Below are 57,671 nucleotides of genomic sequence, written 5' to 3'. Positions count from 1 at the left end.
TCCTTTGCTTTTTGTATGAACAGTTCTTCGAGTCGAACACTTACAGGCGGAACTAATACTTTCTGTCGGTACTTCAGCTGAAGCTAGGGGTTTTCCCGCTCGCAAAGATATAAATTTGTATTAATATGTAATTTCGCTAAAATAAAAAATAGTACGGAGATATGGTCCCCATGTCCCCCAAACCTAATTTATTTCGACTTGAAGGTGGAACGAGATGAAACTGAAAGAATCCTTGGAACTCTTATGGGATGAACTGGAGCAATTTCAAATTCATTATGATCCAAACAAAACCAGAGCAGGGACAAATGAAATTTTAATTGGAATTGGTGATGAAAATAACGGGGGGGTTTGCCTGAACAACAGAAGGACCGAATATGAGTCTGTGACGGAGCTGTTGTACTATTCGGACCGGCAGACGCTTGAACTGCCGGTCTCGTTTCATGAGACTCAATTTTATATTGAAGATTTGTCACCCGACTCTTGTCTCGCTTTTATTTTTTTGTACTGTCTGAATCAGGGAATGGCTGCGGACGAATTCCCTGAGGATTGGGTGGACTATGTGAACAAGTGGGAAATGGGGGATGTGAAAACCACGGGTGAACCTTTTCAGTCGTGGGGCTGTTTACACAGTGCACTAGCTCAGGCCCATTTTACGTTTTATGAAGAGACCGATGCGGAAGGGAAGCCGATTTCCAAGATTGATCAGGCGAATTATGTAAATGGTTTTTGGGCCTGCGTCACACTGGCCGTTGAGATGTTGCTTGCAGATGTAATTCCCCACGAAGTGCCCGTGCTGGACCATGTTGAGGAGTATAATCGGGCCATGGCCTTTCTGAGATTTGAATACCAGCAATATTTGCAAGCCCTGAAACAGGCAACCATCATCCAACTGGAACTTCCCGTAAAAAATTCCAACCGGACTTTGCTGGTTGACGCTTTTATCGCCACTGAAAATACATACATGGGATTGCTGAAATCTTTTCTGAGTAATGATTCCGAACGGACATGGTTAAGATCGGGGTTTAGTTTAATTGCCCTGCACCGGCCCGGTCTCAAAGGAAGTGGAAATGATATCGTGATTTCCGTAGACCCCAATATGAATATTCATTTAAAAGATTTATGGGAAAAGCTGGAGCACATGGAGAATGAACGCTGGGAAGGCTTGCGTCCCTGTGACCAGCCCCGCTTACCCGGCCGCTCACCGGCAAACCAGCCCTGGTATGACGACATGGGCCGTTATACTCTGGTTTCGGCACCAAAGAAAATCAATAAAGAGCTATACGGCTCCAAATTGGAATGGTCCGATGTGGTCAGCGCCCTTTGGGAATTATATAATCCCGCCAAATCATTGACAGTAAGGCCTTATTTGGAGGACGGGACGATTGGACAATCTTGTTATATTTATGAATGTCAACCGATTGTAACCGACCGTGAAAGCCAAAAGCAATTTACAGCGGTAAAATGGGACTCGCTGGGACGTGAACAAGCATTGGTTGCTTCTCCAAGTATGAAGCGGTATCTCGCCGTCTGTGCTTCCGGTCTGTATTCGGGCAAGATCCCGCCCATCTATCCCCTGCCCGCGGAGCGCAGCTTTGATTTCCTTGAATTGCCCTGCGGCTTTGCGGTCATCCATTCAAACGGCATTTTAATTTTAGATGACCAAAACAACGAACAATTGGACCTTCCCGCCTATAAAGGGGAGTTTGAACGGCTTTTACAGAGGGTACAAACGGTCAGTAAAATTCATGCAGAAATCTCCAGGAAAGTGGATGACATTCAGAAGAAGCTTCAAACCAGGCAAACACTTTCCGGGAAGTATCTGATCTCGCTCCATCATTGGATCGCACAGCAAAAGATGGATCTTCGCAATACAATCCTGCGGACAATGCCCGCTTCGGTTGACCATAATTTACAAGTATTTCGGGAAACAGTTGAGAAAAGGTGGGGATTAAATAACCAGCTTGATGAATTGTATGAATCGGTAGCGGAAATTGAACATATTATCACTGGTTATGCGGAAGCCCGCACCAACCGGCTCATTAGCGCAATTACCATCTACGGCTTTCCATTTGCTTTGTTTGCCGGATTATTTGAGTTTATCTTTGAAGGAATCCCCAGCCCCAAGTGGTTTGGAATCCACTGGGTCGGATTTGTTTCTTTTCTGCTTTTCTCAGCCGTGAGTATCGTGGGGATTAGTAAAATTTTAAAACGATCGCATGGGGATGAGCTGATCAAAACCAGTCAAACAGAAAGGCTGAATGAACGCTCCTGATCTTATCTCCGACCGCACAAACCCGGCTTTCATTCCTCCGAATGAGAGCCGGGTTTGTCAACTGGCTATTTTTTGCTGCTTTCCTTTTGCTGTTCTACCTTCTTCAAACGTTCTGTCAATATTTTAAGGCGGACTTTCAGTTCGTCGCCCCATTCCGTATCTGATAACACCTTGGACACCCTCAGCAAATCCAATGAGTGGTCAATCTGTTCACGCAAAATAGATTCCACATCATCATCTTCCTGAAAGCTGACACAATATTCTTTCCACTCAGCGATCATATCGGGACTGATTTCTTCGCGGAGGGTTGCTTCTTTCACATGATCTTCTTGCGCATATTCAATCACTAACTCAAATTCTTCTTTGATGGCGGGATGAACTTCAACTTCATGGCACACCGGACAATAGAGCAAAGGAACATGATGCACCAAAATGGACTGCTGACGCAACGTTCCGATCAAACCGATTCTGGATGCCCCACAGCAGTAGCTCATTTTTGCCCCTCCTTCTCCCCTATTATGATCGAATCTGGTGCCGCAGAAAAAAGAGCATTTATTTTTATTGATATATATTTATTTTACCACAAATCTGTATGTTCAAACCCACGGAAATAAATAGAAAAAAGCATAGTGGCAAGCACTATGCCCAATGTCCGCATCGTTCAAATGGAGGGGAATCGTTTTCAAAAACATTCCCCCCCATAAAACAGCTGCCAAACTTTTTTCAAGGACACCAGCCCAAATCGCAGCCATGTGCATAATAATCATGAAATACACGGTTATCCTCCAGCGCGTAGATACGGTTTTCTTCCATGGCATAACCGTCGTACAGTTCGAGTTCCTTCGTGTTCAGATTAATCTTGCCGATCGGCGATTGATAATGGTAGAGCACGAAGTCACCCTCTTCTATTCTTCCCGTTACCTTGCTGGTGATGTTCAGACGTTGCTGTTGTTCTTTGGACATACAGACTCCCCCCTGGTCAGAATCATCCATGATCCTTTCCCTTACTTTGCACGAAGAAAGGCTCTTTTATTTGGAATTCCGCAGGGCATGAAAAGTGAAGAGCAATTAATCCTCTGATACCGCTTGTTCATACTGCTCTGCGGTTAACAGGTTTTCCAGTTCTGAGGAATCAGACAGCTCGACAACGATCATCCAGCCGTCACCATACGGGGAATCGTTAACGTTTTCAGGAGACTCTTCCAAGCTGCCATTGACTTCAACAACCTTACCGCTGACCGGCGCATACAGTTCAGATACGGTTTTGACAGATTCTACACTGCCAAACGGTTCACCCGCAGTGATTTCTGCACCTTCTTCGGGAAGTTCAACAAACACAATGTCTCCCAGTTCAGATTGTGCAAAGTCGGTAATCCCAATCCGTACTTTGTTCCCGTCTCCCATTTGCACCCATTCATGTTCTTCGGTATAACGCAATTCTTTTGGCAGGTTCATCTCATTTTACCTCCGCTTATTCAAGTTCTCCCATTACACGCTCCAACGGTTTTTTCAACATGGAAAGAGCCTTTTCGCCGGCCGAACGGTGACGGAGTACGCCGTTTTTATCAAAAAGATAAAATGCCGGCACATATTCATTCTCAAATGCATCCACAACATTATGCTGGTTATCAATGCCTTGGGGATGCTTTAGTTCGTATTTTACTATGGCTTCTTTCACCGCGTCCACATCGGTATCTTTTTCAGATCGCGGCATGTGAATCCCGACAAATTGCAGTTGGGGGTACTCCAGTCTCATTTTATTGATATCGGGAAGGCTTTCCTTGCACATCCCGCAGCTGATGGACCAGAAATGGACCAGCACGGGTTTATCTTTAAAATCTTCTTTTGCTGCTTCTCCGTTGACCCATTCAGTGATTCCTTTTAATTCCGGCATTTCCGTGCGTAAACGTAAAGCCATTTCACTTACCTCCTACTATATATGGAAATAAAGGACCTAACGCTGGCGTTAGGCCCTCTATTGTTTTCGCAATTAAAGGGTTTCTTGGCCTGGTTTCCAGTCAGACGGGCACAGACCACCCGTTTGCAGAGCTTGCAGAACACGCAGTGTTTCATCCACGCTGCGGCCAATGTTATTATCAGTAACCACCTGGTAACGAACAATCCCTTCCGGGTCAATGATAAACAGACCGCGCAGGGCCACTCCTTCTTCTTCAATCAGCACACCGTAGTCACGGCTAACTTTGTGAGTGGTGTCCGCACCCAGCGGGAAATTGATTTCGCCAAGACCGTTTTCACTGCGCGGTGTTTTAATCCAGGCGCGGTGGGAGAACTTGCTGTCTGTGCTAACACCGAGAATATCGGCATCAAGATCGGCAAATTCTTCATAGCGGTCTGAAAGTGCAGTGATTTCAGTCGGACAAACAAAAGTGAAATCGAGCGGATAGAAAAAGAGAACCAGCCATTTTCCTTCGTAGTCGGAAAGTTTCACTTTCTCGCTGAGATCCTCCAAATCTCTGGTACTCTCCATTTCAAAATCCGGAGCTTTGAGTCCTACTAGACGTTGAGCCACTACAAATTCCTCCTCTGGTGATCATGTTACAGTGCCCGGGCAACACCCCGGGAACAGTGACAAACTTACTGTTCCCAATATGTAGGGTTTATAAACAAGGCCTTGTCCCCTGGCACAAACTTAAGATAACATGCGTCTAAATTAAAGTCAATACTTGTTTATATTTAATACAATATGAAAATCGTTATCATCGAAATACTGTCAATTCCCTTTATAAATTATTTCTACATAAAAAGGAATTAAATAAAATTGCTATAATATTTACATGTGGATCACGACTCCTTTACAAACAAAAGGTATTCTGTGATCATACACAACCCATACAGGGAGAGGAGAAACAAAGAAGTGAACTTATCGTTCAAACAAAGAGCCGGGGTCGCCCTTTTAAGCCTGCTTACACTAGTAGCGGTACCCTTTCTGGCCGCATTTGACCACGCGTCTAAAGGCCCGAAACTAGTCAGTGTACAAATGTTGAGCATAAACGATTTTCACGGACAACTGGACCGGGTCGGAAATGTAAACAATCAGCCTGTCGGTACCGCCGCCTATCTGGCATCTTACTTGCGGCAGCGGTCTCTTGAAAATCCAAACACCCTGTTGCTCCATGTCGGGGACGCAGTGGGAGCAAGTCCCCCGGTATCGGCATTACTGCAAGATGAACCGACGATTGACATTTTGAACACTCTAGGTTTTGATCTGGGAACCCTGGGAAATCACGAATTTGATGAAGGGGTTACTGAAATGATGCGGCTTATCCATGGCGGAACCCACCCTGAGACAGGATACTTTGAAGGAGCCAATTTTCCCTATACCGTCGCCAACGTAGTGGATAAAAAGACACACCAGCCGATTTTGCCCCCACACGTCATTAAGCGGGTAAAAGGGGTACCGATCGGGTTTATCGGTGTCGTCACCAAAACCACTCCAACCATCGTCACCCCGGATGGCGTCAAAGGTGTCATTTTCACTGATGAAGCGGAAGCCATCAACCGGGAAGTGAAAAAATTAAAGAAAAAAGGCGTCAAAGCGATTATGGTGCTCGCCCATGAAGGCGGCTTTCAAAACAGCAAAGGCGAGATCACCGGGCCGATTGCTGATATCACCAAGCAGCTTGATCCCGAAGTAGATGTTGTATTCGCCGGGCATTCTCATTCTTATCTGAATGGTACCGTTAACGGAAAGCTGGTTGTGCAAGCTTACAGCTACGGTACAGCATTTTCCGATGTGGATATCGTGATCGACCGCCGGACAAAAGATGTAATCCAAAAACGGGCAGAAGTGGTTACGACCTACCATAAAGGGATGAAACCGGACGCCCAGATTCAGAAAATGGTCGATGAAGCACAGGCCAAAGTGGCTCCGATTATCAATGAGGAAGTGGGGCAAACCACAGAAGCAATTACCCGGACCGAAAATGACGCCGGGGAGTCAGCTCTTGGAAACCTCATCGCTGACGCTCAGCGCTGGAAGATGAACACCGACTTCTCTTTCATGAATCCTGGCGGAATCCGGGCTGATCTTCCTGCCGGAAAAGTGACCTGGGGAGATGTTTTCTCCGTTCAGCCGTTCGGCAATGATCTGGTAAAAATGGAATTGACCGGTGAACAAATCCGACGCCTGTTAAATCAACAATTCCAGGACCCTGATCGAATCCGCATCTTAAAAGTATCGGGACTTGAGTTTACCTGGAATCCCAGCCGTCCGGCCAACGACCGGGTGGTTGACGTCAGGAAGGCAGACGGAACCCCGATTGACCCTGCCCGGACTTATACTGTGACCACTAACAGCTTCCTTGCCAGCGGTGGGGATAACTTCACTGTATTCAATGAGGGAACCAACAAGGTAGTTGGACCGACTGATTTGGATGCACTGGTTGAATATATAAAACAGCTCCCGCAGCCATTCTCTGCCAGAATTGAGGGACGGATTCAATTAACAGACCAATAAAATAAAGCTTGAGAACCCCTTTCTGCCTGTTTGGCTGAAAGGGGCTCTCTCTTGTAAACGACTCTCCACTACGGTGGCAGAACTTCTCGTTTCACCAAATCTCCAACGAGACTTCTCCACAAGTGTGACTTCCTCATAGTCCCCAGGGTACAACTTAAAATGTGTGTGGTCCTTTCTCTTATGGCAGGTTATTTTGCGTGATGATTGATTCTTCCTCACCACAACCCGGTCCAATTCAGACTTCATGGTGCAGCAAAATGGCCACTTCAAATTTAAGCTAAATTTCGAAGCAGCCATCATACATCAATCCCCCGCTATTTCTTTTATTATTGAAAAGGGAATCGTCGGGATTTAGGAATATATTATAAATGAAACTGATATTTAACCTGAGCTTTCATTTACTGATGAGCCCATTGAAAAACAGTTTCATTAATCCCGTGTAATACTCCCTGCCCTTTTTTATATGCTCCGGACTTGATAAGACAGGTAATAAGGCAAAAATATATGCCATGATCGCTTCTGTAGGGATACTCTCATCAATAGCCCCTTCCTTTTTCCCCTCCTTGATCAATTTCTCATACCACGGTACCGCACGGACAGTGAGAAATTCGTTAATAATCTGTTTCATGGGCGGGTCATCTATTGAATGCAAAAATGATTCCCCGACTATATCAATTGATTGTTTATTTTTATCGATAATCCATTGTATTTTTTCAGAGAAAGGGATATTTTGCTCAAGCAGCTCATCAGCAGCAGCCATTGACTCGTTGAAACGTTCCATCATGGCCTCGCGGGCAAGTGTCATTTTGTCGCCGAAGTATTTGAACACCGTCACTTGTGATACTCCGGCCCTTACTGCGATTTCGTTAACGGTAACACCGGTGATTCCGCGCTTGATAAAAAGCTCTTGAGCCGCCTGAATAATAGCCTTTCGTTTTTGTTGGGTTCTTCGTTCGTATCCGTTCATCATTCCACCTCGGCTGGATTATACCATAGTTTTGAACTATAGCAAAATCTCACTTCAAAATACCTTGACAGCATCTTAATAGAGAAATAAAATGAATTCAATTAGATAATGAGTTCAATAAATAAAATGGCTTCATAAACTTGGAGTGAGATATGATGAATTATGTTTTGCATTTTAATGAAATTAATCACAACAGCTTGCCAATCGTTGGTGGAAAAGGAGCAAACTTAGGAGAAATGACCCAGGCCGGCTTTCCGGTTCCACCTGGATTTTGCATCACCGTAGCTGCTTTTCAACAGTTTATCGCAGCCAGTGATATAATGGATCGATTTTTTACCTTACTCCATCAGTTAAAACCAGAGCAACTGGAAGAAATCAAAACGCTCGGAAAGCAAATACGAGACCATATCCTTACACTTCCACTCGACGAAACCATCCGTACAGAAATTATCCACGCCTGGATCAAGCTCGGAGATAACCATTCCTATGCTGTTCGTTCCAGTGCTACGGCCGAGGATTTGCCAACCGCTTCGTTTGCTGGTCAACAGGAAACCTATCTCCACGTAAAAGGGCAAGATCAACTGATCGAAGCAGTAAAAAAATGCTGGGCCTCCCTGTTCACGGATCGGGCCATTGTATACCGCATCAAGAACGGGTTTGATCACAAATCCGTTTCCTTGTCTGTCGTGGTGCAACGGATGGTTTTTCCCGAAGTGTCCGGAATCCTGTTCACCGCGGACCCCGTGACGGGACACCGGCGCACGGTTTCCATCGATGCGGGGTTCGGACTGGGAGAGGCGCTGGTTTCCGGCATCGTGACCGCCGATTTGTACAAAGTGCGCGACCATGAAATCATCCAGAAACAAATCGCGAAAAAGGAAAAAGGGGTTTTCCCTGTTGCTGAGGGCGGAACGGAAGTCCGGGAACTGCCACCCGAACTTCGCCAAAAACAGGCGCTCCCGGATCACAATATCTTAGAGTTGGCGGAACTGGGACGAAGGATCGAAAACCATTACGGTTCCGAGCAGGATATCGAGTGGTGTTTGGAAGGCGATGACATCTATATTCTCCAAAGCCGGCCCATCACTTCCCTTTATCCCGTCCCTTCCGCGAAGAATGACCAATACCGGGTCTATCTTTCGATTGGCCACTCGCAAATGATGACCGATTATATGAAACCGCTCGGGACCTCGGTTTTCCAATCGCTCGTTCCCTTTGATGATGATTCGGCTCCAATCGTTGAAGCGGGTGGACGGCTCTTCTGGGATTGTTCCAGTTTCCTGTTCCTGAAGCCCGTCCAGCGCAAGCTTCTCAAAAGCACGATCGCGGACGATAATCTGTTGGCTCTGAAAAAAGTGGTGCAATGCGAAGACTTTCAACGGCTGGCACCGAAGCGGGGCGTGATGCGAAAAGCTTTCCGCTCATTGAAAATCATGTTGGCCCTTTACCGGAAGATGATTCCCCGGTTGATCCAGATCTGGTATTGGGAAGATCCTAGACTCGCTGTGACACGGGCCTTTGCCACTTTCGAACAAGATTTGTCCCAATTCAAACGAGCATTGTCCGAACGCTCTGGCGCGGAACGGATTCGGTTTATCCTAGAGCATGCCGTTTTTGAGACCATCGTCGATCCCATGGCCTACACCTATGCCGGATTCATCTCCTTGCCGGTCATCAAAAGAAAAATGAAAAAATGGTTGGGAGAAGAATGGAACCCCTCCATTGAAAAGTCCCCTCCCGGCAACATCACCAGCGAAATGGGGCTGATGATCGGGGATTTGGCGGATGTGGCCAAACCCTATCCCGAAGTCGTCCGCTATCTGGAACAGGCGGAAGACCGTACGTTTTACGAGGGATTGAGCCAAGTGGAAGGCGGCGACGCATTCCGGGCGGAATTGGACCAGTTCATGGAAAAATTCGGGATGCGGGCGCCCGGTGAAATCGACATCACACGGATCCGCTATAAAGAAACGCCCACCATGCTCGTCCCGTCCATTCTCAGCCATATGAGAAGCAATGCGCCGCAAGAGCACCGGAAAAAATTCAAACAAGGGGAACAGGAAGCCCATGAAGCGATCCAGTCCTTGTTGGCGCGGGTGAAAGCAACGCGCGGTGGGACCCGGAAAGTCAAGAAACTGGCCCGGCTCATCGCGCTATACCGAAACACCGTGGGAATCCGGGAACTGCCCAAATATATCATGATCCGTTATTTCGACCTTTACCGGGAAGCCATTTTGGAAGAAGCCCAAACCCTTTATGAAAAAAGGATACTCGAGCAGAAAGAGGACGTCTTTTATTTGACGCTGGACGAATTGGTTGCACTGCTGGAAAACCGCCTGAAAAAGGAAGAAGTCATGGAGCGTATCCGTTCCCGCAAGGCATCGGAAGAGGTTTACCGAAAACTGAACCCTCCCCTTGTCATCACCAGCGAAGGGGAAACATTCTCGGCGGTCATCCGCAACGAGCAGGCACCGACCGGCGCTTTGGTCGGCATTCCTGTATCCCCGGGTGTTGCGGAAGGTTATGTCAAAGTCGTTCGCCGATTAGAAGAAGGAAAACTGAACAAAGGGGACATCTTGATCGCTCCCTACACGGATCCCGGTTGGACACCCTTATTCCATTCGGCCAAAGCCCTCGTGACGGAAGTCGGTGGGATGATGACTCATGGTTCTGTAGTAGCACGAGAGTATGGAATTCCGGCAGTAGTTAGTGTAGACAACGCCACAAAACTTTTGAAAGATGGGCAATATATCCGCGTTGATGGTACGAATGGTTTTGTAGAAATTTTAGAAGACATTCAATAAGTCCCCTTTGCCAGTATCTATTCCAATCAATTGATGAAAAGTCTAATGGCTAACGAGGTCAACAAACTTCGTTAGCCATTTCTGTTTACATTATGTGCGTATGCGGTACCACCGGATCATTACAGCAAATATCGACCAAACACACCTGATTGGACGCCAACGCTGTTTGTATGGCAGGTTCCAGCTCTGACAGCTGTTCAACACGAACCCCTTCTGCTCCAAATGCCCGGGCTAACGCGGCAAAATCAGGGTTGGGAAGATCAGACCCCAGGGGCTGTAAGCCCGCCACTTTCATCCGATTCTTTTCCATGGCGTAGCTGCCATTGTTGATCAGAAAAATGATCAGAGGCAATTGGTAAGTGACCGCCGTGGACAGGTCGGCCAGAGTGGTCATAATTCCGCCATCACCAGCGATGGCAACCACTTGCCGTTCTGGAAAAACAAGACTGGCAGCCATGGCAGCTGGCAAAGCAAAGCCGAGAGTACGCCATCGGCCGGAGATGAGAATTTCCTGATTTGTCGTCTGAAAAATGCGTTCAAACCAGAGAGTATGATCTCCAACGTCCAAGGCAATGATGGCATCCTGCCGGACATATTTGCTTATGGCCCTCATGACCTGTTGCGGTTCCGGCGTAGCCGTGTTTTGCTCCGCTTCCTCCCTTATTTTTTGGGTCCAAAAACTTTTTTTCTGCTGAATCTCTTCCATCCATGATGGATTCTCCTTAGACTCCACACCAAAAATTACCTCAGCAATGAGATAGGAAAAATCTCCGACCAGAGAAGCGACATTGGGATGAGTACGGCCGATATTCTCTTCGGCGGCATCGATTTGGACGATCGGAACCGACTTTGGCACATATTCCTCCGGCCACCAGGTTGCCCCCAGAATCAGGCACAGATCAGCCTGTTTTAACAACCCGGTGGAAACCTCGCTCCCGGCCTGTCCCAACCCGCCTGCGAATAAAGGATGATCATTGGGAATATAAGATTTGGCGGGCATGGTGACGATCATTGGAGCCTGGATCTTTTCCGCCAGTTTACATACATCATGCTGTACCTGTTTGATTCCGCGCCCAACCAGGAGAACAGGCCTTTCCGCCTTGTTGATCCACTCCAGTACAGAGAGGAGATCTTCTTTATCAGGCATCACCACCGGAGCCCTGGGAGGCGGTGGATAAAGCGGACCCGTTGCCATCTGCCCCCATATATCTTTAGGAACGGAAAGATGTGATACCCCGCCTCGCGCCAGCGCTGTTTTCATGGCAATATTTAACTGGATGGAAAAAGAGCGGGGATCAGCCACTAATGAGGAAAACTGTGCAATTGGCTCAATCAGCTTCTGCTGGTCAATCTCCTGTTTGCTGCCCGTGCCAAGTTTGCTTCGTTCCACTTGTCCGGTGACCGCCAACACAGGGGCCCGATCATGAGAGGCATCGGCTAAACCGTTTAACAAAAGAGCGATTCCCGGCCCGCTGGTGGCTGTGCAGACCGCGAGCTTTCCCGTCAATTTGGCTTCAGCTGAGGCCATCAAAGCGGCCGATGTTTCATGGCGGCAGGCGATGTATTCAATCCGGTCTTGTTTCGCCAGTTCATCCAGCAGATACAGATTGGCATCCCCGATTACACCATATATTCGCTGACATCCCCACTCAGCCAGTTGTTCGATCAGATGCCGGGCAACGGTACGGGATGTGTCTGTAAAATCAAATTCCATACTCCCCCTCCTTCCTCTCTAGTTTGGCTTCCCCCTTTTTAAACATGCAGTAAGAACGGCTTTACATTAACGTAACGTTAAGCTTTACAATAAGAGCATACCCACAGGGAAAGGGAGAGATTCTTTGCTTATTCAAGAGATCGCCCGACGGCTGAAAGTGACTCCGCGAACCATTCGCTTTTATGAGGAAAAAGGCTTAATTTCCCCAAAAAAAGACCAATCCAATCAATACCGTATTTTCAGTGAAAAAGAAGCCTGGCGTTTGCAAACGATCATTGCACTCAGGGAAGTGGGGATGCCGATCGAAAAGATCAAGCAGGTGCTGGATGAGATGGACAAAGGTGAGCCCGAGGAAGTTCTATACTACCTGCAATTACAGCAGTCCGTACTGTTCACGGAATGGCTCCGGATGAAGCAGGTTTTGTCTACGCTGGATCAGATGATTCACAGTTACGATTCAACAGAGTCAGGGAGCTGGGAAAAATTATGGGAACTGGCGGAACAATCAAGGCATACCCGGGCAGAAAGGAACAAGTGGGAGGACCGGTGGAACTTTGACCGTCAGGCCCAAACTTATGATCAACAAGTACAGCGCCACTCCGAAGATTTTGACGTTCACCGGGATTATGACAAGGGACTCGATCTGGTGTTGGAATGGACAAAGCCGCAGCCACATGAAACAGGACTGGAGATCGGAGTGGGAACCGGAAATCTGTCCGCACGGTTTGTATCCCGCGGCTATACAATGAAAGGGATTGACCAGTCAAAAGAAATGTTAAAAGTATGCAGGCAAAAAGTGCCCGCGCTGGAGACACGGATCGGAAACTTTCTTGCCATTCCTTATCCTGACCAATCCTTTCATTTTGTCGTAACCAGTTATGCTCTCCACCACCTCACCGACGATCAAAAGATGATGGCTCTGGAAGAAATGAACCGGGTGTTAAAACCGGGTGGGCGAATCTGTATTTTGGATCTGATGTTTGAAGATGAAGCGGCCCGGTCAGCCTATCTCAAAGGCTGGCTGGCTCGTGGAAAGGAAGAAGTGGTCCGGAGTGTTGAAGATGAGTACTATGCTGACAAAAGCAGACTGTCAGCCTGGCTGCAACAGGAAAATTTCCGAGTGAAAACAGAGCAGATCAATGATATCCTGCACATTGTTTACGCAGAGGGAACTTAAAAAAGAAGCTGCGCCAGAACAGCTTCTTTTTTAGTCCCACCAATTGAACAGCACATCGCCGACTGTTTTCGGCTGCCAATAGTTCATATCATAAAGGCTGAAATGATGAATAAGCTCTTTCCCGATCTGCAATCCATCTTTGTTCACCAGAATTTCCAGGGGCTCATTCAATTCTTCTGCAGTGAGGATTCGATACCCCGGATAGTACGAATGAAACGCCCCTGTCAATGGCGGGTGATTGATAAATATGCTACTATGGGATGTAAAAACAATCCAGGGTTGATCTCTTAAAAGCCAGATAGAGATAACCTCATTCCGGTACTCAACAATTGCTTCAAAATAACTGCAACAAATTCCCCGATATTCTTTGTAATCAAGAACTTTTACTCCCAGCAGGTATTCCAGTGAATAAACTATTTTTTTAAACACGAACGGGTCTGTCAAGGTATTGTTTAGTGAGCCATAGCAATCTGTCCTTTTCACAGAGTCATTACCAGTTGCCCAATCAAACAGACAAAGCCGGTTTCTCCCTTCATCTGCTTTCTACTGCTCCCCTCAATCTCCGTGGCTTCCCCCAACTCCCTTTAACAACACCTCTGCAATCATGCTAATTTCATCCTTTTCCTCGCTCTGTGCCAGTTGTTCCGGAAAAACATTGCGGGCTAACAGATATCCAATGGCCATAGATATCACACTGCGCAGGAGCACATAGTCGGGCAAGTCCCGGCGTAGCTCTCCCTCCGCCTGGAGCTGCTTGATTTTTTCTGACATAACCGGAAACACGCTTTTGGCGACATGGGTCTGTATTGCTTCCCGCAATTCAGGGTGAAACAGGCTTTCAACAAGGATAATTTTGATCTTTTTCCAGTTGGTTTCGATCAGTAGTACCCGATCGAGAATAACATCTTCCACTCTTTCGCGAAACGGTTTATCCTGTTCTAATATCTTCAATGCGGAACGGGTAATCCAGGGGCTTGCCACCTTGGCAATGGCCGGAATGACCAGGCGCAGCAAAAGTCCTTTTTTGGTGCGGTAATGTTTGAAAATGGTTGCTTCGGCCACTCCGGCCCGCTCGGCAATCTCACTTGTCGACGACCCGCTGAATCCTTTTTCGGCAAAAATATGGATTGCCGCTTCCAGGATCTTTTTTTGTTTCAGGGTTTCTTTATTGGTTTTGCCCAGGTCCAGATCATATTCGTCGGCGATCATCCGGACCCATTTTTCCCAGTCCTTCTCCGTCATCATATCCCCCTTGTCCAGTCATCACATAGACAAAGATATCTTCTAAAGAGGGCTTCTCTTTTTGCAGAGCGTCCGCAAAACAGCATTGTAAATCATTCAGCCCGCCCTTCGCTACCATTTTTCCCTCATTCATCAATCCTACTTCATCACAGCGTTCCGCCTCGTCCATATAGTGAGTGGTGACCAGTATGGTTGTTCCCCGTTCGGTTAACTCATACAACTGCTCCCAAAACAATCTCCGGGTGAGCGGATCTACCCCACTGGTAGGCTCATCAAGAAATAAAAGAGGCGGCGAATGGACGATGGCTGAGGCAAAGGCAACCCGCTGCCGGATGCCGCCACCCAAAGAGGAAACCTTCTTGTGACTGTTCTCTTGCAATTGGAAAAGCTCCAACAGTTCATTTACACGGCCCCGGACATCAGTAACTCCGTACAGCCGGGCGTAAAACAGGATATTTTCTTTCACCGTCAGATCAGGGTAGAGAGAAAATTTTTGTGACATATAGCCGATCTGCCGTTTGATCTTTTTTTGCCCCTTGATCATATCATGGCCCATCACCCGTCCCGATCCTCCGCTGGGAGGCAAAATGCCGCACATCATACGGATTAAGGTTGTTTTTCCCGCTCCATTGGCACCGAGCAATCCAAATATTTTTCCTTTGGTCACCGTTAATGATACACCATCTACTGCGCGGAAGGTACCAAACTCTTTCGTGATTTCATAAAGCTGAATCATCCGGTTTTCCTCCCATCCGCATCAGGTGAATAAAGACATCTTCAAACGAGGGTTCAATCTTTTCCAGCTTTTGTGCCAGACCTTCTTTCTCTTTCCATATTTCCAATTGTCTGGTTATTTTCCGTTCTTTTTCACACAGTAAAATCCAATCCGCCCCGCGAAAAAAGGCATCAACAACGCCGGGGATCTGTTTGACGGAAAGCAAATCCCGTGTTTTTCGCCGCCGCATCCCGGCGAGTCGAAATACCCGAAAGGGAAATTGCTCCACCAGCGTCAGGGGGCTTTCTTTTTGCATCAGTTTTCCCTGAAAAAGCAACAGCACTTCATCACATTGCGGCACTTCGTCCAAATATTGAGTCGAAACGATCACAGTCGTTCCGGTTTGCTTAATCTCCTGAATCAGCCTCCAAATTTCCCGTCGTGAAACAGGATCAACTCCATGAGTCGGCTCATCGAGGACAAGGCAGGCAGGATGGTGCAGAATCGCGGCAATGATGGCTAATTTTCGTTTCATGCCTCCGGAAAGATTTCCCGCCGCGCGGTCGGCAAAGGGTTCCAGAGAAGCCCATTTCAGCAGCTCATCGGCTCGCTTCTCCGCTTCGATCCTCTGAAGTCCGCGTAATGTCCCGTAAAAAAGCAGGTTCTCCTGCAAACTCATCTCTTCGTACAGGCCAAAATGCTCAGATACAAACCCGATCGACACAGATTCCGTCTTTTTTATAAAGCCTTCCGTGGGGGAAAGCAAGCCGACTAACAACTGAAGCAAAGTAGTTTTCCCAGCACCGTCCGGCCCGACAATTCCATAAATCGGTCCACTCTCCAGCAAAAAGGACAAATCCTGCAGCACCGTCTCTTTGCCATATCGCACAGATACCCCTTCAAACTGAAACATGTCCTTCACAACTCCTCTGTTAAGTTAAACTTTTGCGAAAGCGTATCGTGGCGATCAGTAAGAACAATATCCCAAACAAAGCCAATAAAGCGAAAGATAGAGGATGGTCCCAGGCGCTCATTCCTTTTAAAAACACATCCCGGCTGATCGGCAGAAAATAGGTAAGCGGCATCAAGTAAGATAACCAGCGAATTCCCCAGGGCATGGCTTCCAACGGGAAAATAAAACCGGAAAGGATTATCTGGGGAAAGAGTGTCAAAACAGCCAATTGCATCGCTTGTTGCTGGTTTTGCGACACAGTAGAAACCAGTAAACCCATCCCGAGCGAGCCTGCCAGAAAGAAAAAAGCGGCAAGTGCAAACGAAACCAGATCTCCGGTAAATGGAACCTCAAACACCCAAATTCCCACTCCCAGCACGACCAGGAAATCGATGACAGCAATCATCATATACGGCAACAGTTTTCCCAGGATCAGTTCAAAGGAGCTGAGGGGTGATACCATTAACTGTTCCAGAGTGCCTCGTTCTTTTTCACGCACCACCCCCAGTGCGGTCATCAAGGTGGTGATAAAAATGAGAACAAGACCCACCAATCCCGGAATCATATAGTTCACGCTCTTTAAATCCGGATTATACAACACATCCACCCTGGGGATCATATAGTCCGGATTGGGCAAAAGATCCCCCATTTGTTGCAACTGTTTCTCAGTGGCCGTACCCATCGCCTCTTCCACTTTTGCCCGGATGCTTTCCTCCATCCTTTTCCAGACTTGCGGCGGAATTTTTGCCTGATCAGGATGTGAAGGAATCTGCAACTGAGCTGCAACTTCCGGTGATTGACCCGCTGCTGTTTGAACCGTTTCCTTCAGCGATTGCATATTTTCCTGTTGCAAGTCGCCCAGGATCCCGTTCAGTTCACGTATGGCTGACTGGGCCGTAAATAAACGGCTCCCGTCTACCCGGAAACGCATTTGCCCATCCTCTGACTTCGCGAGCAGTTTGAAGTTTTTCGGAAAGATAATGGCGACATCGGTTGTTCCCTGCTCGAGTCTCCGGTAAGCCGTCTGCTCGTCCTCCGCCTCAACAATCTCCAACCCTTCCTCTTGAGTCATTTGTTCCCTTACTTTTTGGCTCTCTTCATTTTGCGCATGATCGACAATTGTACAATGAATGGTGTTGACATCAAAATTAACTGCATACCCGAAAGCAATCAACCAGATGACAGGAAGAAGCAGCATCATCGCCAGCGTCCGCCGGTCTCTCTTCATCTGGATAAACTCTTTGCGCACTAGGGCACCAATTCTCTCCCACATCACCGAGCCCTCCTTAACGACGGTTGGTAAGTGAGTGATTACTCACTTATATCGTATGAAAGACAAGCAGGTGATGTCAACAAAAAGTGAGTGATTACTCTCTCTTTCGCTCCAAACGATTCAATTAAATCCAGCGAATAAACAAAAGATTAATCAAACTTATTCATGTGATTTACAAAGAATGTTTATGATAGATTTATCAAGTTCATTTTCATCAGAATGATAAAATCTTATAAAATAGATTTATAAATAATTGCAAAATCACTAATCTTGAAACAAAGAACCTTTTCACCCGCTTTGTCTATAAATATATGATATATTTTTGCATCTATCTTGATATTTCCCGCTTCAGAAGGAGAAATAGAAAATGTACGAGATCACTCTGTGCAAAGCGATTACGAAGGAAGAGGAAGGCCGCTATCTCGAAGTTCCCTTCCCGATGCCGGAAAAGACGGAGCGGATTGATGTCGCATACGAAATCATTGATAAAGGAGCCGTTACTTCCGTTGTTGATCTGGGGATTCGGGATGACAGCCGGGTAAGGGGCTGGAGCGGGGGAGCACGCAAAAGCTTTTATCTCACAGTGGAAAAAGCAACGCCGGGTTACCTTCCCGGCTCCTTAAAACCGGGGGAATGGGCAGTGTTGCTTGGAGGCTATAAGATCGCCAAAACCGGATGTGAAGTGAAAATCACGATTCAGTTTACCATGCGGGAGCCGCGCTGGTATAAAGGGGACTTGCATACCCACAGCAATCATAGTGACGGCATGTATTCATTGGAAGAAGTTGTGAGTATCGCCGAAAAGCATCAGCTTGACTTTATCGCGCTGACTGACCACAACACTGTGAGCCAGAACTTTTGTTTTCCCAAAGAGAACAACATCGTCTTTATCGCCGGAATGGAGTTCACCACTCATCACGGGCATTGCAATTTTCTCGGTGTGGCTGATCCGGTTCGGGATTTCCGTGTTTCCTCCAGTGAGGAAGCCCTGGCCAAGGTGGCGGAAGCCCGGCAGTCCGGTGCCCTGATTGTGTTAAATCATCCCCATTGCTCCTTTTGCCCCTGGGAATGGTCCATGGATGTTGCTTATGATTGCGTCGAAATTTGGAACGGCCCCTGGCGGGAGGATAATCAAAGAACCCTGGACTGGTGGCAACAGCAACTTTCTCTGGGCCGAAAAATTGTCGCAGTCGGCGGCAGCGATGTTCACCGGCCCCATCCTTTTATCAGGCACGGTTTTCCGACCACCTGGATTTATAGTGAAGGCCGCGACACCTCGTCTCTTTTGCAGGCTTTAAGGCAAGGGCATACCTTTATCACCTATGCCCCAGAAGCCCCGACCGTCCATCTGAGATACCGGGATAAAATGATGGGCGATCAGGCGTGCGTCAAGGAAGGAAACATTAATACAGCGTTTACGGGCCTGGCAGAGGGTGATCATATTCGCTTTTACACGAACCGGGGGCTGGCAGCAGAACATATCGCCACAGAAAATATACAACGTTATCAAGTTGAAGTGAAAAACGAAAAGTTCCTCCGTGCAGAAGTATGGCGGAAATTTAACATTCCCGATGTGATTGATGCTTACCTGCCTGTCACCATCAGCAATCCGATTTATTTCAACACAAAGGAGTAAATGAAAGAGCCGGCCCGGGATCAGTCGGGCCGGCTTATATTTAACACCGATCATTCTGTGATACCAACTTGATCAAAGGCAGCGGCCACTGCCTGCACCTCTGCACTGTCAGTGCCATACAAATCGGTTGCCGCCTGAATGGTGGCGATGCGCGCATCCTTGAAGTTGGAATCAGGAGTCAGGTACATCGTAAGAGTGCGATAGTAAATCTTACCCAGCTTCTCTTTTCCGATCTGTTTCCCGGTCAAATAGGCCGCGTGATTGATAATGGAGGAATTGACATGTACTCCTCCGTTATCAAGAGTGATCGGAAGGTGATAAAATTGGCTCATGTGAGAGGGATAGGTACCGGAACCGTCACCGTATTGCCAGTATGCTTCATTTACCTTATACTTGTTCGGATTCTCAAGGCTTCGGAGGGAAGTACGGCCGGATGTGATCGCATCAGGTGCCATAATATCCTCACCCACTTCCCAATCGTCTGCATCAATGAGTGCACCAAAGATATCCGAATATGCTTCATTGAGTGCACCAGACTCGAAGCGGTACAGCAGACCGGCAGAATGGGTGGTCACACCATGTGTCATTTCGTGAGCGGCCACATCCAGTCCGGCTGACAAAGGAATAAAAAATTTCCCGTCGCCATCCCCGTACGTCATTTGATAGCCGTTCCAGAAGGCGTTATTATAGTCCTGTCCGTAGTGAACCGTTGATTTAATTGCCATTCCCTTACCGTCAATGGAGTTGCGGCCGTGTTCCTTCAGATAGTAATCATAAACCATTTTGGAATTATAATGCGCATCGACCGCGGCCCGTTGATAATCATCTTTCCAGGCGGCATCCTTGTCAGTGAAAAGCTCGCCCGGCAATGGAATCGTATCAGATCTCCATTGATTCTTGAAGTCATAAGTTAAAATCCCATCCATCGCCGGCAGTGAAATATCGTGGAGATAGAAAGTGGAGCCGGTATGATCACCCGGAACATTTTTATGGGAAATATTCAAAATGCGGTGATTCCCCTTCACGCCAATTCCCGATCCGCGGGCCGGCTTCAACTGCCCCGCATCCATCAGGGCGTTGTACTTGTCCACCACTTTACCCGTTTTCGCGTCTACATATACAAACCAGTTACCCGGACTTTGTCCTAAAAAGTTCACATTCACTTTATAAGTCAGATAATAGTCTTCTTTAAAAGGATAGACTACTAATTCGACGGTCGGCTTATAACTCAGCACTTCCGGTGCCGCCACCGCCTCTTTGGCCGTTGCCAGAGCCGACTCTTTCGATATGTCGGCCGTTGTATCAAACGTCATCTTGTCTATTTTGGAATCAAAGGAGCCATTCACTGTCCGGACCACATTCCCGGCATCAAAGTGAACAAGCACTTCCGTCCCGTCAACCGGTACATGATTTTTCATCTGTTGGAAACGAACGTGAGTCATCCCCAGGACGTCTTTTTCCGTACCTTTCACTTTCAAGTCCGATTCAGGATTTTTCATCCGGAAAAAGTCCCGGTTCCGCTCCAGGAAAGCGACTGCTGTTTCCGCATTACTTCCCGCTTGTCTGTCAGACAACACTCCTGACACAAACTCAGGCGTCCCTGACTTTTGATAAATAACTTTTAATTTGCCGTTGCTTTTCGCTCTGAATTGATTCAGAGACTTGTCCTTTTGCACTGAAGGCGGATCTGCAAAAGCTTGTCCCGGTACAATAGCGGTTCCGATCAGAAGAGCCAGAGCGAGGACCGACGAAAAAGCCTTGTTCACAAAATCACTCCTTTAAAACGGCTCTATTATGTGTTATGTTAATATTTTTATTAACAATTATAATTTATTAAATATTATTATGATTGTCAAATATATTTTGATTAATTGAACTATTTTTATATTACTAGCCCTTTATTCCATTCGTTACCTGTGAGTGTCCAAAAAATGAACAGCCTCATCTGGTTTGTACCACAGATCCTTGAATGTAACCCACCCGTGCGAAGTCAGCCCTGTCCCCCGAAGAGAGGGACGGGACAAGTCTCCCCTGCCTCGCCCAGGAACAAACTAGATCCATTGGTTCCGCACAAGCTTGTTAATAATCAATTTTGTGTTACGGGGAGTGCAATAGAGAAGTTTCGAGAGTTCCTCCATGGAGACCCGTATGGGAACTCCTTCCGATATGTCAGAATAGGCTTTCCTCAGAGTGAGATATTAAATTGCTGCCTGCATCGTATAGGTCAACCTCATTTCTGTCCGGCTTCGCAAAAGTTGAAATTTCCCCCGGAATCTTTACCCTTTTTTCACTCTATCAGGACCTTACAATTAGAGTATGGGAATGTAATGCAATGTATCTGTCCGGATGGATGATCTTATGGTGGGGAGGCAATTCTGTATTTCTGGCAGCCGCGATTCTCAATCTCTTGGTGGTTACTGTTTTTGTAAGAACCCGTCTTTGGAAAACAGATGATTTATCGAACCTCTGGCAACAGTTGCCGGTTCTTGCTCCAAATTTTAATCAAAACGATCCCCGGGAAGAGAGAGAAATATGTTAAATTACCTAACATAAATTTCAAAAATAACAATTGGGAGGAATTATTTTGCAAAACACACTACAAATCAGCGAGATTAAAGAATGGAATACACAAGATTTGCACTCCTGTGCCTCCCTGCTTATTGCAGTCGTGGAGGATGGAGCCTCCATTGGATTTTTGCCGCCACTGCGCGAAGACGATTCTCTTTCCTATTGGCAAGGTGTTCCAGCGCCGACAGTAAGATTGTGGGTCGCACGGCACAACGGAGAAATCGTTGGCACGGTACAACTCCATCTCAGCACAACTCAGAACGGAACCCACCGGGCAGAAATAGCCAAATTGATGGTCCATCCACAAAGCAGGCGGATGGGCATAGCACGACGGTTGATGACAGTAGCGGAACAAACGGCGATTCAGGAAAATCGGTCCCTGCTAGTCCTCGATACCCGAGCCGGTGACCCTTCCAATTCTTTATATCGTTCTCTCGGGTTCAGGGAGGCGGGCCGGATTCCACAGTACGCTAGGTCAGCGGACGGACTCCTGCATGAAACCGTATTTTACTACAAGCTGTTACACAAATCAGGATAATTTTTTAGCCATTTTTAAACTGACTATAGAAGCCAGTCCTTCGGCCCGAACCACGAAGGACTGGCTTCTGTTCTTATTATCCTTTATTTCACCCATGTATCGGCAAATGTTTCTTCTCTAAAGCCAACGGTTACTTTTTCGCCATCTGTGGTGATGGGACGTTTGATTAACATTCCGTCGGAAGCGAGAAGGTCCAGCTTTTCATCATCGCTCATCCCTTTTAATTTCTTAGACAGCCCCAGCTCCCGGTATTTCATTCCACTGGTGTTGAAAAACTTCTGTACGGGCAGGCCGCTCTTTGCCACCATCTCTGCCAGTTGTTCGCGGGAAGGAGATTCTTCCACAATATTTTTTTCGGTAAATGATACCCCATGTTCTTCCAGGTATTTTTTCGCTTTACGGCAAGTTCCGCATTTTGGATAGAGATACATCACAAGTGCCAACATGATCCCTCCTTATTGGGTCAAGCTTCATTTCACAGCTAAAGTTTTTCCCGAAACCTGACAGAGAAAACCTCCCCGTTTTTGCCGTTCTTTCATTCTAAAACCGGAAAGACTCCCTGACTTGCTTAAGAAATACAGCTATTATATCACACTTGAAAGAATCAAATCTTTTCCAAATTAAAAAAGAGCTCCCATCTTGAATTAGAGAGGAGCTCAGCATGTTCGGTCGGTTAATGGGTTGTTTCCTGCAAATCCCGGACTGGCACTGTCTTTTCATCCTCAGGATTGGCTTCGGGGTATACCCTGGCCGTTTGGTTTCCGTCATCAATGGTTTGAATCCAGACAGGGACTCCCTGGTATGTCACTTTGATCTTTTCCGGCGATTCTACAATTTGATTCGCCCGTTGGATATCCATCCTGTTTCCCCCTTTTGCACGGTTTTGCCGTTATTGTGCGTCAAAGGGAAGAAAATGATTCCAACAAGATTTTATCTGAAAACCTGGCCGCTCCGTTTATATTCTACATCTGAGACACCGGCGCGGACATTGGCGGTGCGGGCGATGGTGAAAAAGAAATCGGACAGACGATTTAAGTAACGGCGAACCTCGTCATTGGTTTCCTGTTCACGGCTTAGCGTCACAACTCTTCGCTCAGCCCGTCTGGTCAGGACCCGGCAAACATGGAGAGCTGCCGAAACCGCAGAACCGCCGGGGAGAATAAAACGCTGGATGGGCGGGCATTCGGCGTCATATCTGTCAATCAGCTGTTCCAGACGGGTGACCATCTCAGCCGTCACCTTATACTGTCGTTTTTTTCCGGCCTGGGCAAGGTCTCCGCCAGCGTCAAACAATTCATGCTGAATTTCAGTAAGGTCAGTGATAATATCCTGATGGACTTTGGGGTCCATACGGACAATAGCCTCACCGATAAACGCATTCACTTCATCCACCGTTCCGTACGCCTCGACACGAATATCATCCTTATGGATCCGGCCTCCAATTACTCCTGTTTTCCCTTCATCACCAGTACGTGTGTAGATTTTCATTCCCATCGTCCCTTTCAAGAGAAATAGTTTAAAGCTTTATTCGCATGGAGAGCGGTTAACCATGATAATGGTGAAGAGTGAGACTGTTTTTTCGGTTGGATTGCAAGAACACTTGCGGAACCTGCAGCTGGGGATGGTAAATAACCAGTGGTTTCACCCCGTATACTTCTTCAATCCAGGCGGGCTGAATCACTTCTTCAGGCTTTCCCGCTTTCACTGTCCTTCCTTCTTTTAAAAGAAGCAGACGGTCACAGTACTGGGCCGCTAAATTTAAATCATGCAAAACGATCAGAATGGCCAGTTGTTTACGTTCCTGCCAGGACTTGAGCAAATCGAGGATGGCCAGTTGATACTGAATATCCAGGTAAGTGGTGGGTTCGTCTAAGACAAGCAACTCTGGCTCCTGTGCCATCGCTTTAGCTATGGCAACTCTCTGCCGCTCTCCCCCGCTCAGTTGGGAAACAAAGCGGTCCCGTAAAGGAAAGACATCCGTTTCCTTCATCACATCTTGCACAATTTTGTTGTCTGCGGGACGAAGCCAGGGCCATGATCCCTGATAAGGGTGCCGGCCCATTTTCACTACGTCCTCGACCGAGTAGGGAACCGGACCGATGCTCTCCTGAGACAGCACGGCCATCTTTTTCGCCCGCTCTTTGGGTGAATAAGCGGACAACTCTTTCTCTGCCAGCCAAATGCCTCCCTGGTCAGGCCGTTCTTCTCCCGTTATCAGTTTCACCAGCGTGCTTTTCCCGCTGCCATTGGGTCCGAGAATACCCAGACATTCTCCCCGCTCCAGCCGAAGATCTACTCTGTCCAAGATGACTCTTTCCCCGTAAGATTTTTTCAACCCTTTCGCTGACAGCATCAGTAAACCCCCTGCTAGGCACTCAGTTTGTGCTGATTTTTTTTCAAGATGCAGGCAAAAAACGGGGCTCCGACAAAGGCAGTGATCACACCCACCGGCAATTCGGCCGGGCTGATCAGCAAGCGGGCCAAACAGTCCCCCCAGATGAGAAAAATGGCTCCGGCAAGAGCAGACAAGGGAAGCAATGTGCGATGATCCGCTCCTGTCAGCATCCTCATTACGTGGGGAATCACCAGCCCCACAAAACCGATGGCCCCGGAGACCGAAACGGCAACGGCGGTAAGCAGGGAAGCGACAATGAGCAGAAACAGGCGGACGTGCAATACAGAAACTCCCAGATGCGAAGCGGATCGATCTCCCAACGCAAACAGGTTTAGTTCCCTGCTAAAGATCCAGGAAATAATAAAAGCAATACAAAGCACGGGAACAACAGCCCAAACATGCTGCCATTCTTTCAGGGTAAAGCTACCAAACAGCCAAAACTGAATCCGCTGCATCTCTTCATCTGAAACTGAGATGATGAGGGTGAGAACAGCTCCAAAAAACGCGTTAATCACAACTCCGGACAAGATCAGGGATTCGGTCCGCAATTGAATATCTGTTTTTGCTAACCGGAGTACCAATAAAAGGGCCAGACAGCCACCGGCAAAAGAAAAAGCGGAAATGGTCCATCCCCCCAGCCGTCCCAATCCCCAACCGGTGACCATCACCAGGGCAGCACCGACGGAAGAGCCGGATGAAACACCCAGGATATACGGGTCGGCTAACGGATTTTTCAACAGCCCCTGAAAAACCGTTCCCGCCAATGCCAGTGCTGCTCCCACCGCAGCTGCCAGCAATACCCGCGGTAAGCGCAATTGCCAGACAATCGCCGCAGAAGCGGGGTCAAATCCGCCCCCTTTTGCAGAGATCACTCCCAGTTGCACCAGGATCACTTTCCAGACTGTCCCGGCGTCAATCTCTGTACTCCCCAGGGAAACCGCGATTGAGAAAGAAAAAAGAAAGCAGAGGAATAATCCTCCGCTCCAAAAGAGGAATCTCTTCCCTCTTGATGTCTGTACGATCATTATTTTTTCTCACCGAATTGTTCCGGATATAAGGCAACGGCTATTTTCTCAATTCCCTCGGTGATGCGTGGCCCGGGACGGTTGGTCAGGTTGGGGTCCATCGCATAGACCCGTTTATTTTTTACGGCCGAAATCGTCGCCCAACCTTTGCGGGCTAAGATCTCTTGCTCGCCGCCATGGGTGGAAATGATTACATCAGGATTCCATTTAACCACTTGTTCCGCTGAAACCTGAGGCCAGCCTTTTAAGTCTGCAGCCACATTTTTCCCGCCAGCGACCGTAACCAATTCATGCATAAAGGTATCCCCGCCGGCACTAAAAAGATCCGGCGAGATCTCGATCCATACTTTGAGCCGCTTCTCCTGCGGAATAGCAGCCAATTTGGTGAATACATCCCGTTTCTCCTTTTCCATGCGTGCCACTAACTGGTCCGCTTCCCGGGTTCGGTTAGTCGCATCACCGACCAAGTCTATGGATTTGTAAACATCCCTGATACTTTGGGCATCCAGAACCAGCACAGGGATCCCCAATTTTTTCAGCTGATCAATGGTTTCCTTGCCATTTGCCGCATTGGCCAGAACCAAATCGGGCTTTAAGGCGACCACTTTTTCTACGTTTATTTTAAAGTCGCCCACCTTGGGCAATTTTTTTACCTCGGCCGGGTAATCATCATTGGTCGTGACACCGACCATTTGTTTGCCAAGATTGAGGGCATAGGCGATTTCCGTATTGCTGGGAATCAGTGAAACAATCCGTTGCGGTTGTTTTTCGATGGTGACAAGGTTGCCGCCCTGATCCTTCAGCTGAATGGGATATTTGATCGAACCTGGCTGTTTTGGGGTATGAGCACCTGCTGTGTCAGTTCCCGGTGCCGGGGTACAACCGGCCACGGCCAGACTGAAAATCAGCAACAATGAGAACAAAGTAGTCCAAAGTCTGCGATTTAACACCCGAATCTCTTCTCCTCTCCAAGATGTGTGACGCTTTTCTCCGGGAATATAAACATAAAAAGCCCTGTGGCTTTCGAGGCACAGGGCAGAGATATGCATGCGAATAAACAGCCGCCGACGGGCGACCGGGCCGCACGCGTCTCTCCTTTACCTCGAAGGAGAACGCAAGTGGACAGGCAAGACAGGTATCCTGGCTCATGGATCTTCGTCTGGCCGCGCCTTCCCATCGAACACCGACAGTGGCTTCATGCAGCCATCCTCCCCATTCACAGTGGCGGGACCGCGCCGGATTTACACCGGACTTCCCTCTTCGCTTTCCGAAAAGAAAGATCTTGCCCACTATTCACTTCGTTCGCCTTCATTATATAGTAAAGGAGGAAGGTATTCAATTTACATGTTTTGCAATAAGGAGCTGAGACCTCTTGCAACAATCATTTGTCCTGGAATTGGGAAAAGAAGATCGGGTGATCCGCGGGGAAGTTACCATTCCGGCGGGTTCCGGGTATTTCCCTGCGATTTTCGTCTGCCATGGATTTAAAGGATTTAAGGATTGGGGCTTTTTTCCTGTCCTTGCTGAGCGGCTTGCCGAGGCAGGATTTGCTGTTATCACCTTTAACTTTTCCATGAACGGAGTCGGAGAGGACCTGCAACACTTTACCGAGTTAGACAAGTTTGCCCGTCTCACGTTCAGCCGGGAGCAGGAAGATCTGTCATTTTTGCTCGGGCAATTGCAAAGGAAAGCCCTGCCTTTTGCGGAAAGAATCGACCCCAACCGTTTGGGAATCATGGGGCATAGCCGCGGGGGAGGAAACAGTCTGATTTTCGCTCTTGATCATGCTGAAATCCGGAGTGTGGCTATCTGGAACAGTATTTATAGAACCGACTTTTTCAGCGAAGAAATAATCAGAGAAATCAGGGAGAAAGGGGCAGCCTATATCGAAAATGCCCGCACGGGGCAGCAAATGCCGATCCACCGGGAGGTACTGGACGATATAGAGGCAAATAAAGAGCGTTATAACATATTAACCCGTCTGCGGGAATTTCATCGTCCACTGCTGATTATGCAGGGCGATCAGGATCTTCCCGGATTCCCGGAAGGAGCGCAGCAGATGGCCGACGCGGCCCCTCAAGCGACCCTCCATGTCATACCGGGTGCCAATCACACGATGGGGGCAGTCCATCCCTTTACCGGTATGACTCCCTTCCTTGAAGAAGCGATCCGTAAAACAGCCGGCTTTTTTAATAAGACATTGTGATAATCTTAAGAGAGGACCGTACACATCAGTGTCGGTCTTTTCTTTTTCTGTGAAAGTGTTGTGTATCACAGGGGGGAGGGCAGAATTCTGTCTCGCTCCCAAACGGTGACCTGCAAGGAAGTAAGTGATGGCCGCTCCAAAAACTGCACAAGGGGCGCAGGAATTAGGCAGAGAAGCGGGGGCAAGGCAGTGTTGCCTCTCTTTTTCTCTTGCTCTGTTTTTTCCGCTCGGTCGGTCGCCAAAAGGTCGCTCCCCGGATTTCCGCTTCCCCGGCATGCTTCAACCGTTCATTCCGGGGGTGGTCTTCCCTGGGATGAGGTTTCTTTTTTACCATTTTCATTTTCGTAGACTGCTAGCCTAAACTCTTTTACCTTGTTTTTCATAGATTAATAAAAAACGAGGTGAATCATATGCCAACCGTTGTAATTGACCCCGGTCACGGAGGAAATGATGCGGGTGCTGTAAACGGAAGCTATCAGGAAAAAAATTTCACGCTGGAGATTTCCCGGAAAGTTCGCGATTATTTGCTTGATCATTATAAAGTTAATATCCTGATGACAAGAACAACAGATCAGACAGTCAGCTTGCAACAAAGGACAGACTTTGCCAATTCCAATCATGCAGATTATTTTTGTTCCATCCATATCAACGCAGGCGGCGGAACCGGCTGGGAGAGCTATATTTTTAATGGCACAGTCCCGCAAGCAACCATCCGGGCACAACAAATCATTCATCAAACAGTGATGGATGTCATTGGCAAGAAGTACGGGGTCCGGGATCGCGGAAAAAAACGGGCCAACTTTCACGTGTTAAGAGAAACAGAGATGTCCGCGATCTTACTGGAAAATTTGTTTATTGATACTTCCGAAGACCTGAAACTGTTAAATAACAGCACTTTTATTCATGATCTCGCCGTTTCCATCGGAGAGGGGATTGCCAAAGCCCTTTCCTTAGAAAAAAAAACCCGGACCCTCTATAAGGTGATCGCCGGCTCCTTTAAGAACAGGCAAAATGCCGAGGATAGAAAATCTTTTTTAGCAACGAAGGGGATCGACTCCATCATCGTAAAAGTCAGCCTTAATGGCGAAGACTGGTATCGCGTACAGTCGGGAGCATTCCGTGAGCGTGCCAACGCGGAAGCACGCCTGGAGGAAGTGAAATGGGCAGGCATCAGTGACGCTTATATTCTGGAAGACGAGACTCCGCAGGGCTGACCTTCTTCCGGGAAATCTGACTCCTGGTTGTTAACATCCTTTTAAGTAATTTTTACCCATTTAATTAAAATATTTACTATAAACAACTTTCAGCAACGTAGCACCCGCCCGACCCGTTTTGTTGGGCGAGTGCTATTTTATTCTTGTTTTCAATAACTCGGCACACCGGATAAAATATTGTGACCATTTAAATTTTTGTAGACGATTTATATTATTTTGATATATAATTCTCTTGGATGAAAACATAAATGGGGTGAACAAGCATGAAAAAACGGTACCGTCCTATCTCCATTTTAGTGTTGTTCACATTCATACTTATGAGTGCAGTGGTCCCTCTCGATACAGCCAAAGCAAACGACATTCCTGCAAAAAATGATCCCTGGAAACAAAAGTCCATTCTTCATTACTTGTTGTTTACCCGGGACGCCGGCATTGAACAGGATGTTATGCAGATGAGAAAAGATTTGTCCCTGAACGCTGACAAACTCACCCAATTAAAAGCGATTGCCGAACAAGAGTTTATAGCGTTGAGAAATTTAAAGAAAGAGTCAGATGAGTTTATTTTAAACCGCAAACTGACAATGGATGAAAAAAGAAAAAAAGTGAAAGAGATGCGCTATAACGAGCACCATGACCAAATTCTTCAGCAAAGCGACAAAAAAGTGCGTCAGGTGTTGAAAGATCAATACCCGAAGTTTCGCCAGTTCATCAAAAACTGGTGGGCCGGGGAAAGCGTCAAGCGCATCACGGAACTGCGGACACAGGCTGCCGTCAATAACATCCGTGTTTATGCAACGCAATACAATCCCAATACCCCCGGAGCCGTTGAAGTTGCCCTCCCTGATAAATACCTGAAATTTGCCAACCTGGGCTGGGATTACACCTACCCCAATCCTCCATATACAGTCAATATCCAACGAGAATCAACCGGCCAATGGATCTACGACATTCGCGTCGATGAAGTAGGTCCCTGGAATACAGATGATAATTACTGGGACGATAATACGAAGCGGCGGATTTATTCAAAATTGTGCTGTACCACACAACAATTAGACCCGGGCATCCCCGAGTCTTACGCTGCCTATTATGAAGGATATAATAACGGAAAAGACCAGTTCGGCCGCAACGTGGCAAATCCGGCCGGGATTGACCTGACCCCGGAGACAGCCAAAAAACTTGGACTGGCCTATCTGCAAAATGCATGGGTGATCTTTACCACCGATGATTTTGGCGGCAGCAATCCTGAGAAACTGTACAAAGTGATTGCCGGCTCGTTCAGCGATAAGCAAAACGCCTTAGACCGGGAAGCTTATCTGGAATCAAAAGGCATTGAATGTATCATCATGCAAGTGACCGTCTCCGGGAAAACCTATTACCGGGTACAGGCAGGAGCCTACCGGGAACGCGCAAATGCCGAAGCCCGATTGCAGGAAGTGAAGGATGCAGGCGTTACAGATGCCTTTATTGTATATGAGTAATTTTTTGAAAGCTGCTTAACGAAAAAGTACCATTTTCTCCACCCATGAAACAGCACCTGCCGCACTGATTCGGCAGGTGCATTTTTTTGTTATAGTCTGGGGTCGACAGGTTCCGATTCGAGGGCCAATACACCAAAACAGCATTGATGTACCCGGCGCAACGGTTCACCAGCCACAAACCGTTCCAACGCCTCAAGGCCAAGCGCGAATTCACGGACTGCAAGTGACCTTTTTTTCCGCAATCCCCGGGCACGAAGACGGGTTAAATTCTCTTCTGTCGTGTACTCGGGTCCGTAAATAATCCGTAAATATTCTCTGCCCCGGCATTTGAGCGCCGGCTGGATCAGGCCGCGTTCCCCCCTGGTGATGAAGGTAAGAGGCTTCACGACCATCCCTTCGCCCCCGCTCTCCGTCATCTCCTGCCACCAACGGATTCCTTGTTCCACACTGGCCGGATCATGGACATCAATCACTTGATAGCGGGTTGCCAGCAATATTTCGGAATCACAGGCACAAATTTGCCTTATGTTCTCCATATGCCAGTCATGATCACGATCGATATGGGCCTTGCCCTCTGTGGCGAGGAGATGAAAAGGAGCCAATTTTAAGTCATCGGCACTTTCCACCGTCCAACAATAACGGCGATAAGCGTCGACGAAACGCATACTTTGTTCCTGCCGCTGCAGGTAACGTGTATACAATTGGCCAACCTCCCTCCCATTCGCCTTTGCCCGCTCCAACAGGGAAACTGTCTCCGACAAAGCGCGGGTTGCCGCAAACCCGACTGCTGCATATTGCTGCTGCAGTAATTCTTGAGCTTTGGCTGACCACGGCATCAATTCACAGTCAAAGCACGCCCAGCCCGTCTCGAATTTTTCCCAGAATCCCGCCTTGTCCATGGCCAGGCGAAGACGCTGAAGCAACACTTGCTCCATGTTCTGATCATGAAAAAAGCGGCGGCCGGTTCGGGTGTAACAAATCCCCCATCCACCATCCTCAATGCCAAAGCGCTTTCTTGCCACCTCTGCATCCCGGCATACGACCACAATCGCCCGGGAGCCCATATGCTTTTCTTCGCAAATCACCCGTGGCACTCCCTGCTCGCGATAATAAGCAAATGCCTCCCGGGGATGTTCAAGCAATCCCGGTTCCTGCGAAGTTTCTGTCGGGGACATCGTCGGCGGCAGATAAATCAGCCATTTGGGGTCGACCACAAAACGGCTCATCGCCTCCAGGGCCGCCATGGCATTTTCCTGTTCAATCTTGACCGGTTTTTGCAATAGACGGGTAGAAATCCGCTGCTCTAAGATATCCTGGATATCCAACACAAGATCGGCGTCCTGTGATGTGGAAAAATTTTCCTCAGCGATCAAAGGGCGCGCCGGTTCGACATAAACCTGTTTCGCCGGTACGGAGACCACTTCTTTTTCCGGATAGCGCAGGGCAGTCAGTTTTCCGCCAAACACACAGCCTGTATCAATATTGAGTGTGCCATTGATCCAAACAGGCTCCCTGACAGGGGTATGGCCATATACCACCATCGCGCGGCCACGGTATTCTTCAGACCAATGATAGCGCACGGGCAAACCATATTCATCCACTTCCCCTGTTGTCTCCCCGTACAGGGCAAACTCGCGGACTCGGCCGGACGCACGGCCCTGAAGGGATTCTTTCAGTCCGGCATGGGCAACCACTAATTTGCCCCGGTCCAGCACATAATGGCTGACCAATCCGTCAAGAAACTGGCGAACTTCCTCGATCCACTCGGGCGGTTCGTGCTCCATTTGCTGCAAGGTCATTTCCAGTCCGTGCCTGACCTGAACATTGTGCCCGTTCAACTTTCGCAATAATTTCATATCATGGTTTCCCGGGACGCAATAAGCATTTCCGGCGCGAACCATATTCATAACCAGTCTGAGGACTGCAGGCGTGTCAGGCCCCCGGTCAACCAAATCACCAAGAAAAATAGCTTTTCTTCCTTCAGGGTGATGAGCCTGGCAACCGTCCCCTGTCATCTGATAACCTAATTTCCCTAATAACTCCTTTAATTCGTCAAAGCAGCCATGAATATCTCCAATGATATCAAATGGCCCGGTTTCTTCTTTTTTATCCGTCCACAGCCGTTCTCTCTTGATCTGTACAGCTTGCAGCTCTTCTACAGAGGAAAACTTATAAATATAGCGAAAACCTTCCCGTTTCAACCCTTTCAGGGACCGCCTCAACTGTTGCGTCTGACGGCGGATCACATGGGCTGGAAGATTGCGATCCGTCCGGGTCTGGTTATGGGCATGGCATACTTTTTCCGGCAGATGAAAGACGATCGCTACGGGAAGACAATGATATTCCCTGGCCAATTTCAGCAACTTTTCGCGCCCTTCTTTTTGTACATTTGTGGCGTCAATCACTGTCAACTTTCCGGCAGCCAGGCGTTTCGCAGCGACAAAATACAATACCTCAAATGCCGCTCCGGAGGCAGATTGATTATTTTCGTCATCGGAAACCATACCGCGGAAGAAGTCAGACGATAAAATTTCCGTTCTCTTAAAATGTTTCTGCGCAAAGGTCGATTTTCCCGATCCCGAAGCTCCAATCAGGATTACCAGCGAAAGTTCAGGTATTTTTATATTCATCACAAACACTCCGTACTAGGAAATCTGCGTAAAAACAGCCATCTGTGTAGGAGGGCCTACTTGCTCGTCCACAGGGCCGATGGGAGCGAAGGAAACACTGTAACCATGCTCGTCTGCAACACGGTTTGCCCATTCCTGAAACTGAAGCCGTGTCCATTCAAAGCGATGGTCCGAATGGCGGAACTTCCCTGCCCGCAGGTTTTCAAATTTAGCATTGTATTCTACATTAGGTGTAGTTAAAACAACGGTTCCCGGTTTAGCGAATTCAAACAACACCCGTTCAAAACTTTTCAAACGATTTGGCTCCAAATGTTCGATTACTTCTACCATGGCCGCAGCCTCAAACCCGGAGAGACGCTCGTCGCGGTAGAGCAAAGAACCCTGGATCAGCTGAACTCTTTCCGCCTGTGCAGAAGAGAGGCAGTCCAGATGAAGCCGTTCCTGTGCGATCATAAGGGCACGGGCCGACACATCCATACCGACAATCTCTTTAACCTGTCGCTCTTTCATTAGAAGGCGAATCAATTTCCCTTCCCCGCACCCCAGATCCAGGATACGGGTTGCTCCGCTTCCGATCAGCGTTCGGCTGACTGCTTGTAAACGCTGTTCGTTCAGGCTGAGCGGCTTCTCAATCCCTGCTTCCTGTTCCTCCTTCTGCTCCTCTTCCCCGGTAACAGCCGTTTCCTGGTCCATCAACCGCTCCATGGCCGTTCGTGCCAATTTGCGCCGGTACTTCAGATACCTGGTTGCGATCAACTCCCGCTCGGGATGCTCAGACAACCACTCTTCTCCGTGGCGCAGCAGCTTTTTCAACTCGTCCTCGCCCACCCAGTAATGCTTCTCGTTATCAAGCACGGGAATCAAAACATAAAGATGGGAAAGGAGATCTTTCAAGCGGACATCTCCCCGAATGGTGACACTATAGTAGGGACTGATCCCCCAATCAGGAAATTGGTCGTCCAGCAATCCCGCTTCCATCTCCAGTTCATAGCCCAGTGGTTCAAACAGCCGGCGAAGCATCTGCTCCCCGCCTCTGCAGGGAATGACAGACAAATGCGCTTCCAGAGGAAGTTTTTGCTCCACCAGCCCTGGCCTCTCTTTGCTCCTTCCCGCCAGCGCAGTGCCAAACACCCGGGCAATCGCCACACTTAAAAATGAAGAAGCGACATAGGGACGGTCATTCACATATTGCTCCATCGTAAACCCTTCATTGGCCCCTTTTTTGCGGCCCCGGACCAATCCAACCGGATCTATATCCAACACCAGAGCTGCCGTGCAACGTTCTTCACTCACTTCCGGGTAAAACACATGGGCTTCCCCATAGGATAGAGAAAAAGTCTGTACCCGTTGTGGATTCTTATGTAACAAGTACCCAAGATCCGTCGCCGGCCACCCTTGATATGTAATCGTCAGTAACATAGTTCCCCTCACCTAAACTTCAAGTTCTCTACTTTTTCAACTAAAAGTATTTATATTCTATAGATGTGAGTAAACTCCTGCTATTTTTCCCGAAAAAAAAGCAAAAAGACCGGCGTTTTTTGCCAGCCTTTTGCTCAAGGGGGTCAAACGTTTTATCGATAAATGGGAGGGTATCGCAAACTTTAATGATTCAGATAAATCTCTTATATGAAATCTAATCAGTATTTCATACAGGAACAGATGAAACTGATAAACACGCTTTTCAATGTTCAATTTGTAATATATAAACGTTCGATTCGGCTCATAGGTTTCACGAAAATAATATTTTTTTAAAATCTATTTCCTATGTTCTAATATTACCCATAACTTTTATAAATAAACGTGATTGAGCAAATTTTTCAACTCATTAGACTGATGTTTGTATCTATGCATCGCAACTGCGAGGAAGTAGAAATGGCCGCTCCAAAAACTACACAAGGGTGCAGGCATTAGGGGTGGGAAGTGAATTCAAGGGAGGATTGACTCGCTTTTTCCCTTGTTCCGTTTTTTCCGCTCGGTCGGTCGCCAAAAATCGTTTCCCTGAAAACCTGCCTCCCCGGCATGATTAAGCTTTCATCCCCGGGTTGTGCCGCTAAGTCATGAGAGTTCTGTGATCAGATATCTGTTCTGCCAAAAGCATAACCCTGCCATTCTACTATTATTTTTACTCTATCTGGCAATATAAACTATTTCGGCTCTCGTTCGTGATATAATAGTTGAATAGTTTGTTGTTACCAACATCCCGCTTGCAGATAAGGAGGGGCGTTCATTTGGAATATATCGGCTATCTGACTTCGTTACGGCATGAGCCTTCCGATCCGGTAAACTATTATGCCGAATTTAATCATACACCCGTTTCTCTCAATCAACATCTGGGAGAAGAGATTGAAATTGCTTTTTTGGATGAAAAAGCTTGTTGCCATTGCGGCCGTAAAATAAAAAAGACCTACAATAATGGATATTGTTATAAATGCTTGATTCAACTGCCGGAAAACGATCTGTGTATTGTCAAACCGGAATTGTGCCACTATCATAAGGGAACATGCCGGGACAGCCGGTTTGGGGACCGTCATTGTATGCAGCCGCACATCGTTTATCTGGCTCTCAGCAGTGATGTGAAAGTGGGTATCACACGCAAAACCAATATGTTAAAGCGCTGGATTGATCAGGGAGCTGTCAGGGCAATTCCTTTTCTGGAGGTTCCCGCCCGCAAAACGGCAGGGGAAATTGAAGTTTATCTGGCCCGGTTTATCAAGGATAAAACCAACTGGCGTAAAATGTTGAAAAATGAAACCGCCGATCATGACCTTTTTCAGATCAAAGCGGACCTGCTGGATCAACTGCCGTCGGAATATAAAAAGTATCTGATTGAAGAACCTGAGTTGCACGAGTTCCGTTATCCCCATATCACCACTCCGGAAAAGATCACTTCCCTCAGTCTGGACAAACAGTCTGTCATCAAAGGGAAGTTAACGGGGATCAAGGCACAATATTTGATCCTGGACACGGGCGTATTTCATGTCAGGAAACACACGGGTTACAAGGTAGCCTTTCGTCTGTAACTTTCGCTCTCCTCTTTTCTCAGCGAAAAGGCTTTTTAAAACGAAACACCGGTTTCCAGCGCCGGCGAAATCCGGGGACAGCCGGTTTTTGTGCGATGAAGAGAATGATCCCCAGACAAAAAAGGACAAGCCACACATAAAAATGTGTCGCCAGCAAAATGCCGAAACAAATGAGGGCAATAACAGCAAGTGCAGCGGAAATCATCCGGGCCCGGGTGATGAACAGACTGAGCAAATAGCTCAAAAATGCAATGAAAACGAGGAGCGGGCTGAGTACAAATAAAGCTCCCGCCGCAACCGCGACTCCTTTCCCGCCTTGAAAAAACAGGGAATACATACTGCCGATCACCACTGCAACAGCGGCCAAAGAGGCGGCGAACCATCCCCCGGCGAACAGGGCGATCAGGACTGCACCGATTCCTTTAAAAAGGTCGATCACTACCAGGGCGAATGCTTCCTGCCGGTGAAGAGCAGAGAAAGACGGAGCCGAAAAAGCAGCACGCCGTGTGGGCAACAGCCAGCTGTGCAGCGGCAGGGCTCCGATCAGATAAGCAACTCCAATGACAACCAGGATATTCATCTGTCATCATCCCCCCTCGCGCAAGAATTGAAAAGAAAGCGACCGGATAAGATAAGGAAAAGCAGGTCAAAGGTGGAAAATCAGATGGAGTTTCAATTGATGAGCCATGAAAGTTGGATTCCCTGTGAAGTTGTTGCTGATGAAGATCAAACCCGCTTCTGGGTACGCAACGCAGATACAACCGGTGAGTTTTTTCGTACCAAAGAGGAACTGATTACCTGGATTCAATCTTATTGGGATCGGGACAAATTTCTCGTACCTGAACAATATGACGAACTCTTAAACCGCTTAACACACAGTCCGGATTGACCCTTACTTCCGTGAAAAGAAACCCAGCCCGTGCAGGATAGGCTGGGTCTTCGTCTATGATCCCGGGATTCTTCTCAGGATGAGCAGCCCGATCACGATCATCCCGCAATAACCGAAAAAGGGATAAAGGTAGCTGACCAGTGTGGGAAAGCCGATCAGAGAGAATAAATATCCAAAGATAAAGATAAGTGCCATAATCGTTTGCGGGCGAAGCGGAATTACCTGGCCCAGGTTGGCCGCCAAACCGTAAACATTTCCAATCAGAGTGGTAATGATTTCGCCCCACATGACAGTAAGAAAAAAATATTTCATGCCCGCTCCAAGAGCCTGAATAATAAACGCCATCGGAATTTCTGTATCCGTCAACTCATCCAGTTGCAGCTGCATCGCAAAATTGCTGGCCAATAGCATCAGACCCAGTCCAATTCCGCCAATCCAACCCCCTATACGAATCGTTGCCTGATCCTTCACTTCTCCCCCCAGCGGAACCAAAACCGCCTGTGACATCGCCAGGTTAAACGCGACATAAGTGAGAGCGGAAAGAAACCAGTGATTATCTTCCGCAACAGGAGGCATACTGGCATTCGAACTCCAATCTCCGCTCTGCCATCCATGGATGGCCACCAGTGAAGTAAATAAAAACATCAGCGGAACCACCAGGGAATTTACAGATAAGATCCCTTCCATCCCCCGGATAATCACCAGATAAGAAACAACCGCCGTAAAAATGACTCCAACATGAAACGAAAGTCCGATCTGCTCCTCAAACAGCGCCCCTGTCCCTGACATCATCGCCGTTGTCACACCAAACAGAATTACTCCTACAAACGCGGTCATCCACCGCCCCCACCGCTCTCCGAACAAATAGTGGTTAAATTCCTCATAGGACCTGGCATTTAACCGGTTTCCCATGATCATCATCCTCGTTCCCAACCAGGAAAACAAACCGGCACAAATGATAATACCCCAGTGGCTGTACTTTCCGAACACTGTAAAAAAATGCAATATCTCTTGCCCGGATGCAAATCCGGCTCCCACCACCGTCCCGATATAGGTAAAACCGACCCGGATGGCGAGTACCCATCTGTCTCTCAATCGCACATCCCTCCTGTCCATTCTGTTAGGACTAGTTTATGGGGGACGGGAGAAAGTTAGAACAAGTATTACAAGAGAGTGGCTGTTTGGATTTCCTCTGCTGAAAAAAGGCAAAAAAAGACCAGCGAATTTGCTGGTCAAGAATCTGGAATTTATATTTATTAAAATAGCACGGATTGGAGATTATCCTCCACCATTGAACCATCCACCGCCGTTATTACCACCGTCATCTTCGCCGCCATTACCACCATTACGGCCACCATTGCCGCCATTGTCAGCATTACCGCCATTATCGGCGTTGCCGCCATTGTCAGCATTACCGCCATTCTCTCCACCAAGAGTATCACCGCCAAGGGGATCATTGCCTCCCCGGCCGTCACCATTCGGATTGTCTCCATTGCCGGCATTATCTTCTCCGCCGTTATTCTCTTCATCCTCTTTCTTATCGGGTTTAACCGTAATTTTGATGACGTTGGAATCCACTCTGGCGTCTTGAGGGATTTTAGCCTCTGTATCGATGGCAATAATCTTGTACCTGTAGACTTTTTTCTTACCGCCGAATCCTAAGAAGCCGCCGTCTCCATCAGGAATTTCGATCTGATTGTCTACGAAAGAGGTACTGCCACCCGGCACTTCAGCATATGGTTGAAGTTCTTGCCCATCTTCACCGCGCCAGATTTCATATTTCACACGCCCGCCTTGTTGTGACCAGTTCAATTTGATCGATTTGGAACCCGGATCATAGTAGCCGTCCAGCTTCGGTTTTTCAAGCTCAAACGGCGGTTTTGGATCCGGCACACCCGGCGGTTTTTTAAAGTCTTTAGGATCTGAATCCTTCAGGGCCTCAGACATCACCTGGCTAAAGATCTTTGCTGGCATGGTCCCCCCTGTAAGGTAGGCTTTTCCTTGTTTTCCGTCAATCGTATCGTTAAATACAGAGACAGCGGTTACCATATCAGGGGTAAAGCCAACGAACATGGCGCTTTTTCCGTCATTGTTGGTACCACTCTTACCGGCAACAGGACGCCCGTCATCTAATGGTGCATATTTATGACCTGTACCATTGGGATTTTCAATAACCTCCTGTAACATACGGGTCATATACCAGGCTGTTTGTTCGCTGATCGCCTCTTTTGGATTCTTTTCGTTAATTTCTTTGTCAGGTTGTACAATATTATCTTCTGAATCGCGAACTTCAATGATCGCATGCGCTTCAACCCTTTTCCCATTGTTCGGGAACGCAGCATATGCTTCAGCCATATCCACAGTGCTTACACCATAAGTCAGTCCTCCCAGAGCAAGTGCGGCAGGCACTCCGTCTTTGGGGGTCAATGGCAATCCAAATCTTTCTGTGGCAAACTCGTATGATTTCGCCAGTGAAACTTCTTCCATCAGCAACTTAACAGTAGAAGCGTTTAATGATCTGTATACAACCTCTTTTAGCTGAACAGGGCCGTAATAACGTTTTGTGTAGTTTTGGGGGCTATAACCGCTATAGTCTACTTTTTCATCGACCACTTTTGAATACTCGTTATAACCTTTAAGTTCCACAACCGGTGCAAACACGGACAGCGGTTTAATTGTAGAACCGGGATTTTTACGCTCTAACGCCCAGTTATAACTTGCCGGTTGGAATTTGCGTCCACCGCCAATTGCGACAATGCGGCCATTTTTCGGGTTTAACATCGTTACACCCGCATTGACCAATTTCTCACCTTCATCGTTTTTAAACAGCTTGTCATTTTTCATTGCCTTGTCCACGGCTTGTTGCGCTTTCGGATTCATCGCTGTAATTATCTTATAACCATCGTTATCCAAGTCCTCATAGGATAAGCCGTAGCGGTCTTTTAACTCTTTTTGGACCAGATCTTTATACGCTGCAAATCCCTTGGGTTTTAAATACTGGCGCAGGTACTTCTCATTCACACCTAAAGGCATTTTTTGATATTTCTCTTTTTCCTCCTCTGTAATAAGAGGAGGGGTCCCTTCCGATTTGGACATCTGCAACAGGGCAACATTTCTTCGCTTTTTCGCCCTCTCTGCGCTCTTCTCCCCTCCATACGGATAATATGCGGAAGGAGCTTTGGGCATCCCTACGATCAAAGCAATCTCGTGGGGTTCTAATTTATCCTTGGTCACGTCTTTCCCAAAATAAACTTTGGAAGCCATTTGGACACCATTGATACCTGGGCCGAAGTTGATATAATTCATATAAACTTCAAGTATTTTTTCTTTGGCATCGGGTGTTTCTCTTTCCAGGTTCAGTGCCGCAGCCATTTCATTCAGTTTACGTGTATACGTTTTTTCACGGTTTTTCAACACGACATTCCCGGCGACCTGCATGGTAATCGTACTGGCACCTTCTGCTTTCCCGCCTTCAAGGATGTTTTTAAAAATGGCCCGGCCTAACCCGTACAAATCGACTCCATTATGCTCATAATAACGTGCGTCCTCAACCTTGACAAAAGCTTTGGGTAAATCAGGATTTACCTTGTTGATATCCTTTATAGAGACAATTTCCCTATTTTCATCTCCAATTTTTCCAACCAATGTTTTCCCATCTGCAGCATAAATGCTGGTTGAGAAGTCAATCTTATCGATGTTATCTAACTCGTACATGTCCGTAGTCATCATAATGGCAGAACAGCCGCCAACCGTTAATAACATGGAAGTCAACAGCACCAGGAAAAGCCATTTCCAGGTGAAAAAGCGTCTAAATCCGCTTTTCTTCTTTTTGCCCGGACCACCGGCACGTGAAGAGCGCGAGCGGGAGCCGCCTACGCGTTCACTGCGGGTACGGGGGGACATGGGACTATGCCCGCTGCGCATTCGTTCCCTGCGAAAGTTGTCCCTTTGAAAATCGGCCATAAGTTTACCTCCTGAAACGCATGTTCTCAATGGGTTAAACTTTCTTCTACTCTATCTCTACAATCCGACAACATAAAATGAATGATTGAAAATAAAATCGATGATTGCTTGATCCGGTTTGATACCTGCCCCTCTCTTCTGTGCTATATTGGTAGGGAGGTGAAAAACCATGAATGTAAAAGCTGCTCTCTTTGCGTGTAACTTAACCGGCATTCTGGGCCTGGCCGCTTCGCTTTACCTGTGGCAAGCGGCGGGTACCATCGGATTGGTCGCGGGCCTGGCTGGTTCCTGCTTCTGGTTTGGGCTGGGCTGGTACTTCCGGCGCCAGCTCAATTCGTAACCCCAAAAAAGCACTCATACATTATAACGCAAATTTTCAACCAGTTGGGTTCGTATTCAAAAAAAATATTACAGGAATATTACATAAATCTTATGCCTATTTTACATGAAAGTGAACATTTGTAAACCCCCCTGTGACGGGAACAATCGCTCCGGTAATCAAATCGGAATCAGGATGGGCCAAAAAGCGTACCACACGGGCAATATCACCGCCTGTTCCGGGCCTGCCGACCGGGTTGCGGGGGTCTTTTTTGCCCCGTGCCGCTGAGATCGGGGCTTCTTTGTACGGATCACGGATATCTCCGGGATATACCATATTGACCGTAATTCCATGCGGGGCTTCCTCTGCCGCCAGGGTGCGGGTAAAAGAAACCAGGCCCGCTTTCGCCGCAGCGTACGCAGAATAACCTTCCCAGGCCGGGGCCTGTTCCACCTCCGGAAAGCCAAACGTGATAATCCGCCCTGATCCCTGCCTGCGCATGGCCGGAATAACTTCACGTACACAGTAAAAAACACCGGAGAGATTTCCATCCAACATTTCCCGCCATTGTTGATCACTTAACGCAATTGCGGGCGTCCGTTTAAAAATAAAGGGTCCGGCCGCACAGACCAGCACATCCACTCTTTCCCAGCGGTTTAACACTTCGCGGGCCATCCGCCTGACATCCGGCAACCGGCTTACATCCCCCTGCATCACCATCACTTTTCCGCCGGCTTGTTCTATCTCCCGCTGAAGCGTCTCGGCGGCCTGCCGGCTCCGCCGGTAATTGACGGCAATCCGGTAGCCGTCCTCCGCCAATTCTCTGGCTATCACCACACCAAGCCCTCTGGCTCCTCCAACAATCCAGGCAACTGGGGACATCTACTTGTCATCCTCCGTTCATATATGAGATGCTTCTATTTTAATTCATATCGCCGCTTCAGTAAAAAAAGCCCCACATTTTCTGCGGGGCAAAACATTGTTAGATGCATATGATCCGGCATCCGGCCGGGAAAAAACAGCGAGCCACAGATAAAGCCTGCGGCTCGCTGTTTGATTAATTGCCGATATAGACAGAGCGGACCAGAGTACGGGCAAAAGCTTGTCCTTGTTTGGTTTTTCCGGTGATCTCAATGGTTACATTGTAGGTTCCGGCCTGCGTTCCTGCAGAAAGCTGTCCGGCAAAACGGCCCGGCTGCTTGCTGTCTTTCTTCAGCTCGCTTTGCAATCCGGCGGAACGAACCGGCTTACCACCCGGAGCGAGCGTTTTGATGTTTACTTTGATGGAGGAGAGATCGAAATATTTCGGATTGTGCAGCTTCACTTTTACCGGCAGGGATTTTTGTTTGCTCTTTGCCGGCAGGTCAACTGAGAAAGTATCTGATCCGGTGAAAGTGGCTGTCAGCAGATACGCATCGTCGCGCTGGCTGGTCATACTCACTTTCCAGATCCCAGCTTCGGGCCGGTTGATGCGGAAAGCCTGGATGCTGGCACCGGCAAAAAATTCGCGGTCGGTCGCAGCGAAATATTCCTTGTTCGTTTTGGAATAGCTTTTTCCGGTAGGAGAGATCAGGGTTACTTCAACATCAGGTGATTTTGTCAGAATGGTAAATACGGCTTCCGGCGATGTTGAATCAACAGCAACCTCGCGTTCCACGGCTTGATTTGCCGACAGAGATCCGCCGTGGATATATTGCTCATCAGAAGCGGGTTGAGCGGAAGCGGCAGCGGCCCCGGTATTTTTCAGGGCAGTCCCCGCTGCGGCTGCCGTGCGCAGAGTCGGTTCAATCCGGGCAAAGGAGGCGGTTCCGGTGCGAATCTGGTCGTGGTCAACATCTGTCGTAAATAAATGTTGACCATAAGGAAGTTGGGTACTCCATACATTAACCAGGCCATCATTGGAGCCATGTACCGCTAAATAGGCTCCCCCTGACCATAAAGCGGAAGGGAATGGCCCCCAGCTGGTTCCGGCCGCTGTATAATACCTGTTTTTATTTACATTGGCATGGTTGTCTGTTTGCTCGCGAAAATGGGCCATTTCACCGGTTTGCAATGAATAGGTGGCGGGGTCCTGCCTGCCGAGCAGTTCAGCCAGCCAACCGGCCCACCAGCTGTATGCCAGATCAGCAAGGTGAGAGCCATGATGCGGTGACCCAAGCGTCACCACTTTGTTGACAAAGCCATGGCCATTATAGTGGACCAGTGCGGCTTGCGTATCCGGTCCCCCTTTGCTGTGGGCAACAATGTTTACCTTCTGGCCATAATGGTTATAAATCTGTTCCAGCATTTGTACCAGTAAACGTCCGTTATCCCACTGAGTGGCCCCATCACCGCCGGCAGCATCATGCAATTGTACAAAAGCAGTGCGGTATCCGGCGTTATATGCCTTTTCATACATGTCATTCACACCGTGGTACACCGTATTGCTCCACCAATCCTGGGCTTTTCCGTGCATCCCCTGCACAAAAACAATCGGCGGCTTATTGGGGTCGTAATTGGGGGGAGTTGCTCCTTTAAACCAGGTACCCGGGGTGGTTACATTGGAAGGAGGCGGCAACGCGTTGATCTTAACATTGCCCATCGGCTGCGGAGCCGGGATTTGCTTATCGTCGGCCGCCTGTACCATTCCAATGGGGAAGATTAAAACGGCACAAAGGATGATGAGGAGTGACAGTCGCCAGTAATGTCTCATACCCATTCTCCTCTCGCTGAATATATAGAAAAGATAAAATCTTTTACCTTTTCCATTAATAAAATTCGACCTTTTCTCTTCTTTTTCCTTTTGATCTTTTATTAATGTTTTAATAAATCATAGTAAATCAAAATTCTGTCTACAGATGTCCCGATCTTTCTGTTCGGGCAAAAAAGGGTTTTAACGACAAAAAGCTGTGGTCCTGCGATGCCCACAGCTTTTTGTCGTTATCTGTTTATCACTGAAACTTTTTCAGCTGTGCAATCAGCCTTTCCATATCCTGCGGCAGCGATGACTCCCACTCTTTCCATTCCCTAAGCCTCGGATGAAACAGGCGCAGATAAGTGGCGTGTAAAGCCTGGCGGCTGATCAGGTGTTGATCTGCTTTGGTGCCATACATCTCATCCCCGATGATCGGGTGACCGATGGATGAGAGATGGATGCGGATCTGGTGGGTTCGTCCAGTTTCCAGTTCCAGGCGGACCCGTGTGGCCCTTGAGTAGCGTTCAACCACTTCAAAACGGGTGACAGCCGGAGCCCCTCCATCCCCTTCGATCACCCAGCGTATTTGCTGCTCTCTGTTGATGCCAATTTCCTTATCAATGATCCCCTGATCCTCTGCCATCCGGCCATGAACGACAGCCAGATAGGCCCTCCGGTATCTTTTTTCCGCCATCTGTGCCGCCAGATAAGCATGGGTATAGGCATGTTTCGCCACTGCCATTAAACCGGAAGTATCTTTATCCAACCGGGTAACGGGACGCACCTTATAACTTTCTCCCCTCTGTGCCCAATAGTGCATCAGCCCGTTGGCCAGTGTCCCGTCCGGATAACCGCGCGTCGGGTGGACCACTAAGCCCGGAGGCTTGTCAATGACGATAATGTCCTCATCTTCATATACCACAGCAAAGGGGATTTCCTGCGGCGGGATATGCCCGCTCTCTTCAGAGGGGAGACGGATGAAAATTTGATCCCCCCGGGAGACGCGGGCAGTAAAGTAAATGATTTCCCCATTGACCGTAACCAATCCGCTGCGCCTCAGCCTGCTCATCATCCGCCGCGAGAAGCGAAAGCGGTTTTTTAATACTTGATGCAACATCTTTCCCTCTTCCTCAGCTGTTACCTCATGGGAAAATGTTGCCGCTGTTTGCTTGATCATGGTACACCTCGATGCAAAAAATACAACCATCTGCTAGTATATCATGATCATCACAGGCCATGAACTTTTAACTTCAGTCGCTAATAAACCACGCCGGTACGCTTATGCGTTTTCGCAAAGGCTTCCGGGGACGGGTCGAAAAACTTTTCATCATATTTCTTTACAAATGAACCCTCAGGAGTGATATATCCGGCTCCCCAGGTGGGGTCCATCGTCAGCCAGCGCTCCCCTGTCCACACTTCCACCCAGGCATGCCGCTGGCCGGCTGATTCTCCTTCGACAAAGCGGGCCGGAATGTCAAGAGAACGGAGCAGAGCAATGGAGAGAAAAGCAAAGTCCTGGCAGACGCCCGATTTTTTCTGCAAGGATTTCAGTGCGCTGTCATCCCACTCAAACGAGTTATTTCTCAATTTTTCCACGTCATATTCCATCACGTTCGCGACATATTGATAAATCGCTTTTGCTTTCTCACGGTTGGTTTTTTTGCCCGCCGTGATTTCCCTGGCCAAATCCCGGATGTCAGGATGATCGGACTGCACCCCGCGCGAAGGCAGTAAATCACGCAGATCGGAAGAGGCCTTGCTCTTTACCTGAAAACTGGCCACTGTGTAGAAACGAAAATAGTCACGCTGCTCCGTCGTCACTTCGGGAACATAAACGGTTATTTGATAAGTCCCTGCACCAAAACGCAACCAAATTTCGCTGTCAAAGCGGTATTGATTCACAGGGATAAAGTAAGTTGCTTTATTCTCTCCTTTTGTTGTTTGCACGATCATGTAGTCCGTCTCTTTAGAGAATTTGGCGTCAGGATCAATCGTTCCGGCAATGCGATAAGTAAGCTCAGCCCGGTCCCCCCCGGCGATCGGCCGGGTCAAATGAACACCGCGTTCATGGTAAAGCCCGGTATACTCAACCGGTGTCCGTTCTTCGGAAGAGGTATTATCCACATAAAGGGCAGCCCCTTCAACATAGTAACCACTTCTCTTCTCGTCGGGAACCATTACTTGCAGCTCATGGACCCCTTTACCGTAAAGCAGGGGAATGGATTCTGCAAATTGGTGGTCTTTCACCGGGATCACTCTTTTCCAGACCTTCTCCCCCTTACGGAGCTGCAGCAAAACCTTTTTGGCCTGTGTTTCTTCAGCCAGACGCCCGGAAAGGGCTACACTTTTACGTTGCACTGTATAACCCGTCAACGGAGAAGAGATGACAAGCCCTGCTTTTTTTGCCGAGGTACTATAACTGATATCCCGGCGAACCGACGGATTTTCATTGGTCACCCGAAAGGAGGCAAAAGGATAATAATACTCCTCCTCTGACGCGCCGGGCATCCGTATGGTTACCTTGTATTCTCCCTTTCCGGCAAATAACTGTATCTTTTCCCGGAAATGCCCTTGTTTAATAGGAACGTAATAGTGGAAAGAAGAAGGTAAGCCTGCTTGTTGTTTGCCAGTGTAGTCAATCTGAATCCAGGCAAATTCAGACCCCAAATCTTCATACTTCCCTACTGTTCCTGAAACTTGTACCGTCCCTTCGGCAGAAAAGTTGTTATACTTCGGCGATGTCAGAGTTCCATCGATTGTTTGCGCATAGGGCTCCAGCTTGATCTTTTGCAATGAAATTTGCTGCGTAGCTGTTTCTATCGTTTCAGCGCCGGGTAATTTCTTTATGAAAGAATAGGAACCGAAAGACGTTCGGATGGATTCGCAAGAAGTAACAATCAAGCTAACGGTTAGGAAGCCGCAACCGAGAGCCAGCCATTTCCATTTCATTATTCTTCTGCCTTTCAACATGTTTCTCTCTATTCAGTATATAATTTTTTATTCCGAAGAACCAACTATTTCCTCCTACTCTATGTTCACGAAAAAGATCCTCTTTTCCTTTTATTCCTGCAAAAAAAGAGGAATTGCCTTTGTGAGACAATTCCCAACAAGATCGAACCAAAGATCAAAACCGAAAAAAGAAGTTTCTGCATGGAGTTGAAACCTTGAGAAACAATTTTTATCATACAACATTTTCACCTCCTCATGTTTTTAAAAGTTCGACAGTATTCGACATGATGAGAATCTGTTTTTCGGGGAAACCAAACTGTTTTATTTAATATTTTAAAACAAGGTATAAAATTGGATCTTCATGTCAGTTACAACTTGACTTCTCACCCAGGAAAAGTAAGATGGAATAGAAAAAGGAGGTGGCCATGATCGGACTGGAATTGAACATTCGCCGCCGCCGGAAAGAACTGAAAATGACACAGGCCCAGTTAGCGGAAGGAATTATTTCTGTCCCGTATCTCAGCCTGATTGAAAACGGAAAAGCAACACCTGGCCTGGATATTTTGGAACTGCTGGCAACCCGTTTGGACACGAGTGTCGAACAGCTGATGGGAATTACCGATCAGGGGACAATTCAAAAAGCTGAAAATTTGATGAACCAGATACAATCCGCTCTGACTCATGCCGGCTATCAAGAAGCAAAAAAGCAGATGGAAAAACTAAAATCCCTTGCTAAATATATAGCAGATCCAAAAATTTTGATGGAAATTGACCTTTTGGAAATTAACCTGTGGGTGATGATCTACCACGAAGACAAATTTGTTCCCCTGATCAAAGCCTTTGAAGCAAAATGGAGCAATTATACCGACGATCCTTCGCTTGCTGTTAAGTATTTTCGCATTAAAGGAAATATTGAATATCTGAAATCCAACTACCATCATGCCCTGGAATATTACAGGCAGGCGCTTAAGTTGCTTCCTAAAATCAGCGATGAAATTGAAAAAGGATACATATACAGCAATATCGGAAAAGCATACCTTTTACTGGCCAATCCGGCTCTCAGTATTGTTTACATGGAAAAAGCTTTACAAATCATGATGCAAAACGACCACTGGCTGGAAGTATGCAGTTACCTGAATATTATCGGCTCGGGATATAGCAGGAATAAGGAATATGATGATGCCATCCGGTATTTTGAGCGTGTCGTCCGCATTTGCAAACAGTTCCGCCTTTCTCCCAGTTTTATGTGCCAGGCCTATCACGAAATGGGAATTTGTTTTTTAAAGCTGGGCGATTACGATCTCGCGATCCACTATTTGAATCTGTCCCACCAGGTTTGCCAGGAAGGTCTCCCTCCATGGGAAGTGGGGATTATGCATAAAATTTTAGCTCTGGTTTATATCAAAAAAGGGGATTTTTCGTCAGCAGAAAGCCATATCCGTCAAGCGATGAAGCTTTGTAAAGACCACCCGCGCCAGATCGCCGAATGTTCCGTTTACCTGGGCCAGATCCGTTATGCCCAGGGAAACTTCGCCGCCTTTGAAAAGCTGTATTCGCAGGCGATCTCTATTTTTGAATCATTAAACCTTCCCGAAAAAATAGCAGGAACGGCTCATGTGCTGGGGGAGTTTTTCACCAGCCGGGGGAAGGAAAAGAAAGCTTGCCCTTTGCTTTTGAAAGCGGCCCGTCATTACAGGGAAATGATCTGCACCACTGAATTTGATGCCAGCCTGCCCGTGTTTGAAAGCCATTCCGCGCTATAGGAAAAGCCTGCCCTTTCATTTTTGCGGGCAGGTCTTTTGTGTCAATTATATGGTCGCTTTGATCGACTCAGGCAGTTGAGACAGGAATGATTCTTCGTCCAAAATTTGTATACCGAGCTTTTGTGCTTTATCCAGCTTGGAGCCTGCTTTTTCACCGGCGATGAGCAGGTCGGTTTTTTTGCTTACACTTCCGGTCACACTGGCTCCCAGGGATTCCAGCAATTGTGTTGCCTCGTTACGTGACATTTGTTCCAGTGTACCTGTAATCACAACTGTTTTTCCGGCAAACGGATTGTCTGCCGCAGCAGGTTCCGTTTCCTCCGGGCCGGCTCCCCTGTACTCCATATTGACACCGGCTTCCTTCAGGCGTTCAATCGTTTCCCGCACTTCAGGCTTCTTCATGTAGGTAACGATGCTGGCAGCCATTTTGGGGCCGATTTCATCGAGGGCAACCAGTTCTTCTTCAGTTGCGTCCAGAATCGCATCCAGCTTTTTGAAATGCCGGGCGAGGATTTTAGCTGCTTTTTCCCCCACAAACCGGATTCCGAGCCCAAAGAGAAGCCGTTCCAAAGAATTTTCTTTGCTGGTTTCGATGGCCCGAAGCAAATTGTTGACCGACTTTTCACCCATGCGTTCCAAAGAGAGAAGCTCTTCTTTGTTCAGGTAATAGAGGTCGGCAACCCCGCGGACAAGCCCGTGCTCAAACAGTTGGGTCACCACTTTTTCTCCCAGGCCTTCGATGTTCATAGCGCCGCGGGAAACGAAGTGAATAATCCCCTCCCGTGTTTGAGCCGGGCATTCCGGATTGATGCAGCGAAGAGCAACTTCTCCTTCCAGACGGACAAGCTTGCTGTTACACTCCGGACAGTATTCAGGCATTTGAAAAGGGCGTTCCTGTCCGGTGCGCTGATTGGGAAGAACGGCAACCACTTCCGGGATGATGTCTCCCGCTTTTTTAACAATCACGTGGTCCCCGAGCATGATCCCTTTTTCGCGGATTATATCCTCGTTGTGCAAAGAAGCCCGTTTTACCGTGGTCCCCGCCAGCGTAACCGGTTCTAAAAGGGCTGTCGGGGTGACCACACCAGTCCGTCCGACATTCAGTGAGATATCATGGAGAATCGTTGCCGCCTCTTCTGCCGGAAACTTATACGCCACCGCCCAGCGCGGGCTTTTCGCAGTTGTTCCCATCTGTTCCCTCAGAGCCAGATCATCCACTTTAATCACAATCCCGTCAATTTCATACCCGAGATTGGGCCGGCGCTCCCGCCAGTGGTTGATATACTCCAGGATTTCTTCCATACTGTCAACCGTTCTGCGTTCAGGATTCACTTTCAGCCCCAGCCCGGACAAAAAGTCAAGAGCCCCGGTATGGGTGGTAAAAGGCTGCTCTTCCTCCATCCCGCCAATCCCGTAGATAAAAATATCCAGCGTCCTTTCTGCCGCCAATTTGGGGTCCAGTTGCCGGAGTGAACCGGCACCGGCATTGCGGGGGTTGGCAAAAAGAGGTTCACCTTTTTGTTCTCTTTCTGCATTGAGGCGTTCAAACGCTTTTTTTGGCATAAAGGCTTCGCCGCGCACTTCGATGGTCACTGGCTGTGTTAAACGAAGCGGCAACGAGCGGATGGTCTTTAAATTTTGCGTAATATCTTCTCCCGTTGTACCATCCCCGCGTGTCGCCCCCCGCACGAAACTCCCATTCTCATAAAGCAGGGATACCGCCAGCCCGTCTATTTTCAGCTCACATACATATTTGACAGGTTCCCCGTTGGCCGCTTTACGGACCCGCTGGTCAAATTCACGCAGGTCTTCTTCATTAAAAGCATTGCCCAGGCTTAACATGGGAATGCGATGTTCCACTTTTTCAAAAAAAGGCAGAGGTTCGCCGCCGACCCGCTGTGTCGGGGAATCAGGAGTGACCAGCTCCGGAAACTGGTCTTCCAGCTGAATCAGTTCCTTCATCATCCGGTCATACTCCGCATCGGAAATAGACGGATCATCCAGAACATGGTAGCGGTAGTTATGTTCGTTTAACAGTTGGCGGAGCTCTTCCGCCCGTTTTTTCGCTTCTTCTGACTTCAAACCGTTCATCCTCCCTGAGGGTCAAATGACACTTAAAATGATCCGGTTACTTTTTCTGTGTGTAACTAAGGGGGAAGGCAGAATTCTGCTTTCCCGACATGATTCACACTTTCACTCCGGGGTTGTGCCACCCAATCATTTCTGTAAAGGAGCTGATGATTGCAAAGGGGACCGCCTTTAATCTCTTATCATACAGCCGGTTACACTTTTTTAATCGGGGCAAATCTGGCGAGCAGCTTTTTCACGCCGACTGGTGCCGGAAATGCGATGTTTAACTCCAGATCTTCTGCTGCTCCGTGAACCTGGACCACGGTTCCGATGCCCCATTTTCTGTGTTCTGCTTTGTCCCCGACCGACCAGTCTGTCTCCATATGGGGCTGCGGGCGTACAACCGTACGTTTTTGTGCATTTGAGGGGGCGGCTGTGCCTGTGTTTATTCTTCCGGCAACTTCGAGCAGTTCTGCAGGAATTTCTGTCAAAAAACGGGAAGGCGGGTTGGCGCTTGTCTGCCCAAAAATCGTGCGGGAACGGGCCCTTGACAGATGCAGGCACTTTTCGGCGCGGGTGATGCCCACATAAGCCAGGCGCCGTTCTTCTTCCATCTCCGAATCGTCATCAAGAGAGCGCATATGGGGAAAAATCCCTTCTTCCATTCCCACCAGAAAAACATGCGGGAACTCCAATCCTTTCGCGCTGTGCAGGGTCATCAGTGCCACCGCGTCACCGGGCTGGTCCTCAGCGGGTTGATCAAGCGTATCAATATCGGAGATCAACGCAAGGTCGGTCAAAAAAGCGATCAGTGATTTGTCTTCGTTTCGTTGTTCAAACTCTTGTGCCACTGACATAAATTCATCAATATTTTCCAGCCGCCCTGCTGCCTCCAGCGTATTTTCTTTCTTCAGTTCCTCGCGGTAGCCGCTTCTGTTTAAAATCTCCTCGGTCAATTCAACGGCTGACAAATACTCAGCCATGGCATGCATTTGCTGAATCAATTGCACAAATTCCCCGAGCGGTTTGACTGCCCGTTTCGTCAACCCGATTTCTTCCACTTCCAGAAGAGCATTAAACAGGGACAATCCCTGGGCCGTGGCATGCCCTCTGATCTTCTCCAACGTTGCGGCACCGATCCCCCGGCGCGGAACGTTGATCACCCGTTGCAAACTCAGGTCATCATGCGGATTGACGATCAGGCGGAGATATGCTAGTACATCTTTAATCTCCTTACGCTCATAGAATTTGATTCCGCCGACGACGGTGTAAGGAATGTTCGCTTTTAACATCACGTCCTCAATCACACGGGACTGGGCGTTGGTACGGTATAAAACGGCATAATCACTAAAGCGGGTCCCTTGCCGATTCCCCTGTGTGATTGTATCAGCTACGTAATAAGCCTCTTCGTGTTCATTCCCCGCCTCCACCAGCCGGATCGGGGCTCCATCCTCATTGTCTGTCCATAAATTTTTCGGTTTCCGCTCTGTATTGTGAGCGATAAGATGATTGGCCGCCTCTAAAATCTTTTTGGTGGAACGGTAGTTTTGCTCCAGTTTAATCAATTTAGCCTGTGGAAAATCACGTTCAAAGTTTAAGATATTGCTGATATCGGCGCCGCGGAAGCGGTAGATGGACTGGTCGGCGTCCCCCACCACACAAATATTTTGATGATGTTCTGCCATTAACTTGACCAGTACATACTGCACATGGTTGGTATCCTGATACTCATCAACATGGATATACTGAAATTTTCGCTGATAATATTCTTTTACTTCAGGTACTTGTTCAAACAGAAGGACGGTTTGCATCAACAGGTCATCAAAGTCCAGGGACTCATTGTTGCGCAGTTTATGCTGATATTTTTCGTAGACCTGCGCCGCTACCCCGTCCAGCAGATGCTTGGCCTTTGTCTGCATCTGCCCCGGCCCTTGCAGGGCATTTTTCGCCTGGCTGATCTTATTTAAGATGGACCGCGGTTCAAACTTTTTAGGATCTAAATTCTCTTCCTTTAATATCTGTTTGATCACTGTCAACTGATCCGAAGTATCCAGAATCGTAAAATTGCGCGAGTAACCGATCCGGTCAATATCCCGCCGCAAAATGCGCACACACATCGAGTGGAAAGTGGAGATCCAGATCTCTTCCGCTGCCGGCCCCACAAGGGAGATAATCCGCTCTTTCATTTCCCTGGCTGCTTTGTTTGTAAAAGTAATCGCCAGAATATTCCATGGCAGGATTTTCTTTTCCGCCAGCAGGTAAGCAACCCGATGCGTGAGAACACGTGTCTTTCCGCTGCCTGCTCCGGCCACAATCTGTACAGGTCCCTCCGTCATTTCCACTGCTTGCCGTTGAACGGGGTTTAACCCTGTAAGCAACTGCTGACCCGACAAAATCGGTTGATTTATCACTTTTACCACCGCCTCCAATCAAATGCTTCCGACTCGTTTCGTCTCCTTCACCCAGCGGACTGTCCTCAGTGCCATTTCCACATGAGTGTAAATCACATTTCCAACTACTACTGTATCCGCCCACTCGGCCATCATTTTGGCCTGCTCTTCCGATCGGATGCCCCCTCCGTAGAAAAGGCGAGTGTTTTTCAACCCTTTTCTCGCTGCTTTGACCATCTCCACATCCCCGAATTTGCCGCTGTACTCCATATAAAAGACAGGCATCCGGTACAAATGTTCGGCGATGCGGGCATATGCCGTCACATCTTCCGGGTCCAACTCTGTCCGGGATCGGGTCAGTCGGCTGACTTTTGCCTCCGGATTTAAGATCACATAACCCTGAAAAACAATATGCTCCCAGGGTGCAAACTCTCCATACTTCTTAAGGGCTTCATGATGCGCTCCATGAATCCAATAAGCATTGTCCGTATTTAAAACAGAAGGGATTAAATAGCCGTCAAAACCGGGAACAATTGCAGAAGCAGTAGAAATTTCCTGTACACAGGTGATGGGAAACTTTTTAAGACGTTGAAATAATTCCCAAGTATTTTTAAAGGTGACATTATCTGTCCCACCGACAACGATTGCATCTGTACCTGATTCACAAATCTTCTGTAGTGCCAAATCGGACAATTTCCGGTCCGGGTCCAGTTTAAAAATATGTCGCCATGTGGCTGCCAGTTTATGTAGCATCAATCAGTCCCTCCGCCCATAAAAAACCTATAAATTTAATTATACACGACAGCCCCGACAAAAAGAAAACCCCGCATCCTTTAGCGGGGTTACTTCACATCCTCGGCGATCCGTTCCAAAACCAATTTATAGCCGTCCGTTCCGTAATGAAGGCACCTTTTCACTCTGGAAATGGTTGCCGTACTGGCTCCCGTTTCTGATTCAATCTGGTTATAGGTACATCCTTCCTGGAGCATTCGGGCTACTTCCAGCCGCTGGGCGAGGGATTTAATTTCTCCCACTGTGCACAGGTCGTCAAAAAACTGGTAACATTCTTCCATCGTTTCCAATTTTAAAATCGCAGCAAAAAGCTGTTCTACTTCCTTCTGGTTTAGTTTGTTCAGTTGCATCCGCGCATCCTGCTACTGTAAGATGCAGAGAAATATCTTGCAGCAACCAATTGCCGCTGCAAACGCTCGCATTGTTAAGCCTGAGCCGGGTAATCCTGTCGCCAAATTGATTCCCGGCCGCTGCCGGTATAAGGGAATGAATGAAAGAAGACAGATAGGTCTGGAATTGACATTAACATGCGGGGATATTTTTCTGCAAGTAACAGGTATTCACCTCCTTCTCGCCGGGAGGAAAGCCCTTTCATCCTTTTCACGCATTAGTTTCGACACAGTGGTTGAAAAATCCTTTTTACTGAAAAGAAACCCGACCGGTTTCCGGCAACACATTCACCCAGGTTTTCCCCGGTAACATGGGAACTTCTTTCCCGCCGGCAAAGGGAATGATCCAGCCGTCGCGGTATCTCCATTCGATCGAAAGCGCCTTCCCCTGTTGGAACAGATATCCTCTCCCTGATGCTTTCACTGCAACAGTTCGATGCCCGACCGAATCGACAATCTGATGTTTGGCAAACACCACCAACACGTTTTGCATGGATAAGGGCTGTTTCGTCTCCCGATCCACTTGCCGTACCCCTTCAGTATAACGAATATAAGACTTGCTGGCACTATCATATTCATATCCGGCTTTATACAGGGGATGATAGTCAAGATCAATGCGCCCCGCGCTTTCTCTTTGCCCGGTCTCTGCTGTTTTGGAAAATTGGTAGGCCTTTTTGACAGGAAGAGACTGATACCCCTGCTCCCTCACTGCCTCATAAAGCCGCTCCAAATCAGTATATAAATTGTGTGGAGGCTTACGAAAGCTGACGCGGGAAAAATAGCGGGCATCCTCATGAATCCCGTCCAGACCGGGAATATTTTCCTGCTCGATACGGGCCAGGGCATCCTTCGCTCCGCCGGCATGTGCCACTACCGCATCAGCCCCTTCCGCCAGATCCAGATAATAGTTCCTTACGCTGCGCACCGGCCCTACCTTCCCCCCGGTCTGGCTGTGATAAAAAGCGGCAAAGCGGGTGATTTCTCCTTCTGCCAGAATCTCCACAACGATATCCGCACGGTCAAGCCCTGTTTGCGGGCGGGCGTTGCGGTGATTATTCAGCATCACCATCAGCACCGGATGTTCCGCTCCCCCGGTCGTGAGCCCGGTCAACGGATCTATTTTGTTTACTGCCTTTTTCTTCTCCCCGCTCTGATTTTCATTTTTGCCGGAAGGGCCGGGTACCGAACACGCCGCAAGTGCAAAAATAAGCAATCCATATACCAGCCATCTGCCTGCATTCTTCATCTTTTTCACTCCCTGGCCTCCCTGAATCGGTTCCAATCAGTTTTTCTACAGGTTAAATATACCATATATAGAAGGGAAAATTCTAATAATTTCCGCCAAACCGATGACTTCAACTGCTAAAGATTGGTACAATAACAACAAACCAAGTTGAGCCAAACTGATTGGGAGGCGATTTACATGGCAATATTCGTGGAAACACGGGGCCTTGAAGAACACCAGCATCCTTTCTATATCATCCGCTATGTTGTTAAACAGGATGAAAAGGAATTGTTCACCAGTGTCGCCCGTTATGTTCACACCAATGAAGATGAAGGCAAAGTTCAATTTCTTGAACCTGATTTGAAAAAGATTCAAAAATTGCCCAACAGCATTGAACAGATCAATGAAGTGGAACGGGTCGTCAAAGAAGAGGGAAAACGCCTCGTTCATGAATTAAAGAAGTAAACACAACCACTGCCTCTTTTTTAAAATGGGGTGGTGGTTTTTACTTGCTGAAGGTTTTTGGCACCAAAGAGATGACCGCCTTCTCCCTTGAAATCCATGGTCAAGTTCCTCTTTATTGGGTTGTGAATATATTACAGTGAAAGCGGAGAGGAGGTATTCGTACATGATCAATTACGAGGGGCGGCTGGCATGGCACGAAACCCTGGAATTACATGAGCTGGTCGCTTTTCAATCAAGCAGCCTGATTCAATTAAAACGAACGATTCGCAGCATTGAAGATCCGGAACTTCGCTCGATTTACAGGCAGAGCATCCGGACACTGGAGAAAAATATATCTGAATTGTTGCGTTTCTATCCTTCCGCCCCTTCCGTTTCACACTCAGACTCGTATGAGGAGCAGGAAAACATCCGCTTCGCCGGCACCCTGCTCGGCATGACAAAATCCCTGATCAGAAACTATGCTCTGGCGATCACCGAGACTGCCACACCGGCCCTCAGGGATACCTTCACCAGACAACTGAACAGGTCCATCCCCCTGCACGCACAAGCCTTTAATTATCTGTATAGAAAAGGAGCCTATCCGGCCTACAATTTAGAGGAGCTGTTGGCCAATGACCGCCGAAGCGCGGCCCAGGCGTTAAGAATCAGATATGATTGATCACTTCCTGGTAACGGGAAGTTTTTTTGTATAAACCGGAAAAATGAGGGCAGGGTATAAACAGATATAAAAATCCTCTAGTGATACAAGGAGATGATCAAGTTATGCCAGCACAACTCGGTGCCCATGAAATCATGGAAATGCATGAGGTCCTGACTGACACCATTGACGGAATTAATCAATTTGAGTTATACCGTCCCCATGTCACAGACCCGCAACTCGGCACAATCCTGGATAATCAAATTCAATATATGATCCAGGAGTATAACCAGATGGTTGCAGCCGTCAACCAAAAAATGCAGGGTCAAACGATCCCTACCAGACAATTCAGGCAAAGGCCGATCTCTACTCCGTCCTACGGCTTAAACAACCCGACTCCTGAGAGACCCAACGCTTCCATCCAGGAAATGGATGACCGCGATGTGGCCTCGGGAATGCTCGGATGTGCCAAATCATCAGCAACTCTGCGCATGCATGCTGCCCTGGAATGCGCTGATCCGCAACTCCGCCGCATGCTCACCCAGGGTGCTGTCTCCTGTGCAGAACAAGCCTATGAAACATTCCAATATATGAATCAGAAAGGCTATTATCAAGTTCCGACCATGCAAACCAATACAACCAGCACCATGATGAGTATGTATCAACCCACCTATGGCACTTCGCCACAAATCCAGTAAAAGGGTTTTCTTTTCAACCGGGGGCTGTCCCAAAAGGATGGGATATCCCCGAGCTTTTTTGTAGTTTTTTTGAGAAAGATCAAAAAAGAAATCGCCCCGTTGTAGTAAAATGAATGTACCACTAAACATTTACTAAAGGGGCGAT

Annotated in this window: 52 protein-coding genes, 1 pseudogene and 1 riboswitch (1 of these 54 running past the window's edge); of the genes and pseudogenes, 16 read left to right on the top strand and 37 right to left on the bottom strand. The window is 47.9% G+C overall.

Going from position 1 to position 57,671, the window contains the following annotated elements:
• A pseudogene (gene tnpA, locus I8U27_RS10845) lies at positions 1-74 on the bottom strand (IS200/IS605 family transposase) (its annotated part extends 124 nt beyond the left edge of the window); the annotation flags it as partial.
• Positions 75-214: 140 nt separating this feature from the next.
• Between tnpA and I8U27_RS10840 the strand changes: the two are divergent.
• On the top strand, positions 215-2,272 hold the full coding sequence (locus tag I8U27_RS10840; RefSeq protein ID WP_181752083.1) for a magnesium transporter CorA family protein: 2,058 nt from the start codon (positions 215-217) through the stop codon (positions 2,270-2,272).
• A 65-nt stretch (positions 2,273-2,337) separates the two neighbouring features.
• Here the strand turns inward: I8U27_RS10840 and I8U27_RS10835 are convergent, their stop codons facing one another.
• The 5 genes from I8U27_RS10835 to I8U27_RS10815 form a co-directional block, all read right to left on the bottom strand.
• On the bottom strand, positions 2,338-2,766 hold the full coding sequence (locus tag I8U27_RS10835) for a YgiT-type zinc finger protein (RefSeq protein WP_181752082.1): 429 nt from the start codon (positions 2,764-2,766) through the stop codon (positions 2,338-2,340).
• Positions 2,767-2,995: 229 nt separating this feature from the next.
• Positions 2,996-3,235: a DUF2553 family protein gene (locus I8U27_RS10830; RefSeq protein ID WP_181752081.1), complete on the bottom strand. Its 240-nt coding sequence runs from the start codon at positions 3,233-3,235 to the stop codon at positions 2,996-2,998.
• A gap of 105 nt (positions 3,236-3,340) precedes the next feature.
• Positions 3,341-3,727, bottom strand: a complete 387-nt coding sequence (gene gcvH, locus I8U27_RS10825; protein ID WP_181752080.1) for a glycine cleavage system protein GcvH — start codon at positions 3,725-3,727, stop codon at positions 3,341-3,343.
• Positions 3,728-3,743: 16 nt separating this feature from the next.
• The gene (locus I8U27_RS10820) at positions 3,744-4,190 is read right to left on the bottom strand and encodes a TlpA family protein disulfide reductase (RefSeq protein WP_181752079.1); all 447 of its coding nucleotides are present in this window, start codon (positions 4,188-4,190) and stop codon (positions 3,744-3,746) included.
• Between the two features lie 72 nt (positions 4,191-4,262).
• Complete coding sequence (locus I8U27_RS10815; RefSeq protein WP_181752078.1) at positions 4,263-4,802, bottom strand: peroxiredoxin; 540 nt, start codon at positions 4,800-4,802, stop codon at positions 4,263-4,265.
• A gap of 345 nt (positions 4,803-5,147) precedes the next feature.
• Here I8U27_RS10815 and I8U27_RS10810 point away from each other — a divergent pair, with 345 nt between their 5' ends.
• Positions 5,148-6,749: a bifunctional metallophosphatase/5'-nucleotidase gene (locus I8U27_RS10810; RefSeq protein WP_309506133.1), complete on the top strand. Its 1,602-nt coding sequence runs from the start codon at positions 5,148-5,150 to the stop codon at positions 6,747-6,749.
• Positions 6,750-7,143: 394 nt separating this feature from the next.
• Here the strand turns inward: I8U27_RS10810 and I8U27_RS10805 are convergent, their stop codons facing one another.
• Positions 7,144-7,716, bottom strand: coding sequence for a TetR/AcrR family transcriptional regulator (locus I8U27_RS10805; protein WP_181752077.1), 573 nt, complete (start codon positions 7,714-7,716; stop codon positions 7,144-7,146).
• Between the two features lie 152 nt (positions 7,717-7,868).
• Between I8U27_RS10805 and I8U27_RS10800 the strand changes: the two genes are divergently transcribed.
• Positions 7,869-10,520 carry a phosphoenolpyruvate synthase gene (locus tag I8U27_RS10800; protein WP_181752076.1) on the top strand — a complete coding sequence of 884 codons (2,652 nt, stop codon included), beginning with the start codon at positions 7,869-7,871 and terminating at the stop codon, positions 10,518-10,520.
• 85 nt (positions 10,521-10,605) lie between these two features.
• Here I8U27_RS10800 and I8U27_RS10795 read toward each other — a convergent pair whose 3' ends face one another.
• Positions 10,606-12,234: a thiamine pyrophosphate-binding protein gene (locus tag I8U27_RS10795; RefSeq protein ID WP_181752075.1), complete on the bottom strand. Its 1,629-nt coding sequence runs from the start codon at positions 12,232-12,234 to the stop codon at positions 10,606-10,608.
• A 124-nt stretch (positions 12,235-12,358) separates the two neighbouring features.
• Between I8U27_RS10795 and I8U27_RS10790 the strand changes: the two genes are divergently transcribed.
• The gene (locus I8U27_RS10790) at positions 12,359-13,411 is read left to right on the top strand and encodes a MerR family transcriptional regulator (protein WP_181752074.1); all 1,053 of its coding nucleotides are present in this window, start codon (positions 12,359-12,361) and stop codon (positions 13,409-13,411) included.
• Positions 13,412-13,441: 30 nt separating this feature from the next.
• On the opposite strand, the gene I8U27_RS10785 is transcribed toward I8U27_RS10790, so the two are convergent.
• The 5 genes from I8U27_RS10785 to I8U27_RS10765 form a co-directional block, all read right to left on the bottom strand.
• Positions 13,442-13,840 (bottom strand): hypothetical protein, encoded by a 399-nt coding sequence (locus tag I8U27_RS10785; protein ID WP_181752073.1) that lies wholly within the window; start codon positions 13,838-13,840, stop codon positions 13,442-13,444.
• Positions 13,841-13,966: 126 nt separating this feature from the next.
• On the bottom strand, positions 13,967-14,653 hold the full coding sequence (locus I8U27_RS10780; protein WP_181752072.1) for a TetR/AcrR family transcriptional regulator: 687 nt from the start codon (positions 14,651-14,653) through the stop codon (positions 13,967-13,969).
• Positions 14,601-15,389, bottom strand: coding sequence for an ABC transporter ATP-binding protein (locus tag I8U27_RS10775; RefSeq protein ID WP_181752071.1), 789 nt, complete (start codon positions 15,387-15,389; stop codon positions 14,601-14,603). The genes I8U27_RS10780 and I8U27_RS10775 overlap by 53 nt, the downstream gene beginning before the upstream one ends.
• Complete coding sequence (locus I8U27_RS10770) at positions 15,373-16,281, bottom strand: ABC transporter ATP-binding protein (RefSeq protein WP_181752070.1); 909 nt, start codon at positions 16,279-16,281, stop codon at positions 15,373-15,375. Before I8U27_RS10770 ends, I8U27_RS10775 begins: the two co-directional genes overlap by 17 nt.
• A 19-nt stretch (positions 16,282-16,300) precedes the next feature.
• Entirely contained in the window at positions 16,301-17,593 is a 1,293-nt protein-coding gene (locus I8U27_RS10765) for an ABC transporter permease (protein ID WP_181752069.1), read from the bottom strand.
• 367 nt (positions 17,594-17,960) lie between these two features.
• On the opposite strand from I8U27_RS10765, the gene I8U27_RS10760 reads away from it, so the two are divergent.
• On the top strand, positions 17,961-19,229 hold the full coding sequence (locus I8U27_RS10760) for a CehA/McbA family metallohydrolase (RefSeq protein ID WP_181752068.1): 1,269 nt from the start codon (positions 17,961-17,963) through the stop codon (positions 19,227-19,229).
• 50 nt (positions 19,230-19,279) lie between these two features.
• On the opposite strand, the gene I8U27_RS10755 is transcribed toward I8U27_RS10760, so the two are convergent.
• Both I8U27_RS10755 and I8U27_RS21350 read right to left on the bottom strand, forming a co-directional pair.
• Positions 19,280-20,995 (bottom strand): M4 family metallopeptidase, encoded by a 1,716-nt coding sequence (locus I8U27_RS10755; protein WP_181752067.1) that lies wholly within the window; start codon positions 20,993-20,995, stop codon positions 19,280-19,282.
• 285 nt (positions 20,996-21,280) lie between these two features.
• Positions 21,281-21,379, bottom strand: coding sequence for an SgrR family transcriptional regulator (locus I8U27_RS21350; RefSeq protein ID WP_374057925.1), 99 nt, complete (start codon positions 21,377-21,379; stop codon positions 21,281-21,283).
• Positions 21,380-21,561: 182 nt separating this feature from the next.
• Between I8U27_RS21350 and I8U27_RS20620 the strand changes: the two genes are divergently transcribed.
• A complete protein-coding gene (locus I8U27_RS20620) occupies positions 21,562-21,768 on the top strand; it encodes a hypothetical protein (protein WP_232345371.1) in 207 nt (68 codons plus the stop codon).
• 45 nt (positions 21,769-21,813) lie between these two features.
• Complete coding sequence (locus I8U27_RS10745) at positions 21,814-22,335, top strand: GNAT family N-acetyltransferase (protein ID WP_181752066.1); 522 nt, start codon at positions 21,814-21,816, stop codon at positions 22,333-22,335.
• A gap of 83 nt (positions 22,336-22,418) precedes the next feature.
• On the opposite strand, the gene I8U27_RS10740 is transcribed toward I8U27_RS10745, so the two are convergent.
• The 6 genes from I8U27_RS10740 to I8U27_RS10715 all read right to left on the bottom strand — a co-directional run bounded on the left by I8U27_RS10740 (position 22,419) and on the right by I8U27_RS10715 (position 26,705).
• Positions 22,419-22,778 carry an arsenate reductase family protein gene (locus I8U27_RS10740; RefSeq protein ID WP_181752065.1) on the bottom strand — a complete coding sequence of 120 codons (360 nt, stop codon included), beginning with the start codon at positions 22,776-22,778 and terminating at the stop codon, positions 22,419-22,421.
• Positions 22,779-23,008: 230 nt separating this feature from the next.
• Positions 23,009-23,194 carry an H-type small acid-soluble spore protein gene (locus I8U27_RS10735; RefSeq protein ID WP_181752064.1) on the bottom strand — a complete coding sequence of 62 codons (186 nt, stop codon included), beginning with the start codon at positions 23,192-23,194 and terminating at the stop codon, positions 23,009-23,011.
• Positions 23,195-23,265: 71 nt separating this feature from the next.
• Positions 23,266-23,823, bottom strand: coding sequence for a cob(I)yrinic acid a,c-diamide adenosyltransferase (locus tag I8U27_RS10730; RefSeq protein ID WP_181752063.1), 558 nt, complete (start codon positions 23,821-23,823; stop codon positions 23,266-23,268).
• Between the two features lie 55 nt (positions 23,824-23,878).
• Positions 23,879-24,688: a heme ABC transporter ATP-binding protein gene (locus tag I8U27_RS10725; protein WP_181752062.1), complete on the bottom strand. Its 810-nt coding sequence runs from the start codon at positions 24,686-24,688 to the stop codon at positions 23,879-23,881.
• Between the two features lie 14 nt (positions 24,689-24,702).
• Positions 24,703-25,755: a FecCD family ABC transporter permease gene (locus I8U27_RS10720; RefSeq protein WP_181752061.1), complete on the bottom strand. Its 1,053-nt coding sequence runs from the start codon at positions 25,753-25,755 to the stop codon at positions 24,703-24,705.
• The gene (locus I8U27_RS10715) at positions 25,755-26,705 is read right to left on the bottom strand and encodes an ABC transporter substrate-binding protein (protein WP_181752060.1); all 951 of its coding nucleotides are present in this window, start codon (positions 26,703-26,705) and stop codon (positions 25,755-25,757) included. The genes I8U27_RS10720 and I8U27_RS10715 overlap by 1 nt, the downstream gene beginning before the upstream one ends.
• A gap of 163 nt (positions 26,706-26,868) precedes the next feature.
• A riboswitch (cobalamin riboswitch) is annotated at positions 26,869-27,055 on the bottom strand.
• A 72-nt stretch (positions 27,056-27,127) separates the two neighbouring features.
• On the opposite strand from I8U27_RS10715, the gene I8U27_RS10710 reads away from it, so the two are divergent.
• Positions 27,128-27,961 (top strand): alpha/beta hydrolase family protein, encoded by an 834-nt coding sequence (locus tag I8U27_RS10710; protein ID WP_181752059.1) that lies wholly within the window; start codon positions 27,128-27,130, stop codon positions 27,959-27,961.
• 163 nt (positions 27,962-28,124) lie between these two features.
• Here I8U27_RS10710 and I8U27_RS10705 read toward each other — a convergent pair whose 3' ends face one another.
• Positions 28,125-28,301 (bottom strand): hypothetical protein, encoded by a 177-nt coding sequence (locus I8U27_RS10705; RefSeq protein WP_181752058.1) that lies wholly within the window; start codon positions 28,299-28,301, stop codon positions 28,125-28,127.
• 70 nt (positions 28,302-28,371) lie between these two features.
• Here I8U27_RS10705 and I8U27_RS10700 point away from each other — a divergent pair, with 70 nt between their 5' ends.
• Together I8U27_RS10700 and I8U27_RS10695 are read left to right on the top strand one after the other, a co-directional pair.
• Positions 28,372-29,175 (top strand): N-acetylmuramoyl-L-alanine amidase, encoded by an 804-nt coding sequence (locus tag I8U27_RS10700; protein ID WP_181752057.1) that lies wholly within the window; start codon positions 28,372-28,374, stop codon positions 29,173-29,175.
• A gap of 263 nt (positions 29,176-29,438) precedes the next feature.
• Positions 29,439-30,653: an SPOR domain-containing protein gene (locus I8U27_RS10695; protein ID WP_232345369.1), complete on the top strand. Its 1,215-nt coding sequence runs from the start codon at positions 29,439-29,441 to the stop codon at positions 30,651-30,653.
• An 89-nt stretch (positions 30,654-30,742) separates the two neighbouring features.
• Here I8U27_RS10695 and I8U27_RS10690 read toward each other — a convergent pair whose 3' ends face one another.
• Together I8U27_RS10690 and I8U27_RS10685 are read right to left on the bottom strand one after the other, a co-directional pair.
• Positions 30,743-33,283 (bottom strand): polynucleotide kinase-phosphatase, encoded by a 2,541-nt coding sequence (locus tag I8U27_RS10690; protein WP_181752056.1) that lies wholly within the window; start codon positions 33,281-33,283, stop codon positions 30,743-30,745.
• Positions 33,284-33,298: 15 nt separating this feature from the next.
• Positions 33,299-34,702: a 3' terminal RNA ribose 2'-O-methyltransferase Hen1 gene (locus I8U27_RS10685; RefSeq protein WP_181752055.1), complete on the bottom strand. Its 1,404-nt coding sequence runs from the start codon at positions 34,700-34,702 to the stop codon at positions 33,299-33,301.
• Positions 34,703-35,511: 809 nt separating this feature from the next.
• Between I8U27_RS10685 and I8U27_RS10680 the strand changes: the two genes are divergently transcribed.
• On the top strand, positions 35,512-36,303 hold the full coding sequence (locus I8U27_RS10680) for a DUF2797 domain-containing protein (protein WP_181752054.1): 792 nt from the start codon (positions 35,512-35,514) through the stop codon (positions 36,301-36,303).
• A 19-nt stretch (positions 36,304-36,322) separates the two neighbouring features.
• On the opposite strand, the gene I8U27_RS10675 is transcribed toward I8U27_RS10680, so the two are convergent.
• Positions 36,323-36,883 carry a glycerol-3-phosphate acyltransferase gene (locus tag I8U27_RS10675; RefSeq protein WP_181752053.1) on the bottom strand — a complete coding sequence of 187 codons (561 nt, stop codon included), beginning with the start codon at positions 36,881-36,883 and terminating at the stop codon, positions 36,323-36,325.
• A gap of 84 nt (positions 36,884-36,967) precedes the next feature.
• Here I8U27_RS10675 and I8U27_RS10670 point away from each other — a divergent pair, with 84 nt between their 5' ends.
• Positions 36,968-37,192: a hypothetical protein gene (locus I8U27_RS10670; protein ID WP_181752052.1), complete on the top strand. Its 225-nt coding sequence runs from the start codon at positions 36,968-36,970 to the stop codon at positions 37,190-37,192.
• 54 nt (positions 37,193-37,246) lie between these two features.
• On the opposite strand, the gene I8U27_RS10665 is transcribed toward I8U27_RS10670, so the two are convergent.
• The 7 genes from I8U27_RS10665 to I8U27_RS10635 all read right to left on the bottom strand — a co-directional run bounded on the left by I8U27_RS10665 (position 37,247) and on the right by I8U27_RS10635 (position 47,097).
• Complete coding sequence (locus tag I8U27_RS10665) at positions 37,247-38,287, bottom strand: YkvI family membrane protein (RefSeq protein ID WP_181752051.1); 1,041 nt, start codon at positions 38,285-38,287, stop codon at positions 37,247-37,249.
• 183 nt (positions 38,288-38,470) lie between these two features.
• Positions 38,471-41,155: a transglycosylase domain-containing protein gene (locus I8U27_RS10660; protein ID WP_181752050.1), complete on the bottom strand. Its 2,685-nt coding sequence runs from the start codon at positions 41,153-41,155 to the stop codon at positions 38,471-38,473.
• Between the two features lie 202 nt (positions 41,156-41,357).
• Complete coding sequence (locus I8U27_RS10655) at positions 41,358-41,501, bottom strand: hypothetical protein (RefSeq protein ID WP_181752049.1); 144 nt, start codon at positions 41,499-41,501, stop codon at positions 41,358-41,360.
• Positions 41,502-41,591: 90 nt separating this feature from the next.
• A complete protein-coding gene (locus I8U27_RS10650) occupies positions 41,592-42,356 on the bottom strand; it encodes an SDR family oxidoreductase (protein WP_181752048.1) in 765 nt (254 codons plus the stop codon).
• 175 nt (positions 42,357-42,531) lie between these two features.
• The gene (locus I8U27_RS10645) at positions 42,532-44,166 is read right to left on the bottom strand and encodes a PGAP1-like alpha/beta domain-containing protein (protein ID WP_181752047.1); all 1,635 of its coding nucleotides are present in this window, start codon (positions 44,164-44,166) and stop codon (positions 42,532-42,534) included.
• 238 nt (positions 44,167-44,404) lie between these two features.
• Entirely contained in the window at positions 44,405-45,325 is a 921-nt protein-coding gene (locus I8U27_RS10640) for an RluA family pseudouridine synthase (protein ID WP_181752046.1), read from the bottom strand.
• Positions 45,326-45,405: 80 nt separating this feature from the next.
• The gene (locus I8U27_RS10635; RefSeq protein ID WP_181752045.1) at positions 45,406-47,097 is read right to left on the bottom strand and encodes a transglutaminase-like domain-containing protein; all 1,692 of its coding nucleotides are present in this window, start codon (positions 47,095-47,097) and stop codon (positions 45,406-45,408) included.
• A 425-nt stretch (positions 47,098-47,522) separates the two neighbouring features.
• Here I8U27_RS10635 and I8U27_RS10630 point away from each other — a divergent pair, with 425 nt between their 5' ends.
• Positions 47,523-48,860 carry a helix-turn-helix domain-containing protein gene (locus I8U27_RS10630; protein ID WP_181752044.1) on the top strand — a complete coding sequence of 446 codons (1,338 nt, stop codon included), beginning with the start codon at positions 47,523-47,525 and terminating at the stop codon, positions 48,858-48,860.
• 45 nt (positions 48,861-48,905) lie between these two features.
• Here I8U27_RS10630 and ligA read toward each other — a convergent pair whose 3' ends face one another.
• From ligA to I8U27_RS10605, 5 genes are all read right to left on the bottom strand, one after another.
• Complete coding sequence (gene ligA / locus I8U27_RS10625; protein WP_232345368.1) at positions 48,906-50,951, bottom strand: NAD-dependent DNA ligase LigA; 2,046 nt, start codon at positions 50,949-50,951, stop codon at positions 48,906-48,908.
• 191 nt (positions 50,952-51,142) lie between these two features.
• Positions 51,143-53,341: a DNA helicase PcrA gene (gene pcrA / locus I8U27_RS10620; RefSeq protein WP_309506132.1), complete on the bottom strand. Its 2,199-nt coding sequence runs from the start codon at positions 53,339-53,341 to the stop codon at positions 51,143-51,145.
• An 18-nt stretch (positions 53,342-53,359) separates the two neighbouring features.
• Positions 53,360-54,073, bottom strand: a complete 714-nt coding sequence (gene pcrB / locus I8U27_RS10615) for a heptaprenylglyceryl phosphate synthase (RefSeq protein WP_181752042.1) — start codon at positions 54,071-54,073, stop codon at positions 53,360-53,362.
• Positions 54,074-54,162: 89 nt separating this feature from the next.
• Complete coding sequence (locus I8U27_RS10610) at positions 54,163-54,462, bottom strand: YerC/YecD family TrpR-related protein (RefSeq protein ID WP_181752041.1); 300 nt, start codon at positions 54,460-54,462, stop codon at positions 54,163-54,165.
• A gap of 289 nt (positions 54,463-54,751) precedes the next feature.
• Complete coding sequence (locus I8U27_RS10605; RefSeq protein ID WP_232345386.1) at positions 54,752-55,747, bottom strand: DUF3048 domain-containing protein; 996 nt, start codon at positions 55,745-55,747, stop codon at positions 54,752-54,754.
• A 177-nt stretch (positions 55,748-55,924) separates the two neighbouring features.
• Between I8U27_RS10605 and I8U27_RS10600 the strand changes: the two genes are divergently transcribed.
• From I8U27_RS10600 to I8U27_RS10590, 3 genes are all read left to right on the top strand, one after another.
• On the top strand, positions 55,925-56,191 hold the full coding sequence (locus tag I8U27_RS10600; RefSeq protein ID WP_181752039.1) for a hypothetical protein: 267 nt from the start codon (positions 55,925-55,927) through the stop codon (positions 56,189-56,191).
• A gap of 166 nt (positions 56,192-56,357) precedes the next feature.
• Positions 56,358-56,849, top strand: coding sequence for a spore coat protein (locus tag I8U27_RS10595; RefSeq protein ID WP_181752154.1), 492 nt, complete (start codon positions 56,358-56,360; stop codon positions 56,847-56,849).
• Positions 56,850-56,953: 104 nt separating this feature from the next.
• Entirely contained in the window at positions 56,954-57,526 is a 573-nt protein-coding gene (locus I8U27_RS10590) for a spore coat protein (RefSeq protein WP_181752038.1), read from the top strand.
• The last annotated feature ends 145 nt before the right edge of the window (positions 57,527-57,671 follow it).

The organism is Paenactinomyces guangxiensis (assembly GCF_016055185.1).
GTDB classification, from domain to species: domain Bacteria; phylum Bacillota; class Bacilli; order Thermoactinomycetales; family Thermoactinomycetaceae; genus Paenactinomyces; species Paenactinomyces guangxiensis.
This window is presented reverse-complemented; position numbering and strand designations above follow the sequence as displayed.

Excerpts from the sequence above, each read along its gene's own strand:
- I8U27_RS10840 (WP_181752083.1), top strand. The coding sequence starts at position 215 with ATGAAACTGAAAGAATCCTTGGAACTCTTATGGGATGAACTGGAGCAA.
- I8U27_RS10835 (WP_181752082.1), bottom strand. The coding sequence starts at position 2,766 with ATGAGCTACTGCTGTGGGGCATCCAGAATCGGTTTGATCGGAACGTTG.
- I8U27_RS10830 (WP_181752081.1), bottom strand. The coding sequence starts at position 3,235 with ATGTCCAAAGAACAACAGCAACGTCTGAACATCACCAGCAAGGTAACG.
- gcvH (WP_181752080.1), bottom strand. The coding sequence starts at position 3,727 with ATGAACCTGCCAAAAGAATTGCGTTATACCGAAGAACATGAATGGGTG.
- I8U27_RS10820 (WP_181752079.1), bottom strand. The coding sequence starts at position 4,190 with ATGGCTTTACGTTTACGCACGGAAATGCCGGAATTAAAAGGAATCACT.
- I8U27_RS10805 (WP_181752077.1), bottom strand. The coding sequence starts at position 7,716 with ATGAACGGATACGAACGAAGAACCCAACAAAAACGAAAGGCTATTATT.
- I8U27_RS10800 (WP_181752076.1), top strand. The coding sequence starts at position 7,869 with ATGATGAATTATGTTTTGCATTTTAATGAAATTAATCACAACAGCTTG.
- I8U27_RS10795 (WP_181752075.1), bottom strand. The coding sequence starts at position 12,234 with ATGGAATTTGATTTTACAGACACATCCCGTACCGTTGCCCGGCATCTG.
- I8U27_RS10780 (WP_181752072.1), bottom strand. The coding sequence starts at position 14,653 with ATGACGGAGAAGGACTGGGAAAAATGGGTCCGGATGATCGCCGACGAA.
- I8U27_RS10775 (WP_181752071.1), bottom strand. The coding sequence starts at position 15,389 with ATGATTCAGCTTTATGAAATCACGAAAGAGTTTGGTACCTTCCGCGCA.
- I8U27_RS10770 (WP_181752070.1), bottom strand. The coding sequence starts at position 16,281 with ATGTTTCAGTTTGAAGGGGTATCTGTGCGATATGGCAAAGAGACGGTG.
- I8U27_RS10765 (WP_181752069.1), bottom strand. The coding sequence starts at position 17,593 with ATGTGGGAGAGAATTGGTGCCCTAGTGCGCAAAGAGTTTATCCAGATG.
- I8U27_RS10760 (WP_181752068.1), top strand. The coding sequence starts at position 17,961 with ATGTACGAGATCACTCTGTGCAAAGCGATTACGAAGGAAGAGGAAGGC.
- I8U27_RS20620 (WP_232345371.1), top strand. The coding sequence starts at position 21,562 with ATGTATCTGTCCGGATGGATGATCTTATGGTGGGGAGGCAATTCTGTA.
- I8U27_RS10735 (WP_181752064.1), bottom strand. The coding sequence starts at position 23,194 with ATGGATATCCAACGGGCGAATCAAATTGTAGAATCGCCGGAAAAGATC.
- I8U27_RS10730 (WP_181752063.1), bottom strand. The coding sequence starts at position 23,823 with ATGAAAATCTACACACGTACTGGTGATGAAGGGAAAACAGGAGTAATT.
- I8U27_RS10725 (WP_181752062.1), bottom strand. The coding sequence starts at position 24,688 with ATGCTGTCAGCGAAAGGGTTGAAAAAATCTTACGGGGAAAGAGTCATC.
- I8U27_RS10720 (WP_181752061.1), bottom strand. The coding sequence starts at position 25,755 with ATGATCGTACAGACATCAAGAGGGAAGAGATTCCTCTTTTGGAGCGGA.
- I8U27_RS10705 (WP_181752058.1), bottom strand. The coding sequence starts at position 28,301 with ATGAAAATGGTAAAAAAGAAACCTCATCCCAGGGAAGACCACCCCCGG.
- I8U27_RS10700 (WP_181752057.1), top strand. The coding sequence starts at position 28,372 with ATGCCAACCGTTGTAATTGACCCCGGTCACGGAGGAAATGATGCGGGT.
- I8U27_RS10695 (WP_232345369.1), top strand. The coding sequence starts at position 29,439 with ATGAAAAAACGGTACCGTCCTATCTCCATTTTAGTGTTGTTCACATTC.
- I8U27_RS10690 (WP_181752056.1), bottom strand. The coding sequence starts at position 33,283 with ATGAATATAAAAATACCTGAACTTTCGCTGGTAATCCTGATTGGAGCT.
- I8U27_RS10685 (WP_181752055.1), bottom strand. The coding sequence starts at position 34,702 with ATGTTACTGACGATTACATATCAAGGGTGGCCGGCGACGGATCTTGGG.
- I8U27_RS10675 (WP_181752053.1), bottom strand. The coding sequence starts at position 36,883 with ATGAATATCCTGGTTGTCATTGGAGTTGCTTATCTGATCGGAGCCCTG.
- I8U27_RS10670 (WP_181752052.1), top strand. The coding sequence starts at position 36,968 with ATGGAGTTTCAATTGATGAGCCATGAAAGTTGGATTCCCTGTGAAGTT.
- I8U27_RS10660 (WP_181752050.1), bottom strand. The coding sequence starts at position 41,155 with ATGGCCGATTTTCAAAGGGACAACTTTCGCAGGGAACGAATGCGCAGC.
- I8U27_RS10650 (WP_181752048.1), bottom strand. The coding sequence starts at position 42,356 with ATGTCCCCAGTTGCCTGGATTGTTGGAGGAGCCAGAGGGCTTGGTGTG.
- I8U27_RS10645 (WP_181752047.1), bottom strand. The coding sequence starts at position 44,166 with ATGAGACATTACTGGCGACTGTCACTCCTCATCATCCTTTGTGCCGTT.
- I8U27_RS10640 (WP_181752046.1), bottom strand. The coding sequence starts at position 45,325 with ATGATCAAGCAAACAGCGGCAACATTTTCCCATGAGGTAACAGCTGAG.
- I8U27_RS10635 (WP_181752045.1), bottom strand. The coding sequence starts at position 47,097 with ATGAAATGGAAATGGCTGGCTCTCGGTTGCGGCTTCCTAACCGTTAGC.
- I8U27_RS10630 (WP_181752044.1), top strand. The coding sequence starts at position 47,523 with ATGATCGGACTGGAATTGAACATTCGCCGCCGCCGGAAAGAACTGAAA.
- ligA (WP_232345368.1), bottom strand. The coding sequence starts at position 50,951 with ATGAACGGTTTGAAGTCAGAAGAAGCGAAAAAACGGGCGGAAGAGCTC.
- pcrB (WP_181752042.1), bottom strand. The coding sequence starts at position 54,073 with ATGCTACATAAACTGGCAGCCACATGGCGACATATTTTTAAACTGGAC.
- I8U27_RS10610 (WP_181752041.1), bottom strand. The coding sequence starts at position 54,462 with ATGCAACTGAACAAACTAAACCAGAAGGAAGTAGAACAGCTTTTTGCT.
- I8U27_RS10605 (WP_232345386.1), bottom strand. The coding sequence starts at position 55,747 with ATGAAGAATGCAGGCAGATGGCTGGTATATGGATTGCTTATTTTTGCA.
- I8U27_RS10600 (WP_181752039.1), top strand. The coding sequence starts at position 55,925 with ATGGCAATATTCGTGGAAACACGGGGCCTTGAAGAACACCAGCATCCT.
- I8U27_RS10590 (WP_181752038.1), top strand. The coding sequence starts at position 56,954 with ATGCCAGCACAACTCGGTGCCCATGAAATCATGGAAATGCATGAGGTC.